Here is a 57671-nt window from a genome sequence, read left to right on the forward strand (position 1 = left end):
GCTAAGTTCTCGTTCAAGCTCATGTTCGACGGGGCTGTGGATGTATCTGAGATCATATAAACAAGCTCTCGATGAAGATCTTCATGTAATTATTTTAAGAGCGTCTGCGTTGTTTCCTCGTTGACTCCGAACATAGAAAAATACATCGCCGGGGCAGATAAGCCACCTGGCGATGTATTCAAATCGATATACTGCTATACGTCTTTGTCCGCTTCCGCATTATCTATAGCCACCGGATTCTCCTCATAACTAATCCAGTCGCTCCAGCTCCCGGAATACAGCTTCACATTCGTATATCCCGCTTCTTCCAGTGCAATCACGTTCGGGCAAGCCGACACGCCTGATCCGCAGTACACGATAATCGCACCATCCTTGTCCAGCTTACTGAAACGCTCTTCTAACACCCCAGTATCTGTCCAACGTCCATCCCAATCCAACACATCTTTCCAAAAATAATTCAACGCCCCCGGAATATGTCCGGCCTTGGCATCAATCGGTTCCTCCAGGCCGGCGTAGCGGCGGGCATCGCGGGAATCGATCAACACAGCGCTACCAGTTACCGACGCTTGTTGCACATCTTGCACACTTGCAAGCATCTGTGGCTGTACGTTCACCTCAAAGGAAGACGGGATCTGAACGGGCACATCCTGAGTCACCGGGAATTTGGCATTTTGCCAAGCGGAGAAACCTTCGTCCATGATATATACCTGCTCATGTCCCATGTAGCGCAGCAGCCACCAAAGACGAGATGCATTCATCCCGCCTTGATCGTCATAAGCAACAATCCGACTATTGGAGCCGATGCCAGCTTTGGATAGACGACTTGCGAGCACAGCCGGATCAGGAAGCGGGTGACGTCCTCCGTGCGCAGAGACAGGAGAGGATAGATCTTTTTCCAAATCGAGATAGACAGCGCCTGGAATATGTCCAGCTTCATAGGCTTGTCTTCCAGCCTCTGGCTGACCGAGCAAGAATCGGCAATCTGCAATGACCACATCCGGTTCATACATTCTGGCGAGCAGCCAACGCATGGATACAATATTTTTCATCAAAATACACCGCCTTATGAGAGTGGTAGAGTCGTTTATAACTATGCATTACGAATGAATTCGTTATACCGTGGTAGGTTCAACAGGCCCTTTGCCAGCGATAGGAGCATCAGCAGGAATGGGTTGAGGTTTGGTTTTACCATATCGAATGAAGATCCATACCCCGAATATAATGACAACCCCGGCAGACATCTGTAATGCACTGAGGGATTCGCCGAGCAGCATCCAGGCCAGCAATGAAGAAAATACGGGTTCCCCCAGTACGCCCATGGATACCGTCGTGGCATTCATATATTGAAGCAGCCAGTTGAAGAGATAATGTCCAAAGATCGTTGGCACAATGGCGAGCAGCAGGAAGATTCCCCACTCTGACGCAGCGTAACCCCCAAACGGGTGGCCCATGATCAGATTATATACCGCCAGCGTGCAAGCAGCCACGAAGAATACCCAGAAGTTATACGAAAATGCACTAAGTCCCGCTCGCAAAAATTGACCCAGCAGCATATGGACAGCGACTGCAATTGTGCCAAGTAAAGACAGGATATCACCTTGCAGGGCAGTACCTGCCAACTGGAAATCTCCTGCGCCAATAACGATTGATCCAAACAGGGCGATGCCCATGCCGATGATCATCATGCGGTTAATTTTGGCTTTGAACAGCCATACCGAACCTGCCAGAATCAGTATAGGCTCCAGCGCAAGAATAACTGTGGAACTGGCAACACTGGTGAGCCGCAGCGAACCCATCCAGAGCAGGAAATGAAGGGCCAGCATCACACCGGATGCAAGCAGCAAGCCCCACTGCCGGAAGCTCAGCCGCATCATCTCATGTCTGTATTTCCAGACAAAAGGCAGCATTAGCAGGTTGGTCAGAAATAGACGGTACATGGCAATGACCGCAACATCTGCGGTAGACCAGCGTACAAAGATCGAAGAAAAAGAAATGGCAATAATGCCGACAAAGAATAACAGATAGATGGATCTGCCGGCACGGTTCAAGCTTGTCATGGGTGTAGCTCCTTCATGATTCTGATGGCGTAAATCACTTCATTATACAGGAGAAGGTAACAGCAGGAAAGATAAAGAGAACAAAGAGATAAGTAGATTGTAACCGGGCTTGTAACTATTCTGTCATTCTCCCGATCCATTTTTCTATTAATCTTCTATATAGAGACATGAAACGAGATAATATACCAATAATCGGGAAAAAATGAAAGTAAGGAAGTGGCATGAAAGTGAGAGTCCAACAAGAGAGAGCGGGAGAACGTGGAAGTATTCCGCCCAGCACAAGTCGCGCTAAAACACATAAACGAAGAAAAATCCGGTATGGAAGGATTAGCATAGCTCTAATGCTCCTGGTACTGTTCGTTACCGGTGTAACATATATATTCCTTGGCATGACGCATTGGATCAAAAGCGTTGTGGCGCCGCCTCCAATGACTGTAATCGAACAGCCCGCCAAGCTCGGCATGATACAAGTTACTCCGGATGCAAAGGAGGAGCCGGTACGGTTCCAGGGTCAGGTTCGCAAATTGGCATACATAACGTTTGATGATGGCCCAACTGAATATACGGAACAACTGCTGGATATTTTGAAGCAGCATGAGGCGAAGGCTACCTTTTTCATGATCGGACGTCAGTTAAACCAGCATCCAGAAGCAGTAAAACGGCTGTTGAAAGAAGGCAGTTACCCTGGACTCCACAGCATAACGCATAACTATAAAAAGCTGTATAAGAGTGGGAGCTCTGCGAACTTTGTGAAAGAGTTCAAGAAAGAGCAGAAGATGGTGCAAGACCTAATTGGTTTTACACCTCATCTTATTCGTGCACCTTATGGCAGCAGTCCACAGATCGGTGAAAAGTTCAGAGGTGACATTGCGGCGGCCGGGTTCAAAATGTGGGACTGGACGACAGATTCACTGGATTGGAATCTTCCCGGTCAGCCGGATAAGATTGTGGCCCGCGTGAGCAAAAGTGTACATCGGGATAAGGAAGTGATTCTGATGCATGAGCGGGAGCAGACGGTTCAGGCTTTGCCACGTATTCTGAAGCTGCTCGAAGATCGAGGTTACGAGTTCGAAGTATACGATCCGGATGCACATTGGATAGCGAATTTTAGCGGAGATACCCGCTTGTAGTATAACAACAAGATGATGCAAGAGAGGAAGGACTTGGGTGCTAACGAGTAAAAAAGTGGCGCTTGCGGCAGTTAGTGTATTGCTAATTCTGCTGGTAAGTGGTTGTGGAGATCCGCAGGAGCCTGCGGCAAATCAGGTAAACCAATTGGTGCTCAGCGGTCAGGAGATCGACCAGAGTTTGAACAAACTGAGTAGTCACGAGCAGGAAGATATGAACTTATACAAGTCTATTTTAGACAAAGGCAAGAACAAAAATAGTGATCTCGAAGCACTATTGGATCAGGCAGCAGGTCATATTCATGAACGAAGAACGTTGTTGAAACAGGCGGAAGAGGCCATGAAACTGACCAACGAGAAGACGGTGGCCTTGCGCAGTTCATTGGAAGAACTATCATTTGAAAAAGAAGAAACGTTGGCACAGGCTGAAAAGGTGCTGGATCAATATGAAGCAAGAGCACGTGCATTGGAGAATTTTGTCACTTCGTATCAGTTGAGTCTGAGTGCCGATGAGCAGTTGTATGATCTGATGAGAGAAAGTGCAGAACCTAATCTGGTTAAGATTAAGCGAGCCATTCGGGTACGAAATAGCGAATATGCGAAGCTTGCTGAATTCCGAAAGCAATTTAACCTCCAGACCAAAGCGTTTAACGGAGCCAATGCCAAACTGGTACAGATGGATCAAGCCAGTTAGGTAGAGGACTACAATAATCGTTCAGACATTTTGCATGATTGAGCTGCCTGTCTCCCGTGTAAGTACTAGTATACAGCCAAGCCAATGGATGAGAAGCAACATGGACAAGCATCATTGCGTATAAGCTAACGGAGGTGTTCATATGCGAAAAAGAAATACAATGAAAGTCAGTGCATCATTCCTGGTTTTACTTATGGGATTCTCGCTTGTGGCCTGTGGGAACAGTAATCCTGCTGCACAGCCACCAGTGAATAATACGGAAGAACAGTCACCAGCACCGGAGCAACAACCAAATGAAAGTGCTGCAATAGAAGCAGAAGGTATTCTGACTGGATGGGCTGATCCGCATACCGTTGAGATTCGAGTGAATGAGAAGCCGATGTCATTCCAGGTGAGTGAAGATCTGCAGAAGTCTCTGGATGATATTGATGACGAAGATTCCGTTCGCTTCAAATATGTAGAGAAAACGATTGATGCAACAACGAAACAGTTGGTACTTACAGAGATTGCAAAGATTGAATCGAGTGATGAGAATAACGGTTCCAATGCAGGCGGTACAGTAACGTCCGATCGTCCGAAGACATCAGAGCTGGAAGTGACGGTAGAAGGAATGACCGAAAAACGCCCAGTGACATTGGCACAAGCGAAAGGTTATTCACTTTATGTGTTTGAACCGATGGCTTTTGACGCGGAAGACCATGAATTAACAATGAAGATTGATCCGGATTATGAGATAGAGATTGAGAAGCTGCCGGCTAATTACAATCTGGATGCGCTAAAGATGGATGCCAAGGAAGAGTTGTCCGAGACCGGAGAAGTGAAACAATTAACGGCTGAACAACTCAGTAATGGGCCAATGAAGGATGCAAGATTGTACATGATGTCCCAGAATGATAAGAAAACAGAGTATTTTATTGTGAAAGAACTGGACGGCAATGGTTTCGTTTTCCACATCCAAGCACCTATTGGTGAACCTTCGGAAGGGTTCCTGCCCATGGCCTATGCATCTCTTAATTCCATCATGAATGAGTAGAAAATGAATGAGTCACACGGTTACGCCGAACGGCTAAGTAAATTAAAAAGATTACCTAAAAAGAGTGTTTCCTTGAGAGAGGAGATCGCTTTTTTATTAGCTACACTACCATATAGAGTGTACCGTGCCATGTAAAGACAAAGAGCCGGAAGGAACAGTGCCATGCATAGGTTCCTCCCGGCTTCTTCACCGTGTTTTATTCAGTTTGCGGGATCGAACCAATAACCTTGATAGGACTTGATAGGACTGATAGGCATATTCAGGTTAGTATCGTCGATTCCTTACGCCCTCTGAGTTCCTGATAGCTGGCGATTACATTCTGATGAACGGGATGTTCGTTGGGAATTCCCATGCGTTCACGGATAAAGGCGGAGACGCCATCTTCGCGAATCATGTGTTGTAGCTTCATGGCTTCCTCGTCGCGTTTGTCATTGAACAGCATTGCGGCTGCCATAGCAGAAGTTAAATGAGGAATGTCGATTCCGAATTCACTGGCCTGCATCGCTGGGCGAACAAGCCGATCATGAGGCGAGAGCTTGCGAAGGGGGGAACGTCCAACCCGGGTGACCTGATCCGTCAGGTTGGGATTGGCGAAGCGTTCCAGTATGGTGTCGATATATTTATTATGCTTCTGTGCGTTGAATCCGTGCTTCTGGATGAGCATCTCACCGGTCTCTTCCATAACATGGCGTACCTTGGCCCGCAGGGTGGAGTTGCTCATAACTTGCCGGATTGTCTTGAATCCTTCGAGATATCCGAAGTATGCGGCAACACAGTGGCTTGTATTCACCGTAAACATTTTACGCTCAATATAAGGTTCAAGGGAGTCCACATAGTGGACACCATCAATTTTCTTAAAACCATCCAGAAGTGCTGGACGATGAACGACCCATTCGTAAAAAGGTTCAACAGTGACCTGCAGCGGGTCCTTGTGGTTTTGGGCCGGAACAATCCGATCCACAGCTGCATTGGGGAAAGAAACATAACGTTCCGCTTTATTACGGGTTTTTTCATCCAGGAATGGATAGATGCGTTTCTTCAGCCGGGTGCTCCCACCTATAGCATTCTCGCAAGCGATAATATGCAGTGGCGCCTGGTTATTGTTTTTCATGCGAAGTTGAATGCCTTTGGCAATAGGCTCTGCGATATCTCCGAGAGCAGATACACCGACGGCGGTTGTGATCAGATCGGCTGAAGCGATCTCTTCAGCAACCAGATTCTGCTCACTTACGTTGATAGCCGTCACGTTGTTGACAATCGTTGTATCCTGTTCGCTGTTGGCAAGTGTAATCGGATATTCCTGTCTCTCTTGAAGCATGGAGATTTTCTTCGGGTTACGTGCGACAAAGCAGACTTCGTAGTCGGAAGCGGACAACATATGACCGATAAAACCGCGGCCTATATTGCCCGCACCAAAATGTACAGCTTTCATGTGTGAACTCCCCCTTTAAGGATTAAATCGCGAAATTCGTGCAGACCTTAGACGGTAGTGACGAGTGGCTTCGAAATCAAATCGTTAAATGAGAGGTCAGTCAAGCAAGACAGCCGTTGGTGAGGCATATCGAATTCCAGTGTTCCTGTGATGGTATTCGAGATGACTACGCAGTGCATACCAGCCGCAGCAGCTGCACGCGCGCCGTTAGGTGAATCCTCAATCGCTACGGCTTCGTCTGCAGTTACTCCAAGGGCTTCAAGCGCTTGAGTGTAGAGTTCCGGGTCAGGCTTCACATTTGCAACATCATCTGCCGTACGAATGACTTCAAAATAATCTTTCAGTTTCAGTTGTTCCAGATGCTGTTCAACCCAATCCCGTTTGGAGCTGGATGCTACAGCGAGTTTCAGTCCGGCTTCACGTGCTTGTTCGAGATATTCCTGAATACCAGGACGAACCTTCTCTTTGTTCATCAATGCAGCGTGCTGCAACTGAACGGATTCCCTGAACGCTTCCCGATCGATCGGAAGATTCAAATCTGTGATGAGGTACTCATACGGATTAAATGTTTTCAGACTGGTACCGATGCATTGTGAATACATCTCCAGGGTTAGATCCACGCCGTGTTCCTTGTAAGCATCACGAAAAGCAATATACCATGCTGTCTCTGTATCAATAATCGTTCCGTCGAAATCAAACACCAGTGCCTTAATCATAAATTTGTTCCTCCTGTTTCAGAATTAGTTTGGGAATAAAAACGAATGAAAATTTTCTGTAAATTCATTTCCGTATATTCATTAACCTGCGGGAAGTTAGTTGACGCAGTAAATCGAAAATGAATATTAATTTGGGAAAAAATATGCGTTTTAAGCTAATAAAACCGTAACATAGGACAAACTGAGAGGTCAAGCGTGTCATGATTGTTTACATTGAAAATTTTCACATATATGATTTGTTTTCAGAAAATGATGAACGTTGCAAACCGTTAACCCCTTTGCATGTAAGCGGTGTACCGAATAAACTGTATTTTCAGCTCGAAAAAATAAAACTTTTTTTATGAAAATTTGATAATCAGGCCGTTCAACAGCTTTCGACACTTTTATAATAGAAGAAATGGAGCTTAATTGATTGGATTTTATTAGCTTTACGCCGGATCAAGCCGTGTGGGAGAATGGAAGAAAGATTCTGAAAGTACATGGAGTAAGGGAGGAAGAAAAGGATGCTGCAAAAAGACCGTTTCAATGGCTGCTTCATCGGGCTTGCAGTGGGTGATGCGCTCGGAACTACCGTGGAATTCAGCAGCCCTGGCACGTTTGAACCTGTAACGGATATGGTGGGAGGTGGCGTATTTGGGCTGGAGGCAGGGCAATGGACAGATGATACATCCATGGCTCTATGTCTGGCAGAAAGTTTGATACGCAAGGCAGACTTTGATTCTGCGGATCAGATGCGCAGATACGTCAATTGGTACAAGGTCGGGTATATGAGCAGCACAGGTAATTGCTTCGATATCGGAGGTGCCACCCGAAGTGCCTTGGAGAGGTTTGAGATAACTGGGGAAGCCTACAGCGGATCAACTGACCCAATGACGGCAGGTAATGGCTCTATCATGAGGCTTGCTCCTGTCGTGATGGCTTATGCCAATCAACCTAACGAGGCGGTCCGCTATGCCGGGTTGAGCTCTCGTACAACACATGCTGCAACGGAAAGCGTGGAAGCATGTGAAGTGCTGGCTGCCATACTTGTTGCTGGTCTGCGAGGAGCAGACAAAAACGTCATGCTGATGCCGGAGACATGCCTACAGTGGAGGGAAGAGGTTTCATTTTCACCCGCTATTGAAGAGGTTGTTAGGGGGTCCTATCAGAGGAAAGAACCGCCCGAAATTAAGGGCAGTGGTTATGTGGTTCGTTCACTCGAAGCAGCACTATGGGCGTTCCATAAGTCGGCAAGCTTTGAAGAAGGTGCATTGTTAGCTGTGAATCTGGGTGATGATGCGGATACTACAGGTGCGGTGTATGGGCAGATTGCAGGTGCTTATTATGGACTGAGTGGTATTCCGGCACACTGGCGGGACAAGCTGGCTATGCGTGAAACGTTCGAACAACTAACAGATGCCTTGTGGTTGAAGGCGACAGAACATCGTTGATTAAGAGACAGGAGAAGAGAACATCTATGAGCACGACTGGACACACAATACAACCACAGGTTTCACAGTCAGGTAAACGAGGGGCGTTTCCATTGTCCCTGTTATGCTTGACTATTGGAGCTTTTGCGATTGGTATGACTGAATTTATTATTATGGGCCTGCTGCCCAATGTAGCAACAGATTTGAATGTAAGCATTCCACAGGCAGGACAACTCATTACGGGATATGCACTGGGTGTAGCGGTAGGTGCACCGATATTAACCGTGTTTACTCACAAGATTCCACAGAAGAAACTGCTGGTGCTGCTCATGTGCATTTTCATTATCGGTAACGCATTGTCTGTCATTGCTCCCACATACGGGTTGTTAATCTCGGCACGGATATTAACGGCATTTGCCCATGGTACGTTCCTCGGTGTAGGTTCAATCATGGCAACGCGGCTTGTTGCACCCGAGAGAAGGGCAGGAGCAGTATCCGTTGTTCTTGCAGGGCTTACAATTGCGAATATTATTGGTGTTCCGTTTGGTACGTTTATCGGGCAACAGCTTGGATGGCGTTCATCTTTCGGGGCGATTACGATCTTGGGCATCATTTCGTTGATTGGCATCATTCGTTTTATTCCCGTGCTCCCGCAAGGAGCACCAGCAAATCTCGGACAGCAATTTCGAAATTTGGTTCGTCCCCAAGTATTATTGGTTCTGCTTGTTGGAGCGATGGGATGTGGAAGTCTATTCGCCGTGTTCACTTACATCACGCCGATGCTTGTGGACATTAGTGGTTTTGCCGAACAGAATGTGACCTGGATTCTGGTATTGTTTGGCTTCGGCGTTACCTTGGGGAACATGGTTGGCGGCCGTCTGGCGGACTGGAAGCTGATGCCTTCCCTAATCGTCAATTTTGGGATACTGGCGGTGCTTCTGGCTGCACTTACGCTTACCCTGGAGAGCCCTTATCTTGCTGTAATCACTATATTCTTGTGGGGCGTTGCGGCTTTTGGCATTATGCCGGGATTGCAGATTCGAATCATGAATATGACCCGCGAAGCGCCACTGCTGGCAACAACATCAAGTCACTCCGCATTTAACCTGGGGAATGCAGGTGGTGCCTATCTGGGCGGGTATGCAATTACCCACACGGGTCTTATATCCGTACCTTTGTATGCGGCAGTTATTGCCGGATTGGGTTTGCTAGGACTGCTCTTCAGTCTGTTCATGGATCGTAAACATCATGGGCCAGAGGTTGTTGAGGTAGTAGAGGCAACGTCGGCAAGCTGAAAATGGAATCGGTTCGCCTCAATTCTTCCGTTGAACACGGAGAGTTGAGGCTTTTTTATTTCATGATGAGATCCGAAGTGGAGGAAGCGAATAGAGGGTATGGTGGTGTGCAGAAGTATACTTTTTAAACTATAAGGTATAGTTATTTAAGTTTTTTGATGATGTACAAGTCTTGGGAGGTGATATAATAAAGTTGTAATTGGAATTCATTGTAAATTATGGATCGTGATTCTTTACTTCCATATTGGGAAAGGCAAAGGATGCAGGTCCGTATTCATGCGTGGAAAGGAGGAACTTTACTCTAAAATGTAAGGGCTTTCAATTGAAGTTTTGTGTGTATCTGAAAGACCTGTTACGAGGTTCGAACACGGTTGAAAATCATATTCCAAAGGAGATTGATATTGATGAAAAAACGTCTGTCCAAGATTCTGAGTCTCTCCATCACAGCAGCACTCCTTGTACCAACGATGGCGTCTGCAGCCGATATGCAGGAAACTCCAGCTACAACCCCCATTCAGGCGGTGATCGATCAGGGAGCGACCGGCACCATGGATAATACGGGACAAAATGCGCTGGCTAACACTCCGGTTGTGCCTGCACCGCCGGGTTATGATGCGTATCGTAACAATATTCCACACGGCAATACCAATCTGATCTCCTATTATTCCACAACGGTAGGCAATACACGGAAAGCGACGGTGTATACACCGCCAGGATATTCACAAAATAAAAAGTATAACGTCCTGTATCTCTTGCACGGTATCGGCGGAGATGAGCATGAGTGGGTAAACGCCATGAAACCGAAGAACATTCTGGACAACTTGTATTCTGAAGGTAAGCTGTCAGATATGATCGTTGTCATGCCGAATGGACGTGCTATGAAGGACGACCGTCCAGTTGGTGACATTTTTGCTCCAGACAAGGTGGCTGCGTTTGAACGATTTGAGCAAGACTTGCTCAAGGATCTGATTCCTCATATCGAGGCCAATTATCCGGTGTACAAAGACAAGAATAGTCGTGCGTTGGCCGGTCTGTCCATGGGTGGTGGACAATCGCTTAACTTTGGATTGAAAAATCTGAATACCTTCGCCTGGGTAGGGGCCTTCTCGGCTGCACCGAATACGCAATCTGTATCGCAGCTGGTTTCCAACCCGGGACAAGTTGCCAGCCAACTCAAATTGCTCTGGATCTCCTGTGGATCAAGTGATGGTCTGTTATGGGTCAGCCAGAATTTCAAAAACGGCTTGAGCAGCATGAACATTCCGCATACTTGGTATCTGGATGTAGGTGGACATGAACCATCTGTCTGGAACAGCGGTTTGTATCAGTTCTCACAACGAATCTTCAAGTAATTAACCGGTATTCCTAGGGATTCTCAGATATTTACTGGGATTCATATTGGATGAGCCGCAGCCTCAGTTCTGTTTTGTACAGAGCTGGGGTTTTTGTTATGAATCAAGTCATCGGAATGGAACATATGAGGTATTTTTATTTTTGGGGATGGGGTTAATGAGAGTGTAAGTAATGGTTTAATTGATTACATAGGTAGTGTTAAGAAGGAGAGGGATATGATGTTTTATTACAAAGGTGCGTTCCGTGAAACGGACAATGTGATCTATTTTAAAAGCGATGTTTCATTAGCCCAGAATGATGTTGTCCTATTTGGTGAAAAGAAGTATTTTATCGAAAGTGTGGAAAAAGAATTTCTCCTGCTTCAGCGGGTGGGCTCCATTGTTTCTGTGAGTCTGTGAAATTTTCGCGAGATCATCCCCTTTTTCAAGTGTACGTGCACTTCTGGGCCTCTGCCTACATACAATAGATCGACCCTGTTCCCACATGTGCTCAGGCCAGATCGTTGTAAAACTGCAGGAGGTGTCATCTGTGCCCGGATTGTTTACCGCAATTGCTCTATTCATTAAAGAGTTAACGTTACTCGTCTCGTATGTCAAAAATAATGCGTTCCCCCAGCCACTGGCTGAGGATGATGAAGCCAAACATTTGCGCCTTATGGCTGAAGGCAATGCTCACTCTCGCAATCTGCTCATTGAACACAATCTGCGCCTCGTCGCGCATATCGTCAAAAAGTTCGACAATACGGGTGAAGATCAAGAGGACTTGATTTCCATCGGAACCATTGGTTTGATTAAAGCCATAGAAAGTTTTCAACAAGGCAAAGGTACAAAGCTTGCCACATTTGCCGCTAGATGTATTGAAAACGAGATACTTATGCATCTGCGTTCCCTGAAGAAAACACGCAAAGACGTATCCTTGCATGACCCCATCGGTACGGACAAAGAAGGCAATGAAATTACATTGATCGATATCCTTGGGACAGAAGCTGATGATGTTGTAGATCGGGTACAGCTTAAGATTGAAAAAAGCAAAATTTATCGCAATCTAGACATCCTGGATGACCGGGAGAAGGAAGTTGTAATCGGTCGATTTGGCCTGGAAGCAGGCGGGGAAGAACGAACTCAACGCGAAATTGCCAAGGAACTGGGCATCTCACGCTCATACGTATCACGGATTGAGAAGCGGGCGTTAATGAAGCTGTATCATGAGTTTTATAAGCAAAAATAGTTGCTGAACAACCAGAGGGCGCCTTTATCGGGAGCCCTTTTTACTGTGAAGATACTTAAAATTGGTCTATATAGTATTGATTATTTGGGATTATAACCTAAATAAAGGAATTTATCTCCCTGTTGAAGAATATCTTATAAACAGACAATTTAATATAAGGAGTAAATCATAATGAAGCAGCTTTTTCAGAAAACTCCACTGTGGTTTTTGTTAATCTGGATCGTAGGATTTATGATGATCGTTTTTAACATGTTCCAATCAAACTCGGGTAATATTAACTTGATTGCGCTATTGATGATTAGTGTTGCTAATGCTATTCGAGTTTGGAAAACCGAACGTTCATTAGCCATTGCTTTTTTAGTCGTTGCCGTTCTAAGCTTGGTTTATATTTTAATATATTTTATTAGGTATGTATGATAAACGTGTACATAAACAGAGGTCACCTTTTACAAGGTGGCCTATTTGCTGTGCAAAAAAATATATAAAATGAGGGATATGTATTCTGAGCAGATTATTATATGATGAGTAATAATATTTTGCATCGTAGAGAGCATTTGCAGAAAGAGAGTGGTGGTTGATCATGCAGCAAGAAACGTTAACAAGGGGATTAAAGAACAGGCACGTGCAGTTGATGGCGATTGGAGGGGCGATCGGTACAGGTTTGTTTCTCGGAGCAGGCAAAACGATCCAGCTGACAGGGCCATCCATCTTGCTGGCCTACATCATTACGGGTGTAGTGTTGTTCCTGATCATGCGTGCATTGGGGGAGCTGCTGTTAAGTAACTTGCAGTATCATTCCTTTGTCGATTTTGTGCGTGATTACCTGGGAAATATGGCGGCATTTATTACAGGCTGGACCTATTGGTTCTGCTGGATATCCATCGCCATGGCTGATATTACGGCAGTTGGTTTATATACGCAGTTTTGGTTTCCGAATGTACCTCAGTGGATGCCAGGGTTAATTGCGTTAGTCATTTTGCTGATCATGAACTTGGCAACGGTCAAGTTGTTTGGGGAGATGGAATTCTGGTTTGCCCTGATTAAAGTCGTGGCTATTCTGGCACTCATTGTTGTTGGTTTATATATGATTTTCAAAGGTTTTACAACGGATCAGGGTCCAGCCAGCTTCACCAATCTGTGGAGTCATGGGGGATGGTTTCCGAATGGACTGCATGGCTTTATCATATCGTTCCAGATGGTGGTGTTTGCCTTTGTAGGCATGGAACTGGTAGGACTCACAGCAGGGGAAACGGAGAACCCAGAGAAGGTTATTCCGAGAGCAATTAACCAGATTCCGATCCGGGTACTGCTGTTCTATGTTGGCGCACTGCTGATTATTATGAGTATCTACCCGTGGAACGCCATTGTGCCTACTGAAAGTCCGTTTGTACAAGTGTTTGCCGCTGTGGGTATTGCAGCTGCCGCCGGCATTGTGAACTTCGTGGTATTGACTTCCGCAGCGTCAGCGTGTAACAGTGCCATTTTTAGTACAAGCCGTATGGTGTTCTCCATGGCAAAGGATCGCAACGCACCCGAGTCATTTGCACGACTGAATAACAGGAAGGTTCCTTCCAACGCGCTGTTTTTCTCTACGATTGTTATTTTGATCGCAATTGTTCTGAATTATATCATGCCAGAAGGCGTATTTACGCTGATCACGAGCGTGTCTACCGTGTGTTTCATCTTTGTCTGGGGTATCATGGTGATCTGTCATCTCAGATATCGTCGTACTCAGCCGGAACTGGCGAGTCGCAGCCGCTTCAAACTTCCACTATATCCGTTTTCGAACTACTTGATTCTGGCATTCCTGGCGTTTGTGCTGGTGGTGTTGGCATTGGCCGAGGATACGCGTGTTGCACTGTTTGTCACGCCGGTGTGGTTTATTCTGGTTGCTGGGATCTACCTTCTCAAAAAAAGAAACTTGAGCAGTAACAGACAGTAAGTCTTACCATCGTTGCCAAATAAATAGCCGCCCAATGATATTGGGCGGTTATTCGTATTTAAATTCTTGTAGCCCCTTTGCTTTCACGAATGCCTGCGTAGATGGCATCACAGATATCGGTAGTGTATGGGCCCGACATCCCTTCAAGTGCCGTGTTGGTGAATGCTGCAACACTAAGTTCTTCTTTTGGATCAACAAACCAGGAATGCCCGTAAGTTCCACCCATCCGCCACGTGCCCGGGGATTCCGGGGTGCCAGCTGCAACAGGATCTTTAAGTACTGTAAAACCAAGGCCAAACCCTCTTCCTGGCCAATACGGCATGACGAGTTCACCGATTTGATTCGTGGCCATCTCGGTGGCAACAGCTTCCGTAAGAATAGGCTGACCCCCTTGCCGCAATGTCTCAAGTAAAGTGAGAAAATCTCCGGTACTCCCAACCATACCCGCTCCGCCTGATGGATAAGCCGAAGGTTGATTTGCACGGTTAGGGGCAAGCCGGAAACCGGCAGTACCTTCAATAAAAGGAACCTGCTCCAACTCATTATGGAGAAGACGCGGTTCTTCAGAACCATCAGCGTATGCAGCGGTCAACCGATTCGAATCCACTGCAACAAAATCAGTGTCCGTCATGCGAAGTGGATGAGTAACCAGCAATTGAACAGCTTCTCTTAGTGACATTCCGGTTACCTTTTCGATAACCGCTCCGAGTACATCTGTCGCGATGGAATATCTCCACATGTTTCCTGGCAAATACAAAAGAGGAACAGAAGCAAGCCTTTGGAGATTCTCCTCCAGACTAATTCCAGATAAATCCATTCCATCCGAAACTCCTGCGCGTTCATAAGTGCCTTGGTCTTCTTGGAAGAACCGATAGGTTAAACCAGCGGTGTGTGTCATCAATTGACGAATTGTTATTTGAGCGTCCTGACCATGGGTAAGCTTGGGCTTGAATGCAGGTAGCCAGCGAGTCACCGGATCATGCAGACTCAGCTTTCCTTGTGAGACCAATGCCAGAGCTGCTGCTGACACAATGGGTTTCGTTACGGAAGCAAGTCGAAACAGAGCGTTTTCTGCCATGGTACGTTTTTGCTCCCTGTCTGCAAAACCAGCAGCCCGGCTGTATATCAGGTCTCCTCCTAATGCAACTTGTACAACCGTTCCTACGATTCTTTTTTCGCTTATAGCGCGGTCTATTGCCTGATCCACATAAGTATGCAATGTTGTAATGTGTTCTTTTCCCATTCTTATCTTCCTCTCAACAACTGATGTGATTGATTAATTATTGTGGCTGTGTTTATTATATTAATGATTAATTTTGTATTACATGGCTTACTAAAGGTATTATAGTGAATTATCGAATATACTTAAGGTTATTCTTGAATATATCTTATGTATTTAAAGGAGTGAATCACATGGACGAAATAGATCAGCATATTCTGTTTCATTTGGAGAATCAGGCGAGATTATCCATGACCGAATTAGGCAAATTAGTAGGATTATCTCAACCAGCTGTTACTGAACGAGTCAAACGAATGGAAGAAAAGGGCGTTATCGAGGAATATCGTACGGTGATCTCCCCATCCAAATTGGGCAAGCAGAGCACGGCCTATGTTCTTTTTCGTACGCGGGATTGTTATCCTTTCCTGGATTTCTGTCGTGCGTCACCTGAAGTTGTGGAATGTTATCGGATAAGCGGGGAGTATAATTACTTACTGAAAATCCTTACAGACACGATCCAGGGACTCGAAGAGTTCGAGAATAAGTGTGATCCGTACGGCACTTACATGACCTTAATTACGATGTCTTCTCCTATTGCACATAAAAATCTCATGGAAGGACCGAATCTACTGGCACAGGCAGAATAAACCGCAGTCTATAAAACTATAAAATGAAATGCAAAAGAGGAGTTCACATCAAGTGAACTCCTCTTTTGTCCTACGTGTAACTCATGCAAAATGCCTGCCTGTTATTTTACTTTGGGAAATCCATATTCATAAGCCCGCATAGCTACGAGCAATGCAGGGATCAGCAAGATAAACAGCGATCCGGCAAGGTATCCTGCTCCAAATACTTCAAGAAGGATGCCCCCGATGATGCCTCCTCCACCAATCGCCAGATTCCATGCTGTAACCAGCATCGATTGGGCGACATCTGCACTTTTGCCTCCGGCTTGAGCAATGGCAGTTTGCAGTAGTGTGGCAGCCCCGCCAAATGTAAGTCCCCAGATCATAATGCCAAGGATAATAATCACAGGTTGATGAATACCGATTCCCATCACGACAGACGCCAGGGCGAATGCTGCCAGGCTGATGATTACTAATCTCCTCAAAAATCGGTCAATGAGCATTCCGGTTAACCAAATTCCCACAATGGAAGTGATACCAAAAATGAGCAAAATCAAGTCTACTCTGTTAGCAAATACCGTCTGGGCAAGGTAAGGAGAAATATAGGTGTAAAGGATATTATGGGCAAGCATCCAGGCCAGAACAACAAACAGAATGGGCCTAACGCCGGGAATTAAAAACACTTTATGCAGGGGAAGACGTTCTCCGGCTGGCTCTCCTGCAAAATCCGGCATTTTCCAGAGAACCCATACGATTAAAGCTGCGGTCAGAAGAGATACAATCCCGAAGATGAAGCGCCAGCCGATATAAGAACTAAGAAAACTACCGATTGGGACACCCAGGGCTAACGCCACCGGAGTGCCAACCATAGCCACAGCCATGGCCTTGCCTTTTAACGAATCCGGGACCATCCGACGAGCATAACCTGCTGTCATCCCCCATAACACACCTGCAGAGACCCCGGCCATGAAACGAGCAGCAAGTGTCAGGATATAATCTGAGGATATGGCGGTAACGGTGTTAAAGACAAGAAAGCCGCTAATGCATGCCAGCAGTAAAGGTCTGCGTCTCCATCCACGTGTAGCAGCAGTCAAGGGAATCGCAGCAATAAGTGATCCAATGGCATAAAGAGTCACCAACTGTCCAGTGAGGGCTTCAGTGACCCCCAAGTCTTTTGCAATTTGCGGCAGCAGTCCCGCGGGCAGGCTTTCAGTGAGGATGCATATGAATCCAGCCATGGCTAAAGCAAGTAGCCCAGCCCACGGAAGGCGTTCTGAAGATATGGAAGGCAGCTCCCTTTGCTTGGGGAGGGATGTGTTAATGGCCATGAATAAAAACCTCTTTTCTTATCGTTTAATCCTATCCAGAACTATGCATATAAGCTTATCTAAAAAAATCAAACTTTTGCATACAGGATTAAAGGTAAGAAGGAGGTTTTAACATGGTATTTATTTTATTTTGTGAGTTTCTCCGTTAATTCAAAAGATGCTGTCTGTTCAACCATCCAAGGATGAGTTGGACAGGTTCCATGTACCGTTGGCCTACCAGTAAACCCGTATGTGTTGTATCCCAGAGTCCGGCGTATTCAGCATGTAGCTGCTTGGCAGTTAATTTGCCTCTCTGATCTTCGTCTTCACAGGAAACAGCCTTGATCACCAAGCTGGGGCAACAGATCAGATCACCATTAATGGATACTCCATCGGCTCCACACAGAACTGAAAAGGTAGCAAATGCCTTCGCAGACTCCGTTTGCAGATATTTACGCTGAAAAGCAATGTCTTCTGCCGTCTCATCTATACTGGTCAGTTCATCACGGACAGGTGCAGGCATGATGATCCCCGGTGTGATACGATTGCTTTCCGGGTAGGGGATTAGCTCATGGACTTCCTTGCTCAGACTGGCGTCAATCACAACCAGGCCTGCCAGAGTAACGGTTTCTGCAATCTTTTGACTGAGAATCCCACCCATGCTAAAGCCAATGAGAACGGGAGGTTCGTTGAACTCGGCTAACACTTCACGAATATCCTCCAAATAATCGTCAAACGTAATCTTTGTCATGTCCATGACCCGACTCTTGTAGTGACTTCTCAGGTTCATGACATAACAGGTCCAACCGTGCTGGACAAAGTGGGGGATATATTTGCTCCACATCCAGCTGCCTGTGTATGCACCGTGAACGAACAGCAGTGGGGGCTTCTTGGTCGTTGTTTCTTCGTCATGAGGCGGGGTTCCTTGGAATATTTCCAAGTGTAAATCATGTTCTCCGATCTTCTTTACTTCATGTTCCGGTAATAATTGAGTGTAGTCCGTCATACCAAAAACCTCCTCTAAACTATTAGTTTGATATCAAACTATTTCTCCAAAAAAAATTAGAAGTTGCCATGAATTTTCATTAAAATTCGCAGCAGTTCTTTTTTCTCCGCTTCCGTAACGTCCGCATAGAACGCGTCCAACATGCGCTGAGATATCTCTTCAAAGACAGGCTTTAATTCTTCGCCTTTTGCAGTCAAAGCCACATGAACAACTCGTGAATCTGTTGCATCACGCTCCTTGAGGACGTATCCTGTCCGCACCAATTTGTCCACAAGTGCAGTCACCGTGGATTTATCCTTGCCAATTTTTTTGGCGATTTCAGCCATAGTCATCCTGTGATTGTTGTACAGGGCATAGATGATATCCCCATGGGATGTGGCAAGATCCTGGATTCCCTGCTCAGCCATCTCAGTAAGGATGAAGCGGTTGACCTTCTCTTTAATTTTGGATATGAGTGAAATAGCGTCTCTTGTTTTCATATGTGTAATATAGTTTGTTATCAAACTAATGTCAAGCTTTGATCCGTGATTTCTTGCATTCACGGCATAAAAAAGAGCAGTGAGAACTTCTTCTCCTGCTCCTTTGTTTTTATTTCATTGTAATACTTCACTGCAATATTATATTACCAACCAACGCCTGGGATTACTTAATCGGATTAGCTTTCATTTCCTGTCCCATTTTCTCAATACCATCCAGAATTTGATATCCATAACCCCAGAACTGGCTGAAATCTGTGACATAGATCTGTTTGTTCTTGATTGCGTTCATACTTTGCAGGGCAGGATTGGCATACAGATTTTGAATCAGCTTGTCGATATCCGGTGAACCGGCGTACGCGGACAAGAGCAGATACTCCGGGTTCGCTGTGATCAATTGTTCAACACTTACCTCACCTTGCACACCATCAAACGTATTTTTCAGCTTCAACAGGCCAAGTGCATCCAGCTGATACGTATCATTCTGCATGCTGCTTACCGTAATGGTGTCTTCTGTAGCGGGTACGATGTAGGCAAAAGTATGCTCAGGCTGATCGGCTACACTTGCCTTAATGGCATCAACACGAGTCTTCAGACTTTCTGTGAATGTTGCGGCATTTTCTTGAACGTCGAAGATCTGCCCAAGTTGTGCAATATCGCTATACAGACTATCGAGTGTGCCTTTGTGATTCGTCGTTTGCAGGAACGTGCGGATATTCATTTCATTCAAACCATCGACGGTACCCACGCCCCAGTCTGCATCAGCGAACAGGTCACCCCGTCCGAGTACCAGATCCGGGCTTGCACCTACAACCAGCTCTTTACCTACATAATCCTTGGACAATACCGGAATTTTGGCAAAATCATCAGCCACATCCGGTGTAACGGAACCGTATAGAGCAGCAACGCCGACCATTTTATCGGTCAGACCCAATTTGATGAGCATCTCAGCCGCAGATTGGGTATTCGCAACAACACGTTCAGGGGCTTTATCAAATACTTGCACTTTTGGTTTCCACTCGCCGCCCTCACCGGAGATTGTAAAATTCTCAATGGTGAGCGGGTACGTCGTTTTATTTGTACTCTCAGCAGGAGCTGAAGTTTCTGTCGTATTAGTTGTTGAAGTTGTTTCTTCGGCAGGGGAAGAAGTTGAAACATTCGAACAGGCTGCAAGCAGCAGTAACAGGAGACTTAGAGCAGCGAAGCCAATGGTTCTGGATGTGAATTTCATTAAATGATGAACCCCTTTTCTATGTGTTTTAAATTGACAAAGATAATCATTCTCAATTATAATCCGAGAAAACACATTGTAAATAGCTAAATTTAATTTGTTCTACATTTTACGCGAATTGATGGGGGAAGAGATGGCACAGACGGTTCAGGTTCAGACACAGCGTATGGGGAAAAGAGAGTCTCTGATTCATAGTAAATCCGGGTTTACTTTACTGATTGCAGCTTTAATCATAATTACGCTTATATCCGTAGGTATTGCAGTTTCCATTGGACAGGTACAAATTCCACTGGCGGAGTCGTATCGTATCCTACTATACAAATTAACGGGATTTCAGTGGGGAACAACACCCATTGAAGCAGGTTCCTTTACCGATATTATCTGGCAGATTCGCTTTCCGCGTGTGCTGATGGCGATGTTTATCGGTGCAGGCTTGGCCTTGTGCGGTGCTGTTATGCAGGCTGCTGTGCAGAATCCACTGGCTGATCCTTACATACTGGGTATATCCTCAGGCGCTTCACTTGGAGCAACCTTTGCAATTCTCATTGGATTTGGTGCGATTGGGTGGCTTGGTCAGACGGGGGTGGCTTTCTGGGCCTTTGCCGGTGCGATGGGTGCGTCCTTACTGGTTCTGACTTTGGCAGGGATTCGGGGGAAAATGACGTCGGTCAAGCTGGTGCTTGCCGGAATGGTGATTAACGCGCTATGCAGCGCTTTTTCGAACTTCATTATTTATTTTGCCAACAATGCTGAAGGCATCAAAACGGTGACATTCTGGACCATGGGCAGCCTGGCGGCTTCTGGATGGAACAAGCTTCCACTCGTGGGTATCGTCGTACTGGTTGCGATTCTATTCTTCCTTTTACAGTCCAGAGTTCTTAATACGATGTTATTGGGGGATGAAGCAGCCGTTACACTGGGCATTAATCTGAGTGTGTACCGCAGGGTGTACATGCTGTTAACCGCTTTGGTGACAGGAGTCATGGTGGCGAGCTGTGGCATGATTGGTTTTGTCGGACTCATTATTCCGCATATCGTCAGAGGTCTGGTGGGTTCCGACCATCGTAAAGTGATGCCTGTATCCGTGCTGTTTGGTGCCATTTTCCTTATCTGGACGGATGTTATTGCACGATCCCTCATATCCAGCGTGGAGTTACCGATCGGTATTATTACAGCCATGATTGGTGCGCCGATGTTTATGTATATGCTGGTCAAAAAAGGCTACGGTTTTGGAGGAAATTAAACATGAAGCTGAACGTAGAAAATGTATCCATCTCTGTGCTGAACACGGACATCATCAAGGATATTTCATTACAGGTGAACGGCAAACAGTTTGTCGGACTGATCGGACCGAATGGTTGTGGTAAGTCAACGCTGCTCAAGAGCATCTATAAAGTGATCAAACCGCAGCAAGGCAAGGTTTTTCTGGACAATACCGATATTCTCAAATCCAGTCCAAAGCTTGTTTCCAGACATATGGGCGTTGTCGGCCAGTTTAATGAATTGAGTTTTGATTTTACGGTACGTGAGATGGTCATGATGGGCCGTACCCCGCACAAAAAACTGCTGGAGACGGATAATGAACGGGATCACGAAATCGTGGAGCAGGCTTTGGAAAAAGTACATCTGACTGGACATGCAGACCGCAATTACGTGTCTCTGTCTGGTGGGGAGAAACAGCGTGTGGTATTGGCGCGTGTCTTGGCACAGCAACCCCAATTCCTGATCCTGGACGAGCCGACGAACCATTTGGACATCAAATACCAACTTCAGATTCTAAATATTGTCCGTGGACTCGGCATCGGCATATTGGCAGCGCTGCATGATCTCGAACTCGCCGCAGAATATTGCGATTATCTCTATGTGGTGAAAAAGGGCCAGATTGTGGTCCACGGCAAACCGGCTGATATCCTGACCCGTGAAATGATTGGTGAGGTATTTGATGTAGACTGTGAAATCTATGAAAATCCGGTTACGGGTGGCTTGGGAATTGCTTATCTGAGTACACGTTGATATGTCTAGTGTTCCAGTGAACTGTCTTTCTAGCTGATTTTCAGCTTGGAAGGCAGTTTTTTTTGTGTTTAGCTTTCTTCTCAGAGGAGGTTAGTCAAGTTAGCCTCTGGCTCCAGAACAGGCAGGTCAGGAAGGGGGGGAGCGTGTATCCTGGGCCTGCGCGCCCATGGCCGTGTAGACACCTAGTCGGGCAAGACGGGTAAGCTGCAAAGCCATATGATGGGGAGAGTATACTTTGTTGTTTTCAAGCCATTTATGAATAATTCCGCTGGTGGAGAAGCTGAGATGATCGAGTAAAATGTCCAGCGGTACCTGAACCTTCTGATCCATCCCGAGTTGGGTAATCCGTTGAAAAAAATAAGCTTTAATCACCTCGTTCAGCCGGGTACTGAAATTGCCGACAGGATTGATCAGTAGCATGACCCAGTAGAACTCATCATGTTCAAAGATGTGCTCAAACAGGACCGCAAAGATCGGGTCAGGCTCGGTAAAAGAAAGGGCCACATCCATGGCAGCAGAACGTTCACTGAGTACATGTTCCAGCAACTCCAATTTCTCGTTGATCATCTTGTCCAGTAAATCCTCTTTGTCTATAAAGTGGGCGTAGAAGGTTGAACGGTTGATGTTCGCTTGTTCAGCAATGTCCACGATACTGATTTCCACGTAATCCTGCTTCTTCATCATTTTCAAAAAAGCTTCAGAGATCATGACACGGGTTCTGTAAATTCTTCGGTCGACACCTCGAGTTTCATTCATTCCATATCACCTCAAAACAACAGATTAGTATTTTTTGTTGGTTAAGCAACATCGTTTAGATCCGCATTTCATGCATCCATGGGAATGCGCTTAAGATGCAGGTACCTTCAAATCAAGCCGGATTGTAGTTTATTTTGGCGTTGCCCGACAGATCAAGCATTTGTGTTTGTTAACCGTCAAATTTGGACTCATTGATTGTTGCGATCCAATGGATATTAGCTATGATAAACAATAAAACATAGCAAATCAATCGGAAAAATAAAATTTAAGTAAGGGGTGACATTTTGAGGGGAGATACTTTCATATCCAGTCTGGAGGATGGACGACGTGTCTGGCTGGAAGGGCAGCAGGTGAAGAATATTTCCGAACATGCGGCTTTTAAAGGCACACTATCCACCATCAGGCAGTTGTTTAATATGCTGGATGATCCTCTTCAACGGGAGCAAGTGGGCTATGCTCTCGAGGGACAGGAGCGATATGCACACAGCTCATTTCTCATACCGCACACAGCAGCCGAATTGAACAAACGCAGTCAGTCCTTTGCAGTCTGGTCTTCCAGCACCAATGGCATGATGAGCCGGTTATCCGACTATGCCCGTTCCATGGTAACCGGATGGTATGCTGCCCGGCACGAATTATCCGACCTGGACCCGCAATTTGCGGATAAAATCAGCACCTATTACCATGAGGCCAGAGACCGCGACCTCTTTCTGACAACAGCCATTATTGATCCCCAGATTGATCGTTCCAGCGGACTGGATGACCAGCGGATTGCAGAGCGATTCCTGCATGTGGTGAAGGAAACTTCGGAAGGGATTGTGGTTAGAGGAGCCAAAATGATTGCGACTGGTGCACCGTATACGCATGACTTTCTGATCTTTTCGTTCCTGCAATTTCAGACCCGACATCAGAAACATGCGCATGTCTTGATTGTACCCGCCAATTCACCAGGACTGCATATTGTGTGCAGGGAGTCATTTGCTGATGCCAGAGAACGCAATCATCCGCTCAGTGCACGATACGATGAGATGGATGCGGTCCTTTTTTTCGATGATGTCCTGATTCCTTGGGAAAGGGTGCTTCTCTACGGCGATTCTGACAAGGTCCTGAAGCTTCGCGGGAACCGTACAGCCAATGGATTGGCCTTCCACCAAAATGTCGTACGCTTTGTCGCCAAGCTGGAATTTGTCACGGGTGTGGCCTTTGCGGTGGCTGAGTCGATTGGCGTAACCGGATTTCTGCATATACAGGAGAAGCTGGGGGAGCTGCTGACACAAATTGATGTAATCAAGGCGCTGATTATTGCAGCGGAGGCCAAAGCCGTGCCTGATGCGGCAGGTGTACTCGTTCCTGATCTGACGTATGTAGAGACGGCGCGAAATTTGGGAACCAAATATTATCCACGGGCTGTTGAGATACTTCAACAAGTCGGCGCAGGTGGCTTTGTTCAGACCCCTTCCGGAATTGAGGACTTCTACGGTCCGATTTCTGAATTTATGCATTTGTATTTTGAAGGCGCTGCGGTAAGTGCAGAGAAAAAAGTGGAGCTGTTCAAGCTGGCTTGGGATCTCATCGGCAGTCCGCTTGGCGCAAGACATCTGTTATATGAAAAATTTTATGCAGGTGATCCGATCCGGGGGCTCGCGTCCCATTACATTCGACATGACAAATTGTCGTTAACAGGTCCTGTCTGGAAGCTGATTCAAGAGAACAGCAAGGGCAGAGTAGCCACCATTTGAGCAGGAGGAGAGAGAAAAATGGAATTGTTTTGGTTTATCCCGACACATGGGGATGGAAGATTTCTGGGCACCCGAGAAGGTGCCAGGGCAGTGACCTATCATTATTGCAAGCAGGTTGCGCAAGCTGCAGATGAGCTTGGGTTTGCCGGTGCGCTGCTACCTACGGGAAAATCATGTGAAGATGCCTGGGTCGTTGCTTCCTCTCTGGTGTCGGTAACGGACAAGCTGAAGTTTCTGGTCGCTGCACGTCCGGGTCTGATGCTTCCGACCACGGCGGCACGAATGGCGAGTACACTGGATCGCTTCTCCAAAGGAAGACTTTTGATCAATGTTGTAGCCGGAGGGGATCCGATCGAGCTTGAGGGAGACGGGGTGTTCCTGGATCATGATGAACGTTATGCATTGACGGATGAATTTCTAACCATATGGCGCAAGGAGCTGGCGGGCGAAGAAGTCGATTTTGAGGGCAAATATTTAAAGGTCAACGGTGGATCGGTTCTGTATCCGACCATTCAGAAGCCTTATCCTCCACTTTATTTTGGAGGCTCCTCTGAAGCTGCCATGGAGGTGGCTGCCGAGCATGTAGACGTATACCTGACGTGGGGTGAGCCACCTGACCAGGTAGAGGCCAAGATCAACCGAATGCGAGAGCTTGCTGCCAGAAAGGGAAGAAGTCTGCGCTTCGGCATCCGACTTCATGTAATCGTTCGTCCAACCGCAGAGGAGGCCTGGCAGGCCGCGAATGACCTGATCGCTCATCTGGATGAAGAGACGATTGCTTCTGCCCAGAAGATCTATGCTCGCATGGATTCCGTCGGTCAACAGCGAATGGCCAGACTGCATAATGGGGATCGTTCCAATCTGGAGATCAGCCCAAATCTGTGGGCAGGCATTGGACTGGTCAGAGGGGGTGCCGGTACAGCACTTGTAGGTGATCCTGACCAGGTTGCAGCGAGAATTAGGGAGTACGAGGCACTAGGGATTGAGACCTTCATTATGTCAGGGTACCCGCATCTGGAAGAAGCCTACCGTACAGCTGAGCTGTTGTTTCCGAAGCTCAATTATGCACAATATGGCGATAACGGCGAGCGCTCGTTTATTAGCCCTTTTGGCGAGATCATCGCCAATAATAACATTCCTGATCATGTGGTAAAAGCGCCTGCGGCTTCCAAATGATAGGGTCTGCTTTTTACGATCTCTCCATTAAAAACATCATACATTCTGGCCGATTAGACGAACTAAAGGCACCCTCAAACTTATAGATTGTAGGTGTCTTTTTTGTTGCATTTCGCTCCGGTAGAGAGGGCCTTGGCCCTTGCCTATATATCATTCCATTGAAGAGGTGATTCAACATGTCCATGCAATTCGCGTATTGGGTTCCTAATGTAAGTGGGGGTCTGGTTATCTCCAGCATCCCGCAAAAAACAGGCTGGTCATTTGAGGATAACGCGAGGTATGCCAAGATCGCAGAAGATGTGGGCTTTGATTATGCGTTATTGCAAACCAGATTTATGGCCAGCTACGGCGCTGATAATCAACTGGAAGCCATTGCTCTTGCCTCCGCACTGGCTGTGGTTACAGATCGCTTGAAACTGATAGCAGCCATATTGCCTGGATTATGGCATCCCGGTCCAGTAGCGAAAGCGATCACGACGATTGATCATATCAGCAAGGGACGAGCTGCCGTAAATATTGTCAGCGGCTGGTTCAAGGGAGAGTTTCATGGATTTGGAGAACCGTGGCTGGACCATAACGAGCGTTATCGTCGCTCGGAAGAGTTCATCCGTGTCATAAAGGAGCTGTGGACGCAAGAAGAAGCCAATCACCAGGGAGACTTTTACCGTATTCATGAAGCGCCACACAAACCCAAACCGGTTGCACTTCCACCTGTGTTCCAGGGAGGGAATTCGGCGGCTGCACGCGACATGGCTGCACGAGTCTCGGATTGGTATTTCATGAACGGGAATAACATCGAAGGCTTCCGTACCCAGATTGAGGATGTGACTGGGCGGGCTGCGTCCTACAACCGCAAGCTGCAATTCGGAGTAAATGCTTTTGTCATCGTGAGGGATACGGAAGAAGAAGCATTGGAAGTACTGCGCCAGATTATTCTGCATGCTGACCCCGAGGCCGTGGAGGGCTTCCGCAGTCAGGTTCAATTTGCAGGCAAAGCTTCACCTGAACAGGAGGGAATGTGGGCGAATTCCAATTTCGACGACCTGGTGCAATATAATGACGGGTTCAAAACCGGTTTGATTGGTACCCCGGAGCAGGTGGCAGACCGCATCATTGCGTTGAAAAAGGTTGGAGTAAATCTCATTCTTACTGGCTTTCTTCATTACGATGAGGATATTCGGGCTTTCGGTGAGAAGGTAATCCCGCTGGTTAGAGAGAAGGAGGCTGCACTAAACCGGGTAGCAACTTCCTGATCAAACGATCGATCTTCAATAGAAGGAATGGATTGGCATATCTGTATCACTGTTATTGAGGGATGTATCCCTATTCTAATCAGAGGAGAGTTGATGCAATGAGTATTCAAGCAAACACCATTCACACCCAGCCAGACTATGAGCAATTGAGAGTTGAAATTCGGGGGATTGTCGACGAAGTCATTAAACCACGTGCTGAGCTGATCGACCGTGAGGGCCGTTTCCCGCGTGAGAATCTGTCCGCCCTTGCTGAGGCTGGATGGAATGGGGTGCTGATTCCCGAGCGCTTCGGTGGACGGGGACTGGATCATGTTGCCTTTGCGATTGCGGCAGAAGAAATTGCCAAGGGATGCCCTTCGACTTCACTGGTGTATGTCATGCATGTTGGAGCCGTTCAGACGATAGCTCTCTACGGAGATGAGGATCAGAAGGAGCGCTGGCTGAAGCCGGTACGTAATGGCGCTATTGGTACGTATTCCACAAGTGAGCGTGCTTCGGGAGGTCACTGGTGGTTTAATTTCAGCGAGGCTTCCCGAGACGGCGAGGATTATATTCTGAATGCCGAAAAGTCGTTCACGACAAGCTCGGGACAGGCTGATTTTTATGTGACTCAGACTCGCACGCCAGGAGCACAAACCCCGACAGATGTGAGCTTCTTCCTTGTCGATGGACAATTGGAAGGCATTACGTCCGGCGTGTGGGATGCGCTCGGTGTTCGTGGTAACCATAGCGGACCCATTAAATATGAAGGCGTTCGAATTGCAGCTCAGGATAAGCTTGGAACCGAGGGGCAGGGTCGCGAAATCCTGGAGAGTGGTGTATCCCCCGTATATTTGATCGGCCTGGGCTCAACCTGGCTTGGAGTTGCCGAGGCGGCGCTTGAGGCTGCATCCGAATATGTGAAGGGCATGGTTCATCGGGATTTTAACAAGCGCTTAGCCGATTACCAGATCATACGCCAGCAGTTGGCTGAAGTGAAGGTGCTAATCTCCAGCTTGAAGCCTTGGCAGTTATCACTTGCGCGGCAGCTGGACGAACTTCAGGCACAGGGGAAACCGCAAGTTGAGCTGTTCCTGCCGCTGGTTGAATTCAAAATTCATGCTGCCGAAGTCGCGAATAAAGCGACCAAAGCAGCACTGGATGTTACCGGAGGTTATGGTTATAAAAAAGGCGTGTTTGAACGTCTCTTCCGTGACGCGCGTGCAGGCATTGCCATGGGGCCCTCCAACAACATCGCCAGAGAGTGGATTGGCAAGTCTCTGGTCGGTCTGCCGCTGGAGCTGTGGTACGAGGGAGGGGATTAATTCACGCAGAAACTGAAAAAGGAAGCCTGTATATCTTCACCCGAAGATATACAGGCTTCCTTTTTCTATTGCGACGATGGACAGGCAGTAGCTATTCAAGTGTGGAGTCCAGCGGACGAGAGTGTCCATCCTGGATGACCTCCTGGAACAGTTTTTTGGATTCCGTGGGCCACGTACCTTGCTTCAGGAGTGCTTCCAGATCGCCTATGGTTACTGGGCGCGCGTGCCGTTTGAGCACATAACCGAGCTGCCCGTTTGGTTCCATCGTGGCCGTTTCCAGATCGGTAATACTTGTAATCCCTTTTTCCCGCAACTGCATCTCCAATTGGTCCACGGAAAAGCGCATATGTTTCAAATTCGGTAGATTCAACTTCCCATCTTCCACGATAACCTTGGATTTTCCGCTCATCATTGTTTCAAACCAATTAAACTTCAACTGTAATTGTTCAACGATCAGAAGCATGAGGATAAATACCGCCGCTGACCCGATCGCTTTGCCTAACTCATGATTCGCAATTGGCTGCACGATCGTTGTTCCGATTGAGATAATAATGACTGTCGTGGCTACACTCATTTGCGAGATGGATTTACGTCCAGCAATCCGTAGCAGAATCATGCCAATCAGTACAAGCAAGATGGATTTCCATATCCAGTCCATTGGTTGTATTCCTTTCTATACCAAATCAAGTGTCGTATTCCTTAGCTTGGACGAACAACTTAACTTTCATTCACCCCTCCCAATCGTTTACAATAGGGTATTGATGAAGTTAAATAAAGGAGCGGGTCAAAGTGGCAAAACAGAAATACTATGTTGTCTGGGAAGGTAAGAAGCCAGGCGTATATAGCACATGGGCAGAATGCAAAGCGCAGACGGATCAGTATACCGGAGCTAAATATAAATCTTATGAGTCTAAAGCGGCCGCAGAAGAAGCGTATCGTGCCGGATGGAAAGGGAACTGGGGTTCAAGTGCCGGCGGAGCGTCGAAGACCAAGTCGGCTGGTAGCGGAAGAAGCGCAGGCATGGAAACATCGGAAGAAGTGGATTATGACAGTATCTCTGTTGATGTGGGGACACGCGGTAACCCCGGACCTGTAGAATACAAAGGGGTAGACACCCGCACCGGTGAGATTATTTTCTCTGTTGGACCGATCTCCAAAGGCACGAACAATCTGGGTGAGTTCCTGGCCATTGTACATGCCCTCGCACATTTGAAAAAAGAAGGCAGTACCAAAACGGTGTATACCGACTCGGTCAATGCCATGAAATGGCTAAAGCAGAAAAAAGTAGCCACAACGTTACCAAGATACAACTCCACGGAAGAAATCTGGCTGATGATCGATCGTGCGGAGCAGTGGCTCCAGACAAATACGTATAGCAATAAAGTGTTAAAATGGCAGACCAAACAGTGGGGCGAAATCAAGGCCGATTACGGCCGGAAGTAAGTATATTTTTTTTAGATGAGCCCTTTATTTCTGGTCTATTAGAATCGTTATTTACAATTTCCAGTTTCCGCTCTATAATCATCTGAATATGATTAGTTAAACATATGGAGGAGCCTGTCATCTGCAGGCCCTCTTTATCTTTTTGGTCCATCGATTAGCAAGTCCATTCACTAGAATGGGTTATTTGAGTATATATTGCAGGAGGCAGACATGAGTTCCATTTATAGAAGTGAAGAAGGCAAGAGCAGCATACTTGAAGAGTATGAGATTTATTTGAACGAGTTGGGTGAGGATTTTACGCGTGAGTATGTAGAGACGCGTTTTGGAAAGACGCATGTTTTACTGACGGGTCCTCTAGATGGCAAGCCGTTATTTATTCTCCAAGGCGGTAATTGTGTGAATCCGATGACGTTGTCATGGTTCTCTTCTTTATTTAAAGAATACCGGATTATTGCTCCTGATACGATTGGTCATCCTGGTTATAGTGAGGAAGCGAGTATCTCCACACGGTTTGATAGCTTGGCTTTATGGGTGTCGGATCTGCTGGACCACTATGATATTGAAAAGAGTGCATTTATCGGTCCATCGTTTGGAGGAGGCATTATTCTCAGATTGGCTACCTATATTCCGGAACGCATCTCGTGTGCTGTATTGGTTGCTCCTGCTGGTCTTGCGGTCAATTCCAAAATTAAAACAGCTCAGGATATCACGCTGCCACTCGTCAAGTATCGTATGACGTCTTCACCATCTTCTTTGCAAAAAATTACGGACAACATGTCGTGCAACTGCATGAAAGAAATGGATAAAAACATTATCGGCAAACTTTTTAAATACGTCAGCATAGATCAGGATCTGCCCAAGCTTACGGAGCGGGAAGAACTGGTGAATTATACGTCACCAACCTTATTGTTGGTAGGGGAGAAGGATGTCTTTTTCCCTGCGGATAAGTGTATTGAGCGAGCTCAAAAGATTATTACGAATGTAAAAGCCATTAAGTATGATACAGGACATTTCCCTTCACAGGATGTATTGGTTCAGATGAACGAGGAAATCGGGCGTTTTTTACAGAATAATTATTAATAAAAGCTGCAAATGAAGGATGAAAAATGTTTTTCTCCAGTTTAATAAAGTAATTACATCCATCTGTCGATACTCTATATAAGAGAATGCTTTTCTTCTATAGAATAGTGTGGATAGGGATTAGCAGTGGATCGTAGAAGGCTTGATATCATTTATATTTAAATATTTCGCGTGAAGGTGTTTCAAATTGCATCATTTGGTTTATATGTATAGTTGGCGATGAATTGCTTACTGGTTGAACCAAATGATGCATTTACGCGGAAAGTCTTCCGATTGACAAGGTTGAAAAGAGGTCTGGTTATGAGAAAAGACAATTGCAAAATGGCATTGCAACGCAATGTAATTATAAATGATACATATCAAATAAGACAGGTATTAGCCAGCAGTGAGTTGGCTATTGTATATGCAGGGCGAGATCGTAACACAGGTGCCAAGGTAGCCATTAAGGAATTTTTCCCACAGAGACTGGCTGAACGTCAGGCAGACAAGCGTGGGGTGTTCTGCTCTTCGCGAGGATACGGTGGGCAATATCAGGAGTTACTGGCTGCATTTCTGCTCGAAGGTGAATTGTTATCGAAACTGGATCATCCTCATATTGTTTCGTATTTGGATCATTTTGAAGCGAATGATACGGGGTATCTGGTGATGGAATACTGCACGGGAATCACATTAACCGAGTATTTGAATGAACACAATCATGCACTTGATGCTGCCTTCATAACGGAGACGCTGCTTCCACTGGTGGATACATTGGATTACATACATAAGCAAGGCATTCTTCACCGGGATGTGAAACCTTCCAACATTATGGTTATGGAGGATGGTACACCCAAACTTCTGGACTTTGGCTCAGCTACCCGTTGGCCGATGCAATCCGGAGAGAAACAGGTGATATTTACATCGGCAGGTTATTCTCCGCTGGAGTTTTATTCGGAGAAATCCAGTCAGGGACCGATGTCTGACATCTATAGCCTGGCGGCTCTGCTCCATTATTGGACATGCGGGCAACCCCCTATGGACGTGAAACAGCGGTTGTTCCAGGATGAATTGCCATCTGTTCGCTCACATAATGAGTATGTGAATCCTTGGCTTGCTCGTGTTATTCATTGGGGGTTGACGGTTCGGTCTGAGAAACGCTGTGCTTCCTTAGCTTGGGTCAGAAGTTCGCTACGAGTTCAAGCCTGGGTATGGAAAGTGCGCAAACCAGGTACAGTGGAATGGTCTTTAGCCGAGAATGAACATACGCAGGTCTATGAAGTGGAGTCGAAAAAGCAAACTGAGACGGCGTAAGCAGTCATAACCTATGTTCATAAAGTGGATGCACTTAAATGAGAGCATAGCATTTATATGCATGAACAACATTAACAAGCCAGTTCGTCCCCTTGATGGGGACGAACTGGCTTGTTTTCTTTTATATTTTCAGAGAGAACATACATCAGCGTGCTTCATTTCCACTTAGTTAACACGTAGTTTACTGGGGATCTCTCTTTTGCCCTACATAGATATTGGTACTTGGTTTGATGGCTTTGTAACGAATTTCGATCTCCGTAACACCATCCTCAAACGTAATATACAACTTTTCATTGTACTCCATAGCTTCCGTGTATCTACGCTTCACTGGCGTTCGGCCTCGGACAACCGTACAATTCGTATCGTGCCGTACCAATAACGTTTCTTTCTTACCCGCTTCCAGCCAGATTCGTCCCGCTTCAGGTACTTTGACCCCAATGTCCATGCGATCAAAAAGTTCACTGAGACTTACTTTTCGACGTTCCAATGAGGTTAGAGGCCAATTGGTCACTGGTATATCCTCGCCGTTCGCTGTAGCTAGAAAGTATCCTTCCAGTCTTCCGCGGAATACGGGTTTTGGTTTCAATACGAACCAATACAGTGCGAAAATACCACCAGCAAGAAGCAGGCCCAATCCTGTATAGAGCAGTACCTTTTCACGGAAAGACTGAATTTGCAACGTAATGTCTGTAGTTATACTTGCTCCCTCAGAATCCGTTGCTGTCACCTTAATGGTGGAACTTCCAGTGTGAAGAGAAGACCATCGCAACAGGTTACCTTCAATGACGGCCTCCCCGAGCTTGCGTTCATTTCCACCTTCAGCAAGGACATACGTTAAAGGATCATTATTGGCATCCTTAAAGTAGTTGTTCAGGTCGACATCTGTATTGCTGTCATCTTTGGATAACACCATGGATTCGCCGGTGGATACGGGTGCTTGATTCGTAATGTCTACTTCAACCGGAGTAATTTCGCGATAAAAGTCTGGACCGTCGATCCGTAGTCCCCATGTGTACAGATCCGACTTGGGAAAAGTGTATTTTCCCGTAAATCCGCTACCTGTATTGGTCAAAGGGATACGTTCTGTCTTTCCATCAGATGGAGTTACAATGAGTTCCGCTTCCAGTCCCTTGTACACATCCAAGTCCTGAATGGGTTTAGGGTCCACAGCCTGATCGTAGAGTGATGCCTCAAATGTGATGCTTTTCCCCTTGACTGGCTGCTCCGTTGCCATATTTGCAGTAGCAGCTACGTTGTAATTGCCCAGTAGATTAATCTTCACCAGATCACCACTACGACCTTTAAACTTCAGTTTAAACTGTCCTTTGACCGGACGAATGATCTTCATCAGAGCATATTTATCAGATCGAATGAAGCTGACATTGCTCGACTGATAATAGAGCTGAGCTTCCGAGACAGCATGATCAGAGAGCATGATAATGTTGGCATCCGCCATGCTGGAGTTAGGAATATCCACGGTTACTTCCTGCATTGCTCCAGTTGCAGTCACAGCCGCTACAGACACAAGAACAGATTGAATCTGATCTGCAAAAATACGATTGAAGATTTCAGGCAGATCGTCCGCACTTCCGGTAATGAAGGAAGAACCACCCGTTTCTTTGGCGATGCGCTCCAATTCTGCGGGGTTAACCGTACCGTCGCGGTTTAGTCCCACAGTATAGATGGGATAACCAGCTTGTTGTGCCATCTCAATAACCTTGTCCACATCCTTGGATGAGTCGGCAGGTGTTCTGCTCGTCGATCCTCGTAAATCCGTTTCTCCGTCAGAGAGCAAAATCATAAATGGTTTACGTTTGTCCGTCTGTGATTGTTCAAGCAGGCTAGCACCTCGGCGTAAGCCAAGTCCGAGATCTGTATATCCTGAACGTTTTAAGCCATCCACACGGCTACGAAGATTATTGCGAGCTCCAGAGGATGAAATATCCATCAGTGGTACGGATGAAGTGATCTTGTCATTATAAGCTACAAACCCCAATCGGGTCTTAGGTCCACTAGTCATATCCATAAACATATGTATAACTTCTTCGGCGATGCGATCTTTGTCGGTCTCATTCATGGAGTAGCTAACATCCAGGACAAACATGGCATCGAGTCCTTCATACGTCTGGGTCTTGACGGATGATTCAGCGTATATGCTTCCCATGTCCCATGCTGGAATTAAAAAGCTGATGAACAAGAGAGAGAAAATTGTTTTTTTTAATTTTATTAATATCATACGATGCTTTGAATCTCCTTTCTGTTTTGGGCACTACAATTGTTTTTAGAGGTGAAACTGATTTTTGTTGAAAAACTTTTGTTTTTACTCGATAAAACCCCGTTATGCGTAGTTTTGATAAGTTAAGAATATTGCAACACCGCATACGTTAAGGTGATTTCCTTATGATTAGGGGAAAAACTCCACTAGTCTTAAATCATTGAACATCATCCAAATTATAGGATATTCTTTATCATCGGCATGATTCGAAGGGAAGTGAAGCGAAATTCGGAAAATAGTTCTATAGGTATATCGAAGTCACATAAATGAGCTTTTAGACCTATATAGGGGAATATTGACAAAACATATCGCTGATGATTAAGATGAATTCCATAAATCTCCAAAGTAAACGGCATAATCTGGTACATAAGTTCCAGTCATATGTTGACAGCTCGTTCTATTGGACTTGTGATGGCCTGAGAAGATGATTCTCTTAGATCATGACCAAAGACTGATAGTGCGTGCGGAGTGTCAAAAATTGATGGAGGGGGGGAAGCATTCGCCCAAATGAACCATCATTAGGGGGATGTTGCCTGAATGGATATTATTAATCAAACGAACCGAACGATGCTTTTTGAAGAGATCAATCCTGAGAAAATGGATTTGATTACGATTGTCGGTGACGTAAAAGGGATCGACAGTTTGAATGATGACAAGATCAAGGAGATCAACGAACACTTGCTTGTACGCAACTTCGATGAGTTTTTGGACAAGTTTTCTCCCAGTGTGTATTCCTTTTTCAATGCGGTAAACCAGAAAGTCATGTATACGCTTAAAAAACCGGAAGGGATTCCGGATGAAGCAATCTCTGAGATCAAAATTGATCATAGCAATGACTTCCTGAGAATGCTCTTTACCCTGATCGATACCAAACGTAGTCAGGGGATTACGAATGTAGATTTCAAGTTTGAAAATTTGCTGGATATGATTTCACCGAAAAAGGTTATGGATGACATTCGGCAGGTACGGAAAGAAATTCATTACATGTATGGCCAGCATGAGAAGCTTGATGACGGGGACCCGAAGAAGTTGGATATCGGGGATAAACTTAATGTCATGTTTGAAGATGCCAGCCGGAACTATAACAATGTTATGGCAATGCTGCCACTGGCCATCGAAGATATCAAAACCCGCTTGTTGCTGGGCCGTGCTCAAGAAGAAACTTCTTCCGAAGCGATTCAGGTAGGACAACTCACGATTGGTGAGAGCGGAGAATTGAAAATTATTGAAGCTCCAAAGAGTGATAACAACGAGTTGATGCTCCTGGATGAGTCGACAAGCACAGATTTGACTCAGGTGTTTGCCGAAGATTATGATTCACTCTCCGAGGCACCTTCACCGTATGTACAGGATCTGGTCGTTCGTACATTCTGCCCACTTCCTGCGGTTCAGACGGATGTTGATACGGCAGTTGAAGTACAGAATTACAATACATACCTGGAATTTTACAAGAACGCCAAGGATGACTTTGTGAAAACCGTAAAACCGCTGGTAGAGAAAATTTTGGGTGTCAAAATGTTCTTTGATCAATATGCGACCAAAAACAAAGGCATGCTGCCTTCCATGCTGATTGCCAATGCCAAGCTGGATATGCTTGTTAAGAGCAGTAACATTCCGCGGCTGGAGACCTATCTCAACACAGTCAATGCGAAGAATGATTTTACCGACACCATTTGGTTCGGTATTGTTCCTTCCGTTGAACTGGAGAATACGGGACAAGTTCAAGTCAGTCGTGCCCGTTTCCGTGGTAACGAGAAAGTGGTTAAACAAGACGGAAACAGTATGGAATCCCTGTCCATGCTCCTGCAAGTCGTTAAAGACTACAAAGTACAAGTATTCTTCAGCTTTGAATCCGGAGAAGAGACTACATTCAGTAGCATGGCTACTGCGGGCATCGATAAATATATTGATAAATGCTCGGTATTAACTCGCAAGGACTACAGCGAATTCGCCATTCCAAGTGCTCCGAATTTCACCATTATTCCGAAAGAGAAGTCCGGTGTCGTTATCGACAGTCGTATGCTTCAGACAGAGAATGGTGTGGAACTTTCCAAGGAGAAAGAAGACATTTTGAAGCTGTGGATTGAAGGTGTGTATGTCGGTGCGTCTTATGTATCTGCCGGAATTGTGGCTGCATATCAGTGCCCCGAGTATCTACGAGGCGCATTCAAAACCGTGAACCGGGATTATCCAGGTGTGCGTTTTGATATTGAGGCAGGCGATAACAGTCTGCGTGTCGTGACTACGATGACCAAAGAAATCTCCGGATTCACGAACACCATCAAGGATTCGATTAACCGCAAAAACTTTGGATTTATTTTCTCATCGGAAAATGCCCAAATCCAGGATAGCGATATCAAGCGGATCACGGTATACAAAGCGAGAAGCATGGCGATGTCCGAAGATGGCTTTGATTCCTTGTATAAAACACTCGTAAGTACTTACATTGAGCGCTTGCTCCGTTTCCAGACGGGTGATTTCAAGCATGAAAATATCGTCAAATTCTTCAGCAACAATCCGAGCAGTCAGAAGAGCCGGTGGCTGGGAACCCGAGGGTCGATCAATTCGATCATTCAGGAAGGTGACGACATGAGCTTTATCATCGATGAGAAGAGCAATATGTGCCACATTGATCTGGTATTCAACGGCAACGTGAAGAACCTGGAGGTCATGATTACCAAAGGCACCAGCGCGATGAAAGTGTAAGAGACTGGAGTAGTTACAAGTTTTGGATTTTAAATATAATTCTTCAAACAACGAATTGTAGACATTTATTTTGGTGTTAGAGGCAGCCTTTACTGGCTGACCTTATACATATATTCCGGTACCTCTCCCCAGATGGAGAGCATGCCGGGCACATTGTTTTCTAATCTTAAGGAGGTTTTTATTAATGGGTTTTGTATTGAAAGTAGAAGGCGCAGAAACAATCGAATTGGGAATGGATAATATCCGCACAGTAGTGTATGACACAGATACACCGGATGATTCCAACGCTAGATCCACAGATGTAGGTGCAACACTTCGCATCAGTGGCAAAATTATTACAGCAACAGACGGTGACAATGCAGATGACACGATGAAACTTGCTCTGTGGTCCCTCGTTCCAGCTGAAAAAGCAGATTGCTACCGTAAAGTAACCCTGGAAGTGGTTGCAGCGGATCAAGTGGTACGCAAAATTTACATGCCTAACGCGTTCGTTGTGGATTACACAGAGCGTTTCGGAGATACCGAAGGCGTGGGTGAATTCAGCCTGTTCATCAAACAGAAAAAAGACAAAACTGAATTCACTAAAATCGAAGGCGGCTTCCCGGTATAAAAGGGGGCAACTAATGTTCCGGGTCAGTTATGACTGGCCTAGAATAACGCTGTCATGTTAAGGGGCCCTTGTGCCCCTTAATCTTTATTTACGCCCGAATACGGCAGGGAGGCAGGAACGAATACCATGAAAGATTATTATGCCGTGCTTGGTGTGGAACGTGAAGCTTCTCCGGAGCAGATCAAAAAGGCTTATCGTCAATTGGCGAAGAAATTTCACCCGGATGTTAACGGGGGAGATCCGCAGGCAGAGGCGCGTTTCAAGCAAGTACATGAGGCCTACAGCACACTCGGAAACCCCGAGTTAAGGGCAGCATACAATCAACAACCTCGATCTACAGGGAATCCAGGAGGGGCAAAAGGAGCAACATCCAGTACTGCACGAGAAAAGAGTGGACATACAAAAAATGGACCTATGAATACCGAGAAGGTATGGTCTGATCCATCACGAATGCAGGAACAGTTTGAACAATTTTTTGGCTATAGCCCCAAAGGCAAGGAAAGCTCAAACAGTGGCAAAGCCGATCCCAATAAAGGAATGGATATGTCCGCCATGTTTGACCGATATTTCGGAGTTCGAAAAAAGTAAACCGGTGGCCTGTAATGGATCGTGCCGGTTCAGGCGGAGGTTATGGAAGTGAGACGAGGAAGGTCGGTAATGACGATAGGGCTTGACGTATGCGTCGCCATGATTTCGTTAGCCGTGCTGTATTACATATTCATCATAAACCGGGACATAAGTGCCCAGTGGATAACTGGAATTATTGTAGTCCTCTCCGGGGGAGCATACCTATTTTTTAAATACATACCTGCCACCAAGGGGGAAAAGAAGAAGCTGTCTTCACGTGTTGTGAAACTCGTGCTGTTGGACGACGACGGTACAAGTGTGAAGGAATGGTACATTCAGGGTGAGACGAGTGTATTGATCGGAAAAAGTTCGAAGAACAGTGAGGCGGACATTGATCTGTCCGATACTCCATATGCTTCCCTCATCAGTCCGCAACATGCTGTGCTGAACAAAGCCTCGGGCCAATGGTTTATCGAGGATATTGACTCGGCCAGCGGCGTAGGTGTACGTAAGGGAAATCAAAGCAGATCATCCAAATTGGAAATCGAAGAACCCAGCCTGATTGAGGCAGGGGACTTAATTTATATTGCCAATACCCGAATTTTGGTGAAATAACGTTGGCGTACCATTATACAAGCTACGGGGGAATGAAAAGAAATGAGTCTGACAAGATGTGGAAACGGACATATGTTCAGCACGAGACGGCACGGAAACACGTGTCCATATTGCAATCTGGCCGTCGAGTCACCGGCTTCCGGCAATAGTGAAGCAGCGGGAGCAATCCCACGCGCGCCTCGCACGGCAGAGGATGACAGAACGATGCCATACCTGGGGGAAACGACAGGAATTGAACCGGTAACGGGATGGATGGTGTGTATCGAAGGTCCGCAGATGGGCCAGGATTATCGAATTATGGCTGAAAAGAACTTTATTGGACGTTCGGAAGAGATGCATGTTCGAATCCTAGGGGATAACACGATTTCAAGGCGTAATCATGCGGTGATTGTATATGATCCAAAAAAACGGAATTTCTATCTGCTGCCCGGCGATGCTTCCGGCCTTGCCTATCACAACAATGAAGCGGTCTATTCTCCGGTGGAACTGGCTGCCTACGACGTCATTCAATTGGGACGCAGCAAATTCATTTTCATCCCATTATGTGGTGTGCATTTTGAATGGGAGCAACAGTGAATACCTTCATGATCTTGTGGAACGACAAGGAGCTAACGCCTTATTGGGTTCTGGCAGCAGGCTGTTTGTCGATCTGGTTGTTGTTATTCGTCCGAAGCCGGATTCCGGTAAGGCAACGTGACGATAGGCCAGTAGGTGTTCAGATCGGGAATGGACAGACCATTGGTGCTCGCAGTGAGCAGGATGATTATTTTGCCTGCGCCGTGGAGCCTTATGGTGTACTTGCAGTACTTGCCGATGGAATTAGCGGATTATCTGGAGGGAAAGTAGCCAGTACCACTGCCGTAGAAACATTTATCCGTGAGTTTGAAGAGTTGGAGCGGTTTCCTGATCCAGAGGAGTTTTGGGATGCTTCTTCCCATGCGGCAAACCAGGCGATTCTTCGTAACTTGCTTGGCGTTCCGGGCGGAACAACGTTGGTATCAGCCATGATCAAGGGCAGAGAGCTATATTGGGGCGCGGTAGGAGACAGTATTTTGGCCGTATTTCGCAAAGGTGAGCTACTTGCTATCAATCATAAACATACGCTGGAAACTCAACTCGAAGAACAGTATATGTCTGGAGAAATATCGGAGCAGGAGGCGTTGGATAATCCGCAGCGCAAAAGGCTGGTCAACTATTTGGGGTACGACCATTTTAAACAAATGGAAATCGCGGACGAGCCGTTTGCACTGCAACCGGCGGACAAGATTGTGTTATGCAGTGACGGGGTATACAACTCCCTTACTGAGATGGAACTGGAGACTATACTGGCGAAAGACATGTCGCCATTTGATGCAGCCCAGACCATCATTGATTTGATTGAAGAAAAACAGCTCGTGCATCAGGATAATGCCACGATTATCATTTTGGAGCAAGGATGGTAACGGATCAGGCAACGCACAGGGAAGGGAAATGGGGAGACGGATGAGGAAGGAGAACAGTGAATTCAAGACGGCTTTTGTCTCGGAAGCGGGATCTTTCCTGAAAAATCGGGATTTCTACGGCTGCGTTGAGCTGGAAGATTGGGCCTGTTATGTCATTGCAGATGGTTTGGATACGGATACGGAAGTGAATAGCGCACAGATCACAGTGCAGACCATTCTGGAATCCTTTTTGGAAAAACCAACCATGTCCAAACGGAGACTAACAGAGTATATCAAGATTGCACATGAATGGCTTCAGTATGAAAGTCGCCGAGTCAGGCTCAAAGCGGGATTTGTCATTGTTGTGACAGATTATACACGTATGGTGTGGGCATCTGCCGGACACAGCCGGTTGTATCATTTTCGTGGAAATCGGCTTGCACTAAAAAGCAAAGATCATAGCGTTGCTGCCCAGTTGGCAGCCGAAGGCCAGATTGCAGAGGATCGTGTGGATCAGCATGATGAACGCGGTAATCTGAATGAATATGCGGGCAAACCTGGCATGATCAGGCCGTATGTATCGGATAAGATCAAGCTGGCCGATGGCGACGTACTTGTGCTATGCACCCCTGGATTGTGGGAGGGGGTTCAAGATGCCGAGATGATCGATGCGGTTGAAGGCGCCAATGACCCGCAGACACTGGCGGATACGCTTGAAGAAGTGATGCTTAGCAAGCAGCATGCCCGTATCGAGAATTATAGTGCGGCAGCCATATATGTGAACAAGATTTTTCATGAAGAGCCCAAGAACCGTAAGAAATGGATTAAGCGGATTGCCATCATGCTGGTCATGCTCCTGATTTTTGGTGGAGCCGGCATATTCTACGCGGTGAAAAGTGCAGCCAAAAAAGCTGAATTGGTCGTAGATATGCTGCAATATGAACAGACCGCAGACCAGTACGTCAAGGAACAAGAGTATGCCAAGGCGGTCTCGGACTACAGCCTTGCACGCAATAATTCCATCAAAATCAAGGACCCTATACATAAAAAGCTGTTGACCGCGAAGATGTCTGCTGCCCAGACGCTGGTTGATGGGGAAGCTCACCTGAAAGAAGGCGACATTACCAAAGCAACCGCGAGTTACACCAAAGCATTGGAATTGTCTGAATCCTATAGCATGTTCAACCGGGAAGTTATTCAGGAGCGACTGGAGCAGATGACCACTTTCCAGCAAGTGCAAGACTGGATCACCGAGGGCGATCTGAAACTCCAGAACGGAGATTACAGTGGAGCAATCATTTTGTATAAACGGGCCAGAACGGCCGCTACGGAGACGGCTTACAAAGATGCGCTGAAGGAGATTGCTACGCAACTGGAGACGGCCGAGACCAAACGTGCAGATATCAAGCGACAATCCCGGCAGCTTCAGGCAGATACGCTGGAACAGAAGGGTGACCGCTTCAATGAAGCCGGAGACTATAGTGGTGCCATGGAGGCCTATGCTTCGGCACAGGGAATTTATCAAGAGATCGATATGCTGGAACGTGTGCTGGCCATGGAGCGGAAAATAAACAAGCTGGATGAGAAATTGAACCCACCTGTACCGGCGGCTGATCTTACGCAGGATACGGCAGGATTAGATACAGCAAACACATCGGGAATGACCTCGGATATGACCGGCAGTACCGGAAGTATGGGCGCAGGCAATACAGTGGGGAACGGTTCTTCCACTGGTGATGTCACCTCGGCTGGAAATGGCAATGCGGATGCTTCTGGCTCAGGTGCTTCTTCTGGAAAAACGACAAGTAATGCTAGCAGTAATTCTGCCTCCAAGGCTGACGGAAGCACCGACACTACGGAGGTTGACGTGAACGAACAGGAATCATCGGAAGGAGGAGATTCATGATGAAAGACATGATTCGTGACCGTCTTAACAAGATGGAGGATCTGGAACAACGCCGCATGCTCAAAGATCTCATGACAGGCGTTTTTCTTAATCTTGTGGAGTATCAGGAGACGCTGAACAAACAGATTGAGCAACGAGTTTTTGATGAGGTGTTGCCGCAGGAGGAACGTCATGATGTATATGTCACATTATGCGCGCGGGAAGATCTGGACCCCATTCATGAATTTCTGTACCCGATCATTCCTGAGGATGCTGAACCACAGACCGTCTATTTGAGCGAGGCCTCAGAGGCACTGGCGCGTCAGGAAGACATGAAATTGTTCACATTCTACATGGAATGTGGGCAACAGGAACTCCAATCTCTGCTGAACAGTAATCGGACATTTCGCGGGGAGATTGTAACCAATGAAGGCAGACATGCCATAACGGTTCGGTTGAAATCAAGTACTGCGTATATCTCCAAAGTTGAAGAATTGTACCGGGTCTTTCGTAAGAACAGCCTGCCATGGAAATCGATTAATGCACCTTATATTTTCAAATTCGTTGATTGTGTTCTAGTGGGTTCGGATGACGGAGAGGCATGGGACAAACAACATACTGTCAAGGAACTTTCCATCCATCTGGAGGAGTTCGAGTCTTATAAAAGAACCAATATGATTCCGCTGTGGAACATCCAGAAGTTGGATATGAAAACGGGTGGATTCCCTGTTCCGGCTTCGGACCGAATCAATTATGAACATGTGTTGCCACTCCGCAAAACCGGAACGGAACACGGATATCTGGTGGATGGAGACGAATCGCATATTCGGTATATCAAAAGATCGGAAGAAGATATCACCATCGTATCACCACTGGAAAAATCCGATTCATGGACGGTGCTGAAAATAGCCGGTCCTGTCGCAACTCGAATTGGCAGAATGGACTATCCACTGTTTTCCAATAACAAACGGGAAGGGTTTGCCGGTAAATATGCGCGTCAGGAAGGACGTTCTGTGCGGTCCAAAGGGGAGATTGCCCGCATGGTTCACGCTTTTCAGGCAGCAGAGGGATTGGAACTGGAAGATGTACAAGTGGTGGCGCCAGGACCCGCTTTGGGCATTACGTACCCACTTAATACATTTGTAAGCGACCATGTCCGTGTTGAGGCAGATAAACATCGAATGATTTTAAGGTTCAGCAGACACGGGAAGCAGCCGTTACAGGCTATTTTTCTGGATGATCTGCTGAGCTTTCTGGTATCCGAAATCCAGCTGGCTTTCCCCGAATACTGCTGCGAAGGGGAATGGGTGTGAGTACAGCATGAATTACATCTGGGATCTGATTATTCGAGCTAAACGTGATGGAACCGATCTGCGCGACGTAACCTTTGTGCCAGCACGTGTATATTCGCCTTATATGGAACTTAGCCAGACAAACCTGAATGCTTCAGGCGTGGAAGGTACGGTTGAAGTCAATCCGTATTATCGCTTTTTTGATATTTTCCGGGACCTGTTCGATATCAATAATGAACAGCAGGTGGAGTTGCGGGAAGCACTCTTTGATCTGGTTATTCATTTTCTGGCGGATATGGATTTGATGCAGGGTATGAACAAGAGGGAGTATTATATTCGCTTCATTCTGAAGGATATGCATTCGGGTGTATACGGGGATCGGGTTCGGCGGCGACTGGAGCTGTTCGGGCAGGAGGAGCAGGAAGTGATCGCCTGCAATATGCTCCGTTTGTATGATACGGGAGAGGCCGTTCATCTACTGAGGGATACCCTTGTTCGAATGTTCCCGCGTTCAACCCTTTATGCCAATTGTGAGGAGAAGGATGAATTGCTTTTGTATATTGGTCAGGTAGAACGTACAGAAGCGAAGGAGAAGCTGGAACTGATTCTTGAGCTCTTTCTGCCGGTACGTTTCGACACGGAAATATACTGGGGGCATCATTTTGGCATTCTGGATGTGGACTATACGATGATACAGGACGGGATTGCCCTATATTAAGCAGCATCAGCAGTTGTAAGGAGGAAGTATAGATGAACGGCTATTCATACCGATTGTATCCTGACGCCACGAGCAGGGAACGTTCCAGAGGAACCATGCGTTATACGCGCGAAGAATTGATGGACATGACCACATTCCAATTACGGAACATTTGCTACAAGGAACGGTTAATTGAGGGATTGGGCCCTCGGACGGAGCGGGAAGAACTGATTCGGATTATTTTAAAATTTCTGGGAGCGGACGATGTATTGTGGATCGATCAGTCTGTTGAAGGTGGATTCGAGCGCATCCAAAAGGCTATCTCTCGTCATATGACGGCTCCCATGAGCAGTGATGGAGGCATTAGTGTGCCTGCGCGACTGATTCTGTACGAAGGATTGAACGTGGACAAGCTGGATCGATATGTGGTCACGGCACCGGGTGGATTAACCGAATCCAACGTACTTTTAGTCAATGAGAGCATGGAGCTGTGTGGCATCTTCAACCTGGTTAAGGACGACTCCGTATCGGGAACCTTTTATTTGACGGCAGGAAGTGGATCAACCTGGAAGAGATCGGGAAACAGACAATACAGTCTTCTCTTTTTCCGTAAACGCGACTCCGAGTATCTATATGAAACCTATCATTCCAGCAGACCGCTTCCACCGGTTCATATTCAATATACTCAAATCCCACTGGCAGATCTGGACATCCGGGAGCTTGAACCGACAGAAGCAGTGCTTGCAATTGATTTTGGCACCTCCAATACGACGGCAGGCGCCTATTTGCATAACGGTTATATTCAGGCGCCAAGTAGCCAGGATTTGCTGAATGGACGAGTCCGTATGGATGCCATCAACTATGTTGCTTTTCCCGACCCTACATACAAAGATACGGACTGGATCGAGGTCCTGCCTACGGCAATCGGTGTGGCGGAGTGTTCGGATCCAGCGAACATTCGTTACGAGTTCGGCTATGAAGCGCTGCGAAGCATGCGTCGGGGAGGGTACAGCAGCCGGGCGAGTGTTTTCCGCAGCATGAAGCGCTGGGTGAACAACTACAACAAAATGGAAGAAATTGTCGATGTTCATGGCAATGCAGCCATGGTTTCTCGTATGGATCTGCTGCGTGCGTACATGAACTACATCATCCGAACGGCAGAGCATCAGTTCAAGTGCAAGTTTCGGCATGTGCATTTTACCAGTCCCGTGAAGATGAAAACACAGTTTTTGCAGATGTTCGGAGAGATGCTTCCGGATTATCGGATTGAGCAGACGTATGCGCTGGATGAGGGAATGGCTGTGCTCTATAACACCCTTGCTGACGGCATGGAACGTGGTGCTTTCATGGAAGGGCAGACGTACCATGCGCTCGTGATTGATTGTGGAGGTGGAACGACCGATTTGTCTTCCTGTGCCTTTACGATCGAGGACGGACATATGGCGTACAAGCTCGATATCCATACTACCTACGAAAATGGGGATACGAACTTCGGAGGTCACAACATTACCTATCGTATTATGCAATTCATGAAAATTGTATTCGCCGACTACTATAGCGGACGCCGTCAGGTGACGGATATTGATAGTCTAATCGAGGCACCTGGTGCGGATGTGTTCCGTCAGGTGGACGAAGAGGGTGTGAAGTCCGTTTATCAAAAGCTGGAGCAACGCTATGAGGAGGCAGAACATATCATCCCTACTGCGTTTGCACGTCGAGAGAATCGTTCACGGGACGAGTATTTGCGGGTAAGAGGCAACTTCTACTTTCTATGGGAAATCGCAGAAGAGATGAAGCAGCAATTTTTCCGCAAAACCGGCATCTTGCGTAACCGATTCCACTCGGAGATGGAGGGCGACGGGGACAGTGATCTGCAGATCACCACCATGGAGCGTTGGTTCCTCTCGGTAGAACGGAATGGGGAGTTGAAGGATGAATATGAGTTCCCTGATGTGGTGTTCAATATCAAGGAAATTACCCAGCTGATTAAGGCCGATATCTATGAAGTAGTTCGCAAGTTTTTGGATGATTTTTATCGTCAAGGGCGGATGAACCAGTACTCGATTATCAAGTTGACAGGTCAGTCCTGCCGCATTGATGTATTTAGGGAAGCATTGAAAGAGTTTGTTCCAGGCAGAAGCATTGAGTTTCGGCAAAAACCTGCAGAAGGGCGTGTGCCTGATCTTAAACTTGCCTGCCTTCGAGGGGCGATTCGTTATCTGAGTGCCCGCAAAACAGGAAGCGTTCAAGCCGACATCACGCATGATGCCGCTGTAATTCCGTATACCGTAAGTGCCTACACGCATAATGGACGGGAAAAAATGCTGATCAGCAGTCTGGATCGGAGTGATGGTATTCCCGGTAGCATTTCCCGGCCATTCGAGACGGCAGAAGTGGAGTTGTACCTTAGCGGAAGCGATGGCCAGCTGAGACAAAAATTCGTATATGCGAACCGCCCGGATTTCTATAAAGAGGTACTCTACGAAGACATTCGAGATCGATATGGAGATAAAATTCCGCAAGATGATACGGATTCCATCGTGAATGGAGAGACGAAGTTTTTTGTCTTTCCGGATGATCGTCATTGGGGCTTCCATGTGTTGCCTGTAGCTCGCAGAAATGAACGGCTGTATCTGGGATCGCAGAAGCTGCTTCCGTTTGAGACAGACTTGTCGGAACTGGACTTCTTTGACGGAATGAAGTGAGGACCACGAGCAGAAAGGGGGAACACCGCTCATGTTCACATATTCGTATCCGCATTTTAACAAGGGAAGAATTCTGAAAACATCCATGTTGGAGGGACTACGTGATTTCCCCAGAGACTTCATCGAACTGTACTATCGCGGTTATGCAGATGGCATTCTTGCAGGTGCAGAGGTAGAAGTCTTCCCGGACAAATTGGTCGTCGCTCCTGGGATGGTGCTGTATAAAGGAAGGCTTTATATGCTGACAGAGCCTATGGAACTGGCATACCAAGCTACGGGACGGGTCAATGTGCTGAAGCTTCGGTTTACCGCGGAGGAGACCGTGAGTGACATGACGATAAGCCACTCGGAACTGCTCCTGGATGAAGAGGCAACGTGCACATCGAGTGAGTTGGAGCTGGCTCGATTCAAGCTGAAGGAAGGGGCCCGGCTGCGGCGTGACTACCAGACCTTTGCCGACTTGGCAACGGAGTTCAACACGCTGCATGTCATTCATGTCCCTTATGCAGCCGAGGGGACAAGCACCTTATCCCCGGTTGTCATGAAGGATTATGCCGAGAGGTTGCTTCGAACGGGGACCTCTGATCCCCAGGATCTGGTCTTCGCCATGATGTGTCTCAATGAAGGAACGGTTGGGCGTAGCGTCATCTTGCATCACATTGCCAGTCGATTGGGGCTGGAGTACAGAGAATATGATAATGCGCAAATTCATCGATATCTGGATCGTATACTGGCGAATGCAGGTCGGGGAACGGGACGTTCGGGTATGCCGGTGGGCGGACCACATCGTATGATTGTAGATTGAAATTTTCAAGTGAATGGGAGGATGGAATTCGTTTATGGAACATATGGATCGCAAAATCATCCCGATGTTATATGGCAAAACATTGAACGGTGAACCTCATCAGGGAACAGAGACTAGAGATGTTGAAGCCTCTCCTGAATCAAGAGAAGTTAAACCATTCGAGCCAATAACCATGATACACCTTGAACAGGAAACGATACATCTGAGAAGAATGGAGCTATACGAGGGCAAGGTTACGGTGTCTCTTCCCCGCACATTTCGTTTGGTGACAGAAAGAGAAGCTCAGTTAAAATATCCGTCGTCCCATCGTCCTGAATGGATCTATACCAATGATTCGGGAACGATCAACTTTACGTTCAAGACATTGGATCATCGTCTTGCTCCGGAAGAGCTGAATTCCTTTACGGAATCGATGGCTGATGTGATTCGTGCAACTCAACCTGTACGAGAATGGAAAAAACACGGCGTTCGAGTAACGGGTGCCGGTCTTTCCACGGGTTACTGCCAGTTCGTTGTTCAGGGATTGAATGATCAAATTTATAACCATATGGTGTTCACCATTTTAGATCAGAAAGTCCTTGTTTATGGTTTTAACTGTACGGACGATGAGAAGAGAAATTGGATGGAACCCGGTGGTACACTTCTGGATACACTCATTGTCGAAATGAATTAGAGAGGAGCTGAGTCCATGAGCCTGACGTATGAAAATCTGATTATTGAACCTTATGAGCTAGTACATCTGCAAGAATTGACAATCCGCAAAAAGATGAATGAGCACACCCGTCTTGTTTTCAAAGGTATGGTATCCGAGGAATGGAAAGATCGTTATGTGGATGTTACGGATAAGAATACCCCGATTGAAGTGTGGCAAAAGGACGAGGAGGGGAACAAAACTCCGCTATTCAAAGGCATTCCTTTATCTGTAGAAGTGCAGGTTGTGAGGGGCGTATATACGCTCCAAGTTGAAGCAATCTCACATACGTACCTGATGGATGTCAAAAAGCGAACACGTACGTTTCAAAACATCCAGATGACGCTCCCTGAATTGTTAAAGGAGCTGGATCAGGATTATCCGGGACTGGACGTGATCGATGAGGGGACCGGGGGAGCCAAGATTGGCAAGGTTGCCGTGCAATATCAGGAAACAGACTGGGCATTTCTCAGAAGGCTGGCTTCTAGATTTCATACGAGTCTGATGCCTGCGGCTCAATTCGACAGTCCAAAATTTTATTTCGGCGTATATGAGCATGGTAACTCGATCGAGCTGGATAATACACGTTATACCGTCCACAAAAATATGACTCCGTTCATGTACTTCACGGAGAACGAGACCGTTAATGTGAATGAAAGTGACTTCATTGTATACGAAGTGGAGACAGATCAAGTTATGGAACTGGGACACCATATCTCATTCCGAGGCAGAAGTCTGTATCTTACGGAAGCCTATACGGAACTCGCCGGAGGTATTTTAAAGCATAAATATGTGCTAAGTCTTCACAAAGGATTGCGACAGAAGACGTACTACAATCCGCTGATAGCTGGAAGCTCATTAATGGGACGTGTTATCGGTGTACATGGTGGGCAGGTTCAGGTGCATCTTGATTGTGATGATAAACAAGGGACGGAAGATGCACTGTGGCTGTTGTATCAATCTCCGTATATTGCAGAGGGAGAGACCGGCTGGTATGTCATGCCCGAAATTGGTGACCCGATAGCTGTATATTTTCCAACGATGTATGAAGAAGACGCTTACGCCACAGGTGCTCCACGACTGGATAACAAGTCGTCATCCACCAACAAGCTGAACAATCCTGATCATAAAATATTTCGTACTCCTCATGGGAAAGAGATACGTCTTACTCCAGACGCTGTAATCATTAGCGGTAAAGAAGGAGAGGTCTATATTCGACTTAGTGGAAATGAAGGTATTCATATTGCAGGTAGTCAGCAGGTAAGTATGTCAGCAGGAGGGAGCATTTCGTTAAAAGCAGGAAAGAAAATTACATTATCTGCAGGATCAGAACTTCTTCTTGAAGGAGGAGGAGGGAAAATAAGGCTGGATGGTCAGGCTCAAATGAGCGGGACAGAAGTGAAATCTAATTAACGCTGGAAGGAGGAAAGTCAGTGAGCCGGAAGGAATCACTACTGCACTTTTATACGAATCAAGTGGAGCCTGAACGAATCAGGCTGATGGCTGACATTCAACATACATTAAACAGCCAATTCCCAATGTTGACTACGGAGTTCCTAAGATATTTCGAGGAATTAGCTAGTAAAATAAGGCACAGTCAACAAATTGGTGCCAAAGGGAATGTTGCTTACATCCAATATTCTTTGTTGCGGACAGAAGTCGCTAGGGGAGCGATGCATTATCTTGCCGAAGCCAGTGATATGTCATGGCTTCTCGACAGAGACCCTATACAGGCAATATATGATGCCAAGTGGGCCTTTGATTGTTTGGAACGGATGCTTGATCGTTTGAAGAAGACACTTCCTGATTATCAGGGGATGATCTCGATGGTTGAACTGGATCGAATACGACTTCAAGAGGTAACTTTGGTTCATCGCTATGTTATTTATTTTATTCGTCAATGTTTCCATCAGCTCCTTGATTCCCAACTGATATCGGATATGCAGGTGGAGCCCGAATTTGAGATTCGTGTAGGGGAGTATTTGGATACCAGTGAATGTGTGTATCGCCTTGACCAACGAGAACGGAACCTGGAAGACATCGGCAGGGAGCTTGAGGAGGGTGATGGTTTGGGTGGGATGTATGCGGACTATCACGATCTGGACATGGAAGAGATGATATGCAGCGATTTAGACTTCCGGTATAGCAGGTTTAATGACATCAGATTAAAATCAACAGATTTTGAACGTTGTGTCTTGGTAGGCACACGTTGGCATAACTGTGATATGAGAGATACCAATTTTGCTGACAGTCTACTATACGGTGCTGACTTCAATGGATGTTCACTGGAGAGGGCTATCTTCAGGGGCATTTCTGGGGAAGAAGGGCATCCTGATGGTCGAATACAGGGTCCTGGGTACTCAGGTATCAACTTCGAGAATGCGAACTTAACCGGAGCAGATTTCAGGGGAGCGCGACTCCGTGGAGCTATATTTCGTAGAGCAAACCTAACCAACGTGTTATGGGATGGGGCAGATCTGGAAGGTGCGATATTTGAGGAGTCGGTGAAGGAGGAATCGCCATGCGATACTTTAGGCTGATGCAGGATACCAGATGGACAAATCGTGTAGAGACAGAAGCGGTTGGTGAGGTACAGCGTCGAGAGTGGAATGCTTCTTTTCAGGAGGGGAGTAGTAATCACACCGCAATTAACCTTTCAATCAAAAGCAGACCTAATGTAGATTACACCGATTATTTGGAGCGCCCTGTACCTCTGGTATCGGATCGAATGCTGGAAGTATTTACGTTGTACCATCCCGGCTTAATTCGCAGGGCGGCAGTGTTGACGGACAAAGCACGTATGTCCCAGGAGACCTATTGGGCTATTTATCCAACGGTAATGGATGTGCTCTCTCCCCAAACCGAACGTCATCTGGATGGAAGTCTGAAACAGATTGTTCTGGATCGAGGTAAGGCTGAACTTCCTTTGTTTCAATTAAAGGAACCTCGTGAATCTGTCATCATCGTTAATCTAGCTTTGGCAGAGAGTCTGCTGCGTCGGGATTTTTCCGGGATTCAGCTGGTCCGTCTGGAGCAGGAACAGACAATATAGAGAGGAGAGAGGCGAAATGGCACAAGGTAATCAAGAGAGTGAGATCAGTCTTCAACCTGCTACAGGAGATTCCAAGAGTTATGTGGTTGCCGGAGCGATTCTGCATTGCAGTTGTGGTACACAGCGTACCCGATTAAAGATCCCATTTAGTCATGGCGTTTACATCAAAGGCAAGGCTCAGTTGACGATTGAAGATTATGTACCTGGAGTCCATATTGGATCATTTGGGAATTGCTCCAATATGGAGAATCCAGCTGTATCCAACAGTATGATGGTGGATATCTATGGAGTGAAGAAAGCACCGTGTGTACCTGTATTGACTATGCCTTGGCTACATGGCAAAGGAGATGCCAAGGTGGAAGGGAAAGCTGCTCTACTTGGTCACTGTACGCATAAGTGTCTGTATGGTGGAGATATCGTCATCGAGGATGACGGACAGCAGCTGGATTTTTGAGATGAGCGAATCAAAGAAAAAGGTACAGGAACGCATCGGATACGAACAACTCCGTTTATATTGGCCGTATAAAGTGCAATGGTTGGAAGAAATCCGAATTACCCGACAGATTAATGAGCATGCGAAGTTATATATTAGCGGCGTTATACCGGAGGAAGATGGACCAGGCATCCTTCATGTCCAGGCTGAAGGAGAACCGATTGTACTAAGACAGCTAGATGAAATGGGGAAATCTGTAAGGCGTCTGTTTCATGGCGTGATGACCTCATTAACTATACATTTAGTTGGTGGTATATACCGATTCGAGCTAGAGGCCATATCGAATACATATCAGATGGACATTGAAATTTCCGAGCGAGCATTCCAGAACAGGGCGATGTCCTATGGAGAATTAGTTAAATACGTGATGAAGGCGTATACCTACTCGGATGTAATTGATAATGTCACAGAGAATACCCAATTGGGAGAACTTGTTTTACAATATAGAGAAACCGACTGGATGTTTCTGAGACGTTTGGCTTCCCGGTTTGGTACCGTACTGGTGCCTGAGGTGACAGCGGCTTCACCTAAATTGTTCTTCGGGTTACCCATGGGCAAGTTGTGGAAATGGCCTCTGGATCGTCCATATCATGTCAAGAAAGAAATGGGCCATCTGAATTGGCATGGGGATGAGCAGCATCGGTATATGATGCAGGATCCCAAAGGTACACAGGGGGCGCTCATATATACGATGGAGTGTTATGAAACCTATGCTTTGGGTGATAAAGTCGAACTGCCTGATGGGAAAGAATTAACGGTAACTCAAGCGGAATCCCGATTGGAATCCGGATTGCTTATGACTACATATCGTATGATGTTAGAAGATCATATTCGGGTTCCACGATCCGATCTTCTGGATCTCATTGGCCTCTCCTTGTACGGTGAAGTAATCCGCATTATTGGTGATCGTGTACAGATGGAACTGTATATCGAAGATGGTCCGATTAAAACAGAATCTTCCTGTCCATATCCTTTATCGACATCTTACGTCGCCGAAGGTCACAGCGGACTCTACCTGACGCCAGAGATTGGTGACACGGTGGAACTATACATTCCCGGAAGTCGCGAGTCCAAGGCTTATATTCGTCATGCAGTGCCCGAAAGCAAGCGTTCGGTTTCCGGTGGAACGCAACACAAACTGTGGGGCCATCCTGACGGACCATCTATTGGTATGTCATCGGATGAGGTGACCGTACAGGCTGGAGCTGGATTAGTCATCACACTGAATGACCAAGGTGTAATGATGCAGAGTGCAGGTAACATCTCGATTCAGGGTGGCAGTCTATCACTTAAAGCAGGTCAGATTAAAGCAACCGCCCCTGAAGCAATTTGGCTTCTTGGCGGAGGAAGCAGCTTTATATTGGATGGACAAGCTGATGTTCGTGCTGGACTGCTCCAACAGGAAGGCAGCCATAAGGCACCGGTCGTGGTAGCTGATTTGCCGCCGGAGCCGGAGCCGCCCCTTATTCCGCTTGAACAATATGAGGCAGCTCAAGCAGCAGCTGCAGCCGAAGCAGCTGCTATGCAGCCTTCCGTGGTTAACATGAAGGAGGTCTCCCTGTTTGGTGCAGCGGTCGCCATGGCGGGCATGATCCCCGTTTTGGGTATGCTTGGAGGTGCACCAGCCATTGCGGCACAGGCCGTTGTCGTTGGCGCTGCAGCAATCGGCTTGATCGGGAACATCCCAAGTGCAGGATCCTTTAAGCCTTCGGCCCTACAACTTCTGAATCATCTGAATGGTGATTTCGTGGGCAAGATGCAGCAAGAAGAGGCTTATAAGCACCAATTATTTGGTAAAGTTGTCTCAGCAGCACGAGAGTTAAGCACGGCTACTTCCTTTATGGATTTTGTGAAGAAACTGCATCAGCAGGAAAAGGAAATTAGCCAGATGTATTATCAGATTCCAGGCAATACGAGGGAACATTGGGCTCATCAACAGGTTGACCAAGAGTTGAAGGAAGCACTCGTGTATTATGGGGATGTGAAGCAGAATGACATTAAATATGAACTCTTTTTTGGCCCTTATCATAACGGCATTGCTCGAGATATCGGAAGAATAGACATCACCGCCGAGGAAATGGGTGACTATAATTACTGGCAGAAACAGAATCTGACGGTCGAACAGAAGAAGTATCTTGCCCGGCGAATTATGGCTCCCATGAGCGAAGAAGAATTATCTACTCTGATGGGTGAATTCGAGCAACACGAGATGACTATGAAAGGATTGGACGGGGAGTTCAATGGATTTACGGGCAGAGTAAGCACGAAAAAGGGTTCTTCAGGTGTACCTGAACCCTCAGACCATCCAGGAACAACAGGTTCTCCAAGTGCTGCTTCTAAAGGAACAACGACGACAGACAAACCGGCTACAAGTAAAACAAAGACATTTGTGAAAAAGTCAAAAGATGTGATTGTTAAAGCCTTCAGCGATTATTATAAAGAGAGCCAGGTCATCCGGTTTCAGCCTTGGGGCAACTTGGGAAAAAACAAGCCCAAAGAGTCGGGGAATGCCGGGGAAGTGGGTTCCGGAGGGAAAACAAGCTCGAACGCTGGGAATAAGTCAATTGACGGGGCAGGAACAAGTTCCTCCAGCAATGGCAAGAAACCGAATCAGACCCCGAGCAGCAGTAAGAAGTCGGAATCGTCAGGTGAAACGGATGCTACTGCATCGAGTCCAGGTACAGGGAAGAAGTCTGGCGACGGTGAAGGCACAAACTCACCAAGCAGTGGTAAGAAAACGGGTCAGACACCGAATACTAGTAAGAAGTCCAAATCATCGGGTGAAACGGATAGTACGGGTTCAAGTTCAGGTACAGGGAAGAAGCCTGGCGATGGTGAAGGAACAGGATCATCAAGTAGTGGAAAGATAGAGGATCCAACTCCGAATACCAGTAAGAAGACCCAAACATCCGGAGAACCGGACACTTCAGGATCAAATACAGGTACAGGGAAAAAGTCGAGCGAGGGTGAAGGAACAAGCTCATCTAGCGCTAATAAGAAAGATAATCAGATTCCCAACAATCATAATCAGTGGAAACAAGATTCATCGAAGAAAAAGGATAAACGCAAAAAGGGAAAAGAAACCAAAACGAAGCCGAATGAATCGACGGAGCAGCAAGGGAAGGATAAGGACTTAGACACGTCGAAGAATAATTATAAACCAAACAATAAGGAAGAAGCGTCTGGAGCAGATAAAAGTAAACTAGAGCCTACAGAAAAAACTGATCAATCTAACTCATCAAAAGAGAGCGGAAATGTTACTCGTAATCAAGTTGTTATATCAAGAATTCCTGAAATTAAAATAATTTTTAAAAGAAATCCTAACCATGATAGTGCTGAGTTTAAAAGACAATTGAAAGATCAAGAAGAAGGGATAAATCAATTAACAGTAGATGAGTTTTTGAAAAATAGAGATAGATATCTAAGAGATGGTAGAGCTTTAGAGGGGGATGCCGCTCAAAAACTTGCTCGTAAGAAAGCTTTACAAGATAAAATAGATGAACTACGTAATGAAGGATTCTCATTTGAAGAGGCTGAAAAGAAAGCGAATGAATGGATCAAGGGGAAAGCTGCCCTTCATAATCCAGATCAAATTGCGGGTGGATATCCTGACAATATAGGCGGTCTAGGAGATATAAGAATCAATTCTTCTCTTGGATCTCAATGGAAGAACAGGATAAAAGATTTGGATAGACAGATTAGAGAAATTGCTAAGAATATGACAGAAGAAGAAAGAAAGACAACCTATTTAAATATTAAGTTACTGGAGTAAAGTGGGGGGACACACGGTGAACATTTCAAATTTTGTTTTTAAAGAGGACATGCCTACAAACGTCATTGAGAAGTACCAATCTGTAATACCTATTCAACTAATTGAAGTATGGAAGGAATATGGACTGGGTAGTCTTTCCAATGGATATCTGAAAATTATTAATCCTGATCAGTATTTAGAATTATTACAGGATACCTACAGTCGAGCAAAATTAGCAATTCCTCTATTTACAACAGCAATGGGAGATATATTGATTTGGGAAGATGGATACTTAATGGCGCTTAACTTCAGAAAGCATGAAGTAAATGTTATAGGGAAAAATTTTAAGTACTTTTTTGGGGACATAAGTGATGAATATTTTTTGAATAAAGCTCTTGACTGGTCTCCCTATCTTGAAGCGTTTGAAAAATATGGAGAGCCTGCTTACGATGAATGTTTTGGCTATGTTCCTCTTTTAGGATTAGGTGGAGCAGAGAAAGTTGAGAATTTAAAAAAAGTTAAATTTATTGAGCATATATATATAATCAATCATTTTATGGGACAAATGGAATGAAAATAAAAAAAATGGGGATAATTTGGGAACGCACGGTTGGAGATATTAGTGAAGATATAATTAATAAGGTTGAAAAAAAATATGGTATACAATTTCCTGATGACTATAGAGAATGTGTTAAAAACTATAATGGTGGGCATCCTGTACCAAATATATTTTCCTATGATGATGGAGGAGAGGGAGTTTTTGACCATTTACTAAGCTTTACAAGTGAGCCTAATATTGTTGTAGTTTATGAATTTATAAGTGATTTCATGCCAAAAGGGATATTTCCATTTGGAACAGATCCTTTTGGCAATCAGCTTTGCTTTGATTACCGAAAAAGTGAAAATTCACCTTTAGTTGTATTTCTTAACAATGAAGAATTTGGTGAGGACTCCATTACTGAGGTATGTAACAGTTTTTCTGAGCTCTTAGAAACATTACATGAGGCCAGCGATGAATTTTATTGACTTTCTTAATAGGTGGGTAGATAAGTATGGATATAGATGAAAATATTATTAAAAGTTCATATCCTCCTGTAAGTCTTCAGGAGATTGAGATAGTCGAGAAGAAGTATAATATGATTTTCCCTGATGATTATAAGAAATTTTTAATGTTAAAGAATGGTGGAAAAACTGGTACTAGAAGGAGATTTACTACAAATGATGACCAAAAAGAAGGTGAAATAGAGTCTTCTATTTTGATGTTTTTTCCTTTGTCTAATAATTTAAATAATAATTCAGAACAAAAGTATCGTCTGTACACAGAAGCAAATATTTTATCGAGAATTTATTATCCAATAGGTGAGACACCGAGGAATAATTTAGTTTGTATTGTAGTACAAGGACCTAATAAAGGGAGTGTATATCATTTCGATATGGATTATGACAATTATATTGAAAAGAAACTTCCTCTAGAGGAAGAACATATCAGACTGATCACAGAAAGTTTCACTGACCTTTTGGATAGTTTATTTGTTTCTCAGACGTAGGAATAATCGTGAATAATTTCAAAAATTAGATGTTGCAAATTATAAGGCCTATTCCATCAGAATTATTAAGGTGGGATTGGTCTTTTTGTGAGAAAAGACTTCTAAATAAATTGTCAGTTCTTCGTGAAAGATCACGCACCTTTTACGAATGTCCGAAACAGTACTGGACAATTTGATTAATTTATGGATTTGTTCGGATTATTAAACAACTTACAATAAGATCGAACAATACAACAAACACCACCACAATGCGACCTAACCGCGTTTTGTAGTTCTTGATTATCCGCCACTATATGCTAAATAATACAAATGTAAGTGGTGGATCTCCATCAAAGATCCCACCCAATGACGAATG

At 46.0% G+C, this 57671-nt stretch carries 52 protein-coding genes; 40 read left to right on the top strand and 12 right to left on the bottom strand.

Features of this window, described 5'->3' with window-relative positions; genetic code table 11:
* Nucleotides 1–194 precede the first annotated feature (194 nt).
* Both MHI14_RS08320 and MHI14_RS08325 read right to left on the bottom strand, forming a co-directional pair.
* Nucleotides 195–1049 (bottom strand): sulfurtransferase, encoded by an 855-nt coding sequence (locus MHI14_RS08320; RefSeq protein ID WP_341130181.1) that lies wholly within the window; start codon nt 1047–1049, stop codon nt 195–197.
* 63 nt (nt 1050–1112) lie between these two features.
* Nucleotides 1113–2057, bottom strand: coding sequence for a DMT family transporter (locus MHI14_RS08325; RefSeq protein WP_091028213.1), 945 nt, complete (start codon nt 2055–2057; stop codon nt 1113–1115).
* A gap of 428 nt (nt 2058–2485) precedes the next feature.
* On the opposite strand from MHI14_RS08325, the gene MHI14_RS08330 reads away from it, so the two are divergent.
* From MHI14_RS08330 to MHI14_RS08340, 3 genes are all read left to right on the top strand, one after another.
* The gene (locus MHI14_RS08330; protein ID WP_289389964.1) at nt 2486–3187 is read left to right on the top strand and encodes a polysaccharide deacetylase family protein; all 702 of its coding nucleotides are present in this window, start codon (nt 2486–2488) and stop codon (nt 3185–3187) included.
* A 37-nt stretch (nt 3188–3224) separates the two neighbouring features.
* Entirely contained in the window at nt 3225–3878 is a 654-nt protein-coding gene (locus MHI14_RS08335) for a YkyA family protein (RefSeq protein ID WP_133385688.1), read from the top strand.
* A gap of 142 nt (nt 3879–4020) precedes the next feature.
* Nucleotides 4021–4911 carry a hypothetical protein gene (locus MHI14_RS08340; RefSeq protein ID WP_133385687.1) on the top strand — a complete coding sequence of 297 codons (891 nt, stop codon included), beginning with the start codon at nt 4021–4023 and terminating at the stop codon, nt 4909–4911.
* A gap of 259 nt (nt 4912–5170) precedes the next feature.
* On the opposite strand, the gene MHI14_RS08345 is transcribed toward MHI14_RS08340, so the two are convergent.
* Both MHI14_RS08345 and MHI14_RS08350 read right to left on the bottom strand, forming a co-directional pair.
* On the bottom strand, nt 5171–6343 hold the full coding sequence (locus tag MHI14_RS08345; RefSeq protein ID WP_133385686.1) for a mannitol-1-phosphate 5-dehydrogenase: 1173 nt from the start codon (nt 6341–6343) through the stop codon (nt 5171–5173).
* 47 nt (nt 6344–6390) lie between these two features.
* The gene (locus tag MHI14_RS08350) at nt 6391–7059 is read right to left on the bottom strand and encodes an HAD family hydrolase (protein ID WP_091028223.1); all 669 of its coding nucleotides are present in this window, start codon (nt 7057–7059) and stop codon (nt 6391–6393) included.
* A gap of 503 nt (nt 7060–7562) precedes the next feature.
* Here MHI14_RS08350 and MHI14_RS08355 point away from each other — a divergent pair.
* From MHI14_RS08355 to MHI14_RS08385, 7 genes are all read left to right on the top strand, one after another.
* Complete coding sequence (locus MHI14_RS08355) at nt 7563–8489, top strand: ADP-ribosylglycohydrolase family protein (protein ID WP_133385685.1); 927 nt, start codon at nt 7563–7565, stop codon at nt 8487–8489.
* A gap of 26 nt (nt 8490–8515) precedes the next feature.
* Nucleotides 8516–9763: an MFS transporter gene (locus MHI14_RS08360; RefSeq protein WP_133385684.1), complete on the top strand. Its 1248-nt coding sequence runs from the start codon at nt 8516–8518 to the stop codon at nt 9761–9763.
* Between the two features lie 404 nt (nt 9764–10167).
* A complete protein-coding gene (locus MHI14_RS08365) occupies nt 10168–11115 on the top strand; it encodes an alpha/beta hydrolase (RefSeq protein ID WP_133385683.1) in 948 nt (315 codons plus the stop codon).
* 219 nt (nt 11116–11334) lie between these two features.
* Complete coding sequence (locus tag MHI14_RS08370; RefSeq protein ID WP_036615241.1) at nt 11335–11514, top strand: hypothetical protein; 180 nt, start codon at nt 11335–11337, stop codon at nt 11512–11514.
* A gap of 130 nt (nt 11515–11644) precedes the next feature.
* Complete coding sequence (gene sigK / locus MHI14_RS08375; protein ID WP_090915017.1) at nt 11645–12343, top strand: RNA polymerase sporulation sigma factor SigK; 699 nt, start codon at nt 11645–11647, stop codon at nt 12341–12343.
* Between the two features lie 171 nt (nt 12344–12514).
* Nucleotides 12515–12760, top strand: a complete 246-nt coding sequence (locus MHI14_RS08380; RefSeq protein WP_133385639.1) for a hypothetical protein — start codon at nt 12515–12517, stop codon at nt 12758–12760.
* A gap of 163 nt (nt 12761–12923) precedes the next feature.
* Nucleotides 12924–14285 (top strand): amino acid permease, encoded by a 1362-nt coding sequence (locus MHI14_RS08385; RefSeq protein WP_133385638.1) that lies wholly within the window; start codon nt 12924–12926, stop codon nt 14283–14285.
* Nucleotides 14286–14343: 58 nt separating this feature from the next.
* Here the strand turns inward: MHI14_RS08385 and MHI14_RS08390 are convergent, their stop codons facing one another.
* On the bottom strand, nt 14344–15528 hold the full coding sequence (locus MHI14_RS08390) for a serine hydrolase domain-containing protein (RefSeq protein ID WP_133385637.1): 1185 nt from the start codon (nt 15526–15528) through the stop codon (nt 14344–14346).
* Nucleotides 15529–15698: 170 nt separating this feature from the next.
* Between MHI14_RS08390 and MHI14_RS08395 the strand changes: the two genes are divergently transcribed.
* A complete protein-coding gene (locus MHI14_RS08395) occupies nt 15699–16151 on the top strand; it encodes an Lrp/AsnC family transcriptional regulator (RefSeq protein ID WP_133385636.1) in 453 nt (150 codons plus the stop codon).
* Nucleotides 16152–16252: 101 nt separating this feature from the next.
* On the opposite strand, the gene MHI14_RS08400 is transcribed toward MHI14_RS08395, so the two are convergent.
* From MHI14_RS08400 to MHI14_RS08415, 4 genes are all read right to left on the bottom strand, one after another.
* Nucleotides 16253–17458 carry an MFS transporter gene (locus MHI14_RS08400; RefSeq protein WP_091028240.1) on the bottom strand — a complete coding sequence of 402 codons (1206 nt, stop codon included), beginning with the start codon at nt 17456–17458 and terminating at the stop codon, nt 16253–16255.
* Between the two features lie 145 nt (nt 17459–17603).
* Nucleotides 17604–18443 (bottom strand): alpha/beta hydrolase, encoded by an 840-nt coding sequence (locus MHI14_RS08405; protein ID WP_133385635.1) that lies wholly within the window; start codon nt 18441–18443, stop codon nt 17604–17606.
* Nucleotides 18444–18499: 56 nt separating this feature from the next.
* Complete coding sequence (locus MHI14_RS08410) at nt 18500–18922, bottom strand: MarR family winged helix-turn-helix transcriptional regulator (RefSeq protein WP_133385634.1); 423 nt, start codon at nt 18920–18922, stop codon at nt 18500–18502.
* Nucleotides 18923–19085: 163 nt separating this feature from the next.
* Nucleotides 19086–20150, bottom strand: a complete 1065-nt coding sequence (locus MHI14_RS08415; protein WP_339310208.1) for an ABC transporter substrate-binding protein — start codon at nt 20148–20150, stop codon at nt 19086–19088.
* Between the two features lie 166 nt (nt 20151–20316).
* Between MHI14_RS08415 and MHI14_RS08420 the strand changes: the two genes are divergently transcribed.
* Together MHI14_RS08420 and MHI14_RS08425 are read left to right on the top strand one after the other, a co-directional pair.
* Entirely contained in the window at nt 20317–21393 is a 1077-nt protein-coding gene (locus MHI14_RS08420) for a FecCD family ABC transporter permease (protein WP_339312607.1), read from the top strand.
* 2 nt (nt 21394–21395) lie between these two features.
* Nucleotides 21396–22163 carry an ABC transporter ATP-binding protein gene (locus MHI14_RS08425; RefSeq protein ID WP_339310206.1) on the top strand — a complete coding sequence of 256 codons (768 nt, stop codon included), beginning with the start codon at nt 21396–21398 and terminating at the stop codon, nt 22161–22163.
* A 126-nt stretch (nt 22164–22289) separates the two neighbouring features.
* On the opposite strand, the gene MHI14_RS08430 is transcribed toward MHI14_RS08425, so the two are convergent.
* Nucleotides 22290–22919, bottom strand: coding sequence for a TetR/AcrR family transcriptional regulator (locus tag MHI14_RS08430; RefSeq protein WP_341130182.1), 630 nt, complete (start codon nt 22917–22919; stop codon nt 22290–22292).
* A 284-nt stretch (nt 22920–23203) separates the two neighbouring features.
* Between MHI14_RS08430 and MHI14_RS08435 the strand changes: the two genes are divergently transcribed.
* From MHI14_RS08435 to MHI14_RS08450, 4 genes are all read left to right on the top strand, one after another.
* A complete protein-coding gene (locus MHI14_RS08435) occupies nt 23204–24658 on the top strand; it encodes a 4-hydroxyphenylacetate 3-hydroxylase family protein (protein ID WP_341130183.1) in 1455 nt (484 codons plus the stop codon).
* Nucleotides 24659–24676: 18 nt separating this feature from the next.
* Nucleotides 24677–25834 (top strand): FMNH2-dependent alkanesulfonate monooxygenase, encoded by a 1158-nt coding sequence (gene ssuD, locus MHI14_RS08440; protein ID WP_339310200.1) that lies wholly within the window; start codon nt 24677–24679, stop codon nt 25832–25834.
* Nucleotides 25835–26010: 176 nt separating this feature from the next.
* Entirely contained in the window at nt 26011–27087 is a 1077-nt protein-coding gene (sfnG, locus tag MHI14_RS08445; RefSeq protein WP_289389947.1) for a dimethylsulfone monooxygenase SfnG, read from the top strand.
* Between the two features lie 98 nt (nt 27088–27185).
* Complete coding sequence (locus tag MHI14_RS08450; protein WP_289389946.1) at nt 27186–28391, top strand: acyl-CoA dehydrogenase family protein; 1206 nt, start codon at nt 27186–27188, stop codon at nt 28389–28391.
* 91 nt (nt 28392–28482) lie between these two features.
* Here the strand turns inward: MHI14_RS08450 and MHI14_RS08455 are convergent, their stop codons facing one another.
* Nucleotides 28483–29049: a DUF421 domain-containing protein gene (locus MHI14_RS08455; RefSeq protein ID WP_339310195.1), complete on the bottom strand. Its 567-nt coding sequence runs from the start codon at nt 29047–29049 to the stop codon at nt 28483–28485.
* Between the two features lie 131 nt (nt 29050–29180).
* Here MHI14_RS08455 and rnhA point away from each other — a divergent pair, with 131 nt between their 5' ends.
* The 3 genes from rnhA to MHI14_RS08470 all read left to right on the top strand — a co-directional run bounded on the left by rnhA (nt 29181) and on the right by MHI14_RS08470 (nt 32204).
* Nucleotides 29181–29834, top strand: coding sequence for a ribonuclease H (gene rnhA, locus MHI14_RS08460; protein WP_341130184.1), 654 nt, complete (start codon nt 29181–29183; stop codon nt 29832–29834).
* A 210-nt stretch (nt 29835–30044) separates the two neighbouring features.
* Nucleotides 30045–30914 (top strand): alpha/beta fold hydrolase, encoded by an 870-nt coding sequence (locus MHI14_RS08465; protein WP_074095959.1) that lies wholly within the window; start codon nt 30045–30047, stop codon nt 30912–30914.
* A gap of 300 nt (nt 30915–31214) precedes the next feature.
* Nucleotides 31215–32204: a serine/threonine protein kinase gene (locus MHI14_RS08470; protein ID WP_339310191.1), complete on the top strand. Its 990-nt coding sequence runs from the start codon at nt 31215–31217 to the stop codon at nt 32202–32204.
* A gap of 181 nt (nt 32205–32385) precedes the next feature.
* Here the strand turns inward: MHI14_RS08470 and MHI14_RS08475 are convergent, their stop codons facing one another.
* A complete protein-coding gene (locus tag MHI14_RS08475) occupies nt 32386–34440 on the bottom strand; it encodes a VWA domain-containing protein (protein WP_339310189.1) in 2055 nt (684 codons plus the stop codon).
* Nucleotides 34441–35016: 576 nt separating this feature from the next.
* On the opposite strand from MHI14_RS08475, the gene MHI14_RS08480 reads away from it, so the two are divergent.
* From MHI14_RS08480 to MHI14_RS08575, 20 genes are all read left to right on the top strand, one after another.
* Nucleotides 35017–37185: a transcriptional regulator gene (locus MHI14_RS08480; protein WP_133385626.1), complete on the top strand. Its 2169-nt coding sequence runs from the start codon at nt 35017–35019 to the stop codon at nt 37183–37185.
* Nucleotides 37186–37369: 184 nt separating this feature from the next.
* Nucleotides 37370–37795: a hypothetical protein gene (locus tag MHI14_RS08485; RefSeq protein ID WP_056695746.1), complete on the top strand. Its 426-nt coding sequence runs from the start codon at nt 37370–37372 to the stop codon at nt 37793–37795.
* A gap of 126 nt (nt 37796–37921) precedes the next feature.
* Nucleotides 37922–38383, top strand: coding sequence for a J domain-containing protein (locus MHI14_RS08490; protein WP_133385625.1), 462 nt, complete (start codon nt 37922–37924; stop codon nt 38381–38383).
* A gap of 261 nt (nt 38384–38644) precedes the next feature.
* Nucleotides 38645–38977 (top strand): FHA domain-containing protein, encoded by a 333-nt coding sequence (locus tag MHI14_RS08495; RefSeq protein WP_341130185.1) that lies wholly within the window; start codon nt 38645–38647, stop codon nt 38975–38977.
* Between the two features lie 42 nt (nt 38978–39019).
* Nucleotides 39020–39553, top strand: coding sequence for an FHA domain-containing protein (locus tag MHI14_RS08500; RefSeq protein ID WP_133385623.1), 534 nt, complete (start codon nt 39020–39022; stop codon nt 39551–39553).
* Nucleotides 39538–40419 (top strand): PP2C family protein-serine/threonine phosphatase, encoded by an 882-nt coding sequence (locus tag MHI14_RS08505; RefSeq protein ID WP_228469530.1) that lies wholly within the window; start codon nt 39538–39540, stop codon nt 40417–40419. The genes MHI14_RS08500 and MHI14_RS08505 overlap by 16 nt, the downstream gene beginning before the upstream one ends.
* Entirely contained in the window at nt 40385–42304 is a 1920-nt protein-coding gene (locus MHI14_RS08510; protein WP_133385622.1) for a SpoIIE family protein phosphatase, read from the top strand. The genes MHI14_RS08505 and MHI14_RS08510 overlap by 35 nt, the downstream gene beginning before the upstream one ends.
* A complete protein-coding gene (locus tag MHI14_RS08515; RefSeq protein WP_133386023.1) occupies nt 42304–43596 on the top strand; it encodes a normocyte-binding protein in 1293 nt (430 codons plus the stop codon). Before MHI14_RS08510 ends, MHI14_RS08515 begins: the two co-directional genes overlap by 1 nt.
* Nucleotides 43597–43603: 7 nt before the next feature.
* Complete coding sequence (locus tag MHI14_RS08520; RefSeq protein WP_133385621.1) at nt 43604–44293, top strand: iron-dependent peroxidase; 690 nt, start codon at nt 43604–43606, stop codon at nt 44291–44293.
* 32 nt (nt 44294–44325) lie between these two features.
* Nucleotides 44326–46977, top strand: coding sequence for a molecular chaperone (locus MHI14_RS08525; RefSeq protein ID WP_133385620.1), 2652 nt, complete (start codon nt 44326–44328; stop codon nt 46975–46977).
* 31 nt (nt 46978–47008) lie between these two features.
* Nucleotides 47009–47782, top strand: a complete 774-nt coding sequence (locus tag MHI14_RS08530; protein ID WP_133385619.1) for a DNA and RNA helicase — start codon at nt 47009–47011, stop codon at nt 47780–47782.
* A gap of 34 nt (nt 47783–47816) precedes the next feature.
* A complete protein-coding gene (locus tag MHI14_RS08535) occupies nt 47817–48455 on the top strand; it encodes a hypothetical protein (RefSeq protein ID WP_133385618.1) in 639 nt (212 codons plus the stop codon).
* A 15-nt stretch (nt 48456–48470) separates the two neighbouring features.
* The gene (locus MHI14_RS08540; RefSeq protein WP_133385617.1) at nt 48471–49886 is read left to right on the top strand and encodes a hypothetical protein; all 1416 of its coding nucleotides are present in this window, start codon (nt 48471–48473) and stop codon (nt 49884–49886) included.
* A gap of 20 nt (nt 49887–49906) precedes the next feature.
* Nucleotides 49907–51013, top strand: coding sequence for a pentapeptide repeat-containing protein (locus tag MHI14_RS08545; RefSeq protein ID WP_133385616.1), 1107 nt, complete (start codon nt 49907–49909; stop codon nt 51011–51013).
* Complete coding sequence (locus MHI14_RS08550; protein WP_133385615.1) at nt 50995–51525, top strand: hypothetical protein; 531 nt, start codon at nt 50995–50997, stop codon at nt 51523–51525. Before MHI14_RS08545 ends, MHI14_RS08550 begins: the two co-directional genes overlap by 19 nt.
* Before the next feature lie 16 nt (nt 51526–51541).
* Nucleotides 51542–51979 (top strand): DUF4280 domain-containing protein, encoded by a 438-nt coding sequence (locus tag MHI14_RS08555; protein ID WP_133385614.1) that lies wholly within the window; start codon nt 51542–51544, stop codon nt 51977–51979.
* A 1-nt stretch (nt 51980) separates the two neighbouring features.
* Nucleotides 51981–55790 carry a polymorphic toxin type 15 domain-containing protein gene (locus MHI14_RS08560; RefSeq protein ID WP_165980232.1) on the top strand — a complete coding sequence of 1270 codons (3810 nt, stop codon included), beginning with the start codon at nt 51981–51983 and terminating at the stop codon, nt 55788–55790.
* A gap of 16 nt (nt 55791–55806) precedes the next feature.
* The gene (locus MHI14_RS08565) at nt 55807–56343 is read left to right on the top strand and encodes a T6SS immunity protein Tdi1 domain-containing protein (RefSeq protein ID WP_276323994.1); all 537 of its coding nucleotides are present in this window, start codon (nt 55807–55809) and stop codon (nt 56341–56343) included.
* Nucleotides 56340–56795 carry an SMI1/KNR4 family protein gene (locus MHI14_RS08570; RefSeq protein ID WP_240768067.1) on the top strand — a complete coding sequence of 152 codons (456 nt, stop codon included), beginning with the start codon at nt 56340–56342 and terminating at the stop codon, nt 56793–56795. The genes MHI14_RS08565 and MHI14_RS08570 overlap by 4 nt, the downstream gene beginning before the upstream one ends.
* A gap of 26 nt (nt 56796–56821) precedes the next feature.
* Nucleotides 56822–57316 (top strand): SMI1/KNR4 family protein, encoded by a 495-nt coding sequence (locus tag MHI14_RS08575; protein WP_062835590.1) that lies wholly within the window; start codon nt 56822–56824, stop codon nt 57314–57316.
* The last annotated feature ends 355 nt before the right edge of the window (nt 57317–57671 follow it).

The organism is Paenibacillus sp. FSL K6-2393, from assembly GCF_038002545.1.
GTDB lineage: Bacteria > Bacillota > Bacilli > Paenibacillales > Paenibacillaceae > Paenibacillus.

Coding starts and splice junctions, on each gene's coding strand:
- MHI14_RS08320 (WP_341130181.1), bottom strand. CDS start 1,049: ATGAAAAATATTGTATCCATGCGTTGGCTGCTCGCCAGAATGTATGAA.
- MHI14_RS08325 (WP_091028213.1), bottom strand. CDS start 2,057: ATGACAAGCTTGAACCGTGCCGGCAGATCCATCTATCTGTTATTCTTT.
- MHI14_RS08330 (WP_289389964.1), top strand. CDS start 2,486: ATGACTGTAATCGAACAGCCCGCCAAGCTCGGCATGATACAAGTTACT.
- MHI14_RS08340 (WP_133385687.1), top strand. CDS start 4,021: ATGCGAAAAAGAAATACAATGAAAGTCAGTGCATCATTCCTGGTTTTA.
- MHI14_RS08345 (WP_133385686.1), bottom strand. CDS start 6,343: ATGAAAGCTGTACATTTTGGTGCGGGCAATATAGGCCGCGGTTTTATC.
- MHI14_RS08350 (WP_091028223.1), bottom strand. CDS start 7,059: ATGATTAAGGCACTGGTGTTTGATTTCGACGGAACGATTATTGATACA.
- MHI14_RS08355 (WP_133385685.1), top strand. CDS start 7,563: ATGCTGCAAAAAGACCGTTTCAATGGCTGCTTCATCGGGCTTGCAGTG.
- MHI14_RS08360 (WP_133385684.1), top strand. CDS start 8,516: ATGAGCACGACTGGACACACAATACAACCACAGGTTTCACAGTCAGGT.
- MHI14_RS08365 (WP_133385683.1), top strand. CDS start 10,168: ATGAAAAAACGTCTGTCCAAGATTCTGAGTCTCTCCATCACAGCAGCA.
- MHI14_RS08370 (WP_036615241.1), top strand. CDS start 11,335: ATGTTTTATTACAAAGGTGCGTTCCGTGAAACGGACAATGTGATCTAT.
- MHI14_RS08380 (WP_133385639.1), top strand. CDS start 12,515: ATGAAGCAGCTTTTTCAGAAAACTCCACTGTGGTTTTTGTTAATCTGG.
- MHI14_RS08385 (WP_133385638.1), top strand. CDS start 12,924: ATGCAGCAAGAAACGTTAACAAGGGGATTAAAGAACAGGCACGTGCAG.
- MHI14_RS08390 (WP_133385637.1), bottom strand. CDS start 15,528: ATGGGAAAAGAACACATTACAACATTGCATACTTATGTGGATCAGGCA.
- MHI14_RS08395 (WP_133385636.1), top strand. CDS start 15,699: ATGGACGAAATAGATCAGCATATTCTGTTTCATTTGGAGAATCAGGCG.
- MHI14_RS08400 (WP_091028240.1), bottom strand. CDS start 17,458: ATGGCCATTAACACATCCCTCCCCAAGCAAAGGGAGCTGCCTTCCATA.
- MHI14_RS08405 (WP_133385635.1), bottom strand. CDS start 18,443: ATGACGGACTACACTCAATTATTACCGGAACATGAAGTAAAGAAGATC.
- MHI14_RS08410 (WP_133385634.1), bottom strand. CDS start 18,922: ATGAAAACAAGAGACGCTATTTCACTCATATCCAAAATTAAAGAGAAG.
- MHI14_RS08415 (WP_339310208.1), bottom strand. CDS start 20,150: ATGAAATTCACATCCAGAACCATTGGCTTCGCTGCTCTAAGTCTCCTG.
- MHI14_RS08420 (WP_339312607.1), top strand. CDS start 20,317: ATGGGGAAAAGAGAGTCTCTGATTCATAGTAAATCCGGGTTTACTTTA.
- MHI14_RS08425 (WP_339310206.1), top strand. CDS start 21,396: ATGAAGCTGAACGTAGAAAATGTATCCATCTCTGTGCTGAACACGGAC.
- MHI14_RS08430 (WP_341130182.1), bottom strand. CDS start 22,919: ATGAATGAAACTCGAGGTGTCGACCGAAGAATTTACAGAACCCGTGTC.
- ssuD (WP_339310200.1), top strand. CDS start 24,677: ATGGAATTGTTTTGGTTTATCCCGACACATGGGGATGGAAGATTTCTG.
- sfnG (WP_289389947.1), top strand. CDS start 26,011: ATGTCCATGCAATTCGCGTATTGGGTTCCTAATGTAAGTGGGGGTCTG.
- MHI14_RS08450 (WP_289389946.1), top strand. CDS start 27,186: ATGAGTATTCAAGCAAACACCATTCACACCCAGCCAGACTATGAGCAA.
- MHI14_RS08455 (WP_339310195.1), bottom strand. CDS start 29,049: ATGGACTGGATATGGAAATCCATCTTGCTTGTACTGATTGGCATGATT.
- MHI14_RS08465 (WP_074095959.1), top strand. CDS start 30,045: ATGAGTTCCATTTATAGAAGTGAAGAAGGCAAGAGCAGCATACTTGAA.
- MHI14_RS08470 (WP_339310191.1), top strand. CDS start 31,215: ATGAGAAAAGACAATTGCAAAATGGCATTGCAACGCAATGTAATTATA.
- MHI14_RS08475 (WP_339310189.1), bottom strand. CDS start 34,440: ATGATATTAATAAAATTAAAAAAAACAATTTTCTCTCTCTTGTTCATC.
- MHI14_RS08480 (WP_133385626.1), top strand. CDS start 35,017: ATGGATATTATTAATCAAACGAACCGAACGATGCTTTTTGAAGAGATC.
- MHI14_RS08485 (WP_056695746.1), top strand. CDS start 37,370: ATGGGTTTTGTATTGAAAGTAGAAGGCGCAGAAACAATCGAATTGGGA.
- MHI14_RS08490 (WP_133385625.1), top strand. CDS start 37,922: ATGAAAGATTATTATGCCGTGCTTGGTGTGGAACGTGAAGCTTCTCCG.
- MHI14_RS08500 (WP_133385623.1), top strand. CDS start 39,020: ATGAGTCTGACAAGATGTGGAAACGGACATATGTTCAGCACGAGACGG.
- MHI14_RS08505 (WP_228469530.1), top strand. CDS start 39,538: ATGGGAGCAACAGTGAATACCTTCATGATCTTGTGGAACGACAAGGAG.
- MHI14_RS08510 (WP_133385622.1), top strand. CDS start 40,385: ATGCCACGATTATCATTTTGGAGCAAGGATGGTAACGGATCAGGCAAC.
- MHI14_RS08515 (WP_133386023.1), top strand. CDS start 42,304: ATGAAAGACATGATTCGTGACCGTCTTAACAAGATGGAGGATCTGGAA.
- MHI14_RS08520 (WP_133385621.1), top strand. CDS start 43,604: ATGAATTACATCTGGGATCTGATTATTCGAGCTAAACGTGATGGAACC.
- MHI14_RS08525 (WP_133385620.1), top strand. CDS start 44,326: ATGAACGGCTATTCATACCGATTGTATCCTGACGCCACGAGCAGGGAA.
- MHI14_RS08530 (WP_133385619.1), top strand. CDS start 47,009: ATGTTCACATATTCGTATCCGCATTTTAACAAGGGAAGAATTCTGAAA.
- MHI14_RS08535 (WP_133385618.1), top strand. CDS start 47,817: ATGGAACATATGGATCGCAAAATCATCCCGATGTTATATGGCAAAACA.
- MHI14_RS08540 (WP_133385617.1), top strand. CDS start 48,471: ATGAGCCTGACGTATGAAAATCTGATTATTGAACCTTATGAGCTAGTA.
- MHI14_RS08550 (WP_133385615.1), top strand. CDS start 50,995: ATGCGATACTTTAGGCTGATGCAGGATACCAGATGGACAAATCGTGTA.
- MHI14_RS08555 (WP_133385614.1), top strand. CDS start 51,542: ATGGCACAAGGTAATCAAGAGAGTGAGATCAGTCTTCAACCTGCTACA.
- MHI14_RS08560 (WP_165980232.1), top strand. CDS start 51,981: ATGAGCGAATCAAAGAAAAAGGTACAGGAACGCATCGGATACGAACAA.
- MHI14_RS08570 (WP_240768067.1), top strand. CDS start 56,340: ATGAAAATAAAAAAAATGGGGATAATTTGGGAACGCACGGTTGGAGAT.
- MHI14_RS08575 (WP_062835590.1), top strand. CDS start 56,822: ATGGATATAGATGAAAATATTATTAAAAGTTCATATCCTCCTGTAAGT.